Origin of the sequence: Streptomyces sp. NPDC052042, assembly GCF_044548345.1 — a bacterium.
GTDB lineage: Bacteria > Actinomycetota > Actinomycetes > Streptomycetales > Streptomycetaceae > Streptomyces.
Genome location: NZ_JBIUBU010000001.1, coordinates 595,786 through 652,519, shown reverse-complemented (window position 1 = coordinate 652,519; position 56,734 = coordinate 595,786). Strand labels below are relative to the sequence as shown.

The 56,734-nt window shown below is 70.2% G+C and carries 47 protein-coding genes, 1 tRNA gene and 3 pseudogenes (1 of these 51 cut by a window edge); 22 read left to right on the top strand and 29 right to left on the bottom strand.

What is annotated here, in order from left to right:
• Positions 1 to 702 carry the 5' portion of an alpha/beta hydrolase gene (locus tag ACIHCL_RS02840; RefSeq protein ID WP_399856232.1) on the bottom strand. Its footprint begins 510 nt before the window's first position, so 702 of the gene's 1,212 nt are visible here — the first part of the coding sequence; its start codon is at positions 700 to 702; its stop codon lies off the left edge, out of view.
• A 314-nt stretch (positions 703 to 1,016) separates the two neighbouring features.
• The gene (locus ACIHCL_RS02835) at positions 1,017 to 1,712 is read right to left on the bottom strand and encodes a TetR family transcriptional regulator (protein WP_399857117.1); all 696 of its coding nucleotides are present in this window, start codon (positions 1,710 to 1,712) and stop codon (positions 1,017 to 1,019) included.
• A gap of 258 nt (positions 1,713 to 1,970) precedes the next feature.
• Here ACIHCL_RS02835 and ACIHCL_RS02830 point away from each other — a divergent pair, with 258 nt between their 5' ends.
• Positions 1,971 to 3,581 (top strand): MFS transporter, encoded by a 1,611-nt coding sequence (locus ACIHCL_RS02830; RefSeq protein WP_399856229.1) that lies wholly within the window; start codon positions 1,971 to 1,973, stop codon positions 3,579 to 3,581.
• Positions 3,582 to 3,787: 206 nt separating this feature from the next.
• Positions 3,788 to 4,246, top strand: coding sequence for a peptidase inhibitor family I36 protein (locus ACIHCL_RS02825; protein ID WP_399856226.1), 459 nt, complete (start codon positions 3,788 to 3,790; stop codon positions 4,244 to 4,246).
• Positions 4,247 to 4,527: 281 nt separating this feature from the next.
• Here the strand turns inward: ACIHCL_RS02825 and aceE are convergent, their stop codons facing one another.
• Positions 4,528 to 7,260 (bottom strand): pyruvate dehydrogenase (acetyl-transferring), homodimeric type, encoded by a 2,733-nt coding sequence (gene aceE, locus ACIHCL_RS02820; protein ID WP_399856223.1) that lies wholly within the window; start codon positions 7,258 to 7,260, stop codon positions 4,528 to 4,530.
• Between the two features lie 471 nt (positions 7,261 to 7,731).
• On the opposite strand from aceE, the gene ACIHCL_RS02815 reads away from it, so the two are divergent.
• The 6 genes from ACIHCL_RS02815 to ACIHCL_RS02790 all read left to right on the top strand — a co-directional run bounded on the left by ACIHCL_RS02815 (position 7,732) and on the right by ACIHCL_RS02790 (position 12,887).
• Positions 7,732 to 8,169 (top strand): DUF3052 domain-containing protein, encoded by a 438-nt coding sequence (locus tag ACIHCL_RS02815; protein ID WP_399856220.1) that lies wholly within the window; start codon positions 7,732 to 7,734, stop codon positions 8,167 to 8,169.
• 334 nt (positions 8,170 to 8,503) lie between these two features.
• On the top strand, positions 8,504 to 8,962 hold the full coding sequence (locus ACIHCL_RS02810; RefSeq protein ID WP_399856217.1) for a peroxiredoxin: 459 nt from the start codon (positions 8,504 to 8,506) through the stop codon (positions 8,960 to 8,962).
• 244 nt (positions 8,963 to 9,206) lie between these two features.
• Positions 9,207 to 9,782 (top strand): TerD family protein, encoded by a 576-nt coding sequence (locus ACIHCL_RS02805; protein WP_399856214.1) that lies wholly within the window; start codon positions 9,207 to 9,209, stop codon positions 9,780 to 9,782.
• A gap of 358 nt (positions 9,783 to 10,140) precedes the next feature.
• Positions 10,141 to 10,716: a TerD family protein gene (locus tag ACIHCL_RS02800; protein ID WP_399856212.1), complete on the top strand. Its 576-nt coding sequence runs from the start codon at positions 10,141 to 10,143 to the stop codon at positions 10,714 to 10,716.
• 50 nt (positions 10,717 to 10,766) lie between these two features.
• Positions 10,767 to 11,912: a DUF475 domain-containing protein gene (locus ACIHCL_RS02795; protein WP_399856209.1), complete on the top strand. Its 1,146-nt coding sequence runs from the start codon at positions 10,767 to 10,769 to the stop codon at positions 11,910 to 11,912.
• A 240-nt stretch (positions 11,913 to 12,152) separates the two neighbouring features.
• Positions 12,153 to 12,887 carry a Tellurium resistance gene (locus ACIHCL_RS02790; protein WP_399856207.1) on the top strand — a complete coding sequence of 245 codons (735 nt, stop codon included), beginning with the start codon at positions 12,153 to 12,155 and terminating at the stop codon, positions 12,885 to 12,887.
• 175 nt (positions 12,888 to 13,062) lie between these two features.
• Here ACIHCL_RS02790 and ACIHCL_RS02785 read toward each other — a convergent pair whose 3' ends face one another.
• Positions 13,063 to 13,971 (bottom strand): TerD family protein, encoded by a 909-nt coding sequence (locus ACIHCL_RS02785; RefSeq protein WP_399856205.1) that lies wholly within the window; start codon positions 13,969 to 13,971, stop codon positions 13,063 to 13,065.
• A 219-nt stretch (positions 13,972 to 14,190) separates the two neighbouring features.
• On the opposite strand from ACIHCL_RS02785, the gene ACIHCL_RS02780 reads away from it, so the two are divergent.
• The 4 genes from ACIHCL_RS02780 (at position 14,191) to ACIHCL_RS02765 (ending at position 20,155) form a co-directional block, all read left to right on the top strand.
• Positions 14,191 to 15,354 (top strand): HpcH/HpaI aldolase/citrate lyase family protein, encoded by a 1,164-nt coding sequence (locus tag ACIHCL_RS02780; RefSeq protein ID WP_399856202.1) that lies wholly within the window; start codon positions 14,191 to 14,193, stop codon positions 15,352 to 15,354.
• On the top strand, positions 15,351 to 17,972 hold the full coding sequence (locus ACIHCL_RS02775; protein ID WP_399856199.1) for a phosphoribosyltransferase: 2,622 nt from the start codon (positions 15,351 to 15,353) through the stop codon (positions 17,970 to 17,972). Before ACIHCL_RS02780 ends, ACIHCL_RS02775 begins: the two co-directional genes overlap by 4 nt.
• Before the next feature lie 266 nt (positions 17,973 to 18,238).
• A complete protein-coding gene (locus ACIHCL_RS02770; RefSeq protein ID WP_399857115.1) occupies positions 18,239 to 19,108 on the top strand; it encodes an HAD family hydrolase in 870 nt (289 codons plus the stop codon).
• A gap of 387 nt (positions 19,109 to 19,495) precedes the next feature.
• A complete protein-coding gene (locus ACIHCL_RS02765; protein WP_399856197.1) occupies positions 19,496 to 20,155 on the top strand; it encodes an O-methyltransferase in 660 nt (219 codons plus the stop codon).
• Positions 20,156 to 20,395: 240 nt separating this feature from the next.
• Here ACIHCL_RS02765 and ACIHCL_RS02760 read toward each other — a convergent pair whose 3' ends face one another.
• The 4 genes from ACIHCL_RS02760 to ACIHCL_RS02745 form a co-directional block, all read right to left on the bottom strand.
• Positions 20,396 to 20,629, bottom strand: a complete 234-nt coding sequence (locus ACIHCL_RS02760; protein WP_399856195.1) for a zinc ribbon domain-containing protein — start codon at positions 20,627 to 20,629, stop codon at positions 20,396 to 20,398.
• A gap of 110 nt (positions 20,630 to 20,739) precedes the next feature.
• Positions 20,740 to 21,324 carry a DUF4383 domain-containing protein gene (locus tag ACIHCL_RS02755; protein WP_399856193.1) on the bottom strand — a complete coding sequence of 195 codons (585 nt, stop codon included), beginning with the start codon at positions 21,322 to 21,324 and terminating at the stop codon, positions 20,740 to 20,742.
• Positions 21,325 to 21,826: 502 nt separating this feature from the next.
• Positions 21,827 to 23,143, bottom strand: coding sequence for a hypothetical protein (locus ACIHCL_RS02750; protein WP_399857114.1), 1,317 nt, complete (start codon positions 23,141 to 23,143; stop codon positions 21,827 to 21,829).
• 356 nt (positions 23,144 to 23,499) lie between these two features.
• Entirely contained in the window at positions 23,500 to 24,273 is a 774-nt protein-coding gene (locus ACIHCL_RS02745) for a DUF4097 family beta strand repeat-containing protein (protein WP_399856192.1), read from the bottom strand.
• A 220-nt stretch (positions 24,274 to 24,493) separates the two neighbouring features.
• On the opposite strand from ACIHCL_RS02745, the gene ACIHCL_RS02740 reads away from it, so the two are divergent.
• Positions 24,494 to 24,568 (top strand) — tRNA-Val (locus tag ACIHCL_RS02740).
• On the opposite strand, the gene ACIHCL_RS02735 is transcribed toward ACIHCL_RS02740, so the two are convergent.
• Together ACIHCL_RS02735 and ACIHCL_RS02730 are read right to left on the bottom strand one after the other, a co-directional pair.
• Positions 24,525 to 24,893 (bottom strand): nuclease-related domain-containing protein, encoded by a 369-nt coding sequence (locus tag ACIHCL_RS02735; protein ID WP_399857112.1) that lies wholly within the window; start codon positions 24,891 to 24,893, stop codon positions 24,525 to 24,527. The genes ACIHCL_RS02740 and ACIHCL_RS02735 overlap by 44 nt on opposite strands.
• A 615-nt stretch (positions 24,894 to 25,508) precedes the next feature.
• Positions 25,509 to 25,733: a hypothetical protein gene (locus tag ACIHCL_RS02730; RefSeq protein ID WP_399856190.1), complete on the bottom strand. Its 225-nt coding sequence runs from the start codon at positions 25,731 to 25,733 to the stop codon at positions 25,509 to 25,511.
• Between the two features lie 1,407 nt (positions 25,734 to 27,140).
• Here ACIHCL_RS02730 and ACIHCL_RS02725 point away from each other — a divergent pair.
• From ACIHCL_RS02725 to ACIHCL_RS02715, 3 pseudogenes are all read left to right on the top strand, one after another.
• Positions 27,141 to 27,305 (top strand): annotated as a pseudogene (locus ACIHCL_RS02725) (HNH endonuclease); the annotation flags it as partial.
• Positions 27,306 to 27,727: 422 nt separating this feature from the next.
• A pseudogene (locus ACIHCL_RS02720) lies at positions 27,728 to 27,925 on the top strand (DUF6879 family protein); the annotation flags it as partial.
• A gap of 28 nt (positions 27,926 to 27,953) precedes the next feature.
• Positions 27,954 to 28,188 (top strand): annotated as a pseudogene (locus tag ACIHCL_RS02715) (helix-turn-helix domain-containing protein); the annotation flags it as partial.
• 90 nt (positions 28,189 to 28,278) lie between these two features.
• Here ACIHCL_RS02715 and ACIHCL_RS02710 read toward each other — a convergent pair.
• From ACIHCL_RS02710 to ACIHCL_RS02685, 6 genes are all read right to left on the bottom strand, one after another.
• A complete protein-coding gene (locus ACIHCL_RS02710; RefSeq protein ID WP_399856188.1) occupies positions 28,279 to 28,659 on the bottom strand; it encodes a hypothetical protein in 381 nt (126 codons plus the stop codon).
• Between the two features lie 373 nt (positions 28,660 to 29,032).
• Positions 29,033 to 29,587 (bottom strand): TerD family protein, encoded by a 555-nt coding sequence (locus ACIHCL_RS02705; RefSeq protein ID WP_399856186.1) that lies wholly within the window; start codon positions 29,585 to 29,587, stop codon positions 29,033 to 29,035.
• Positions 29,588 to 29,992: 405 nt separating this feature from the next.
• The gene (locus ACIHCL_RS02700; protein ID WP_399856183.1) at positions 29,993 to 30,640 is read right to left on the bottom strand and encodes a hypothetical protein; all 648 of its coding nucleotides are present in this window, start codon (positions 30,638 to 30,640) and stop codon (positions 29,993 to 29,995) included.
• A 192-nt stretch (positions 30,641 to 30,832) separates the two neighbouring features.
• Positions 30,833 to 31,774, bottom strand: coding sequence for an N-acetylmuramoyl-L-alanine amidase (locus ACIHCL_RS02695; RefSeq protein WP_399856181.1), 942 nt, complete (start codon positions 31,772 to 31,774; stop codon positions 30,833 to 30,835).
• A gap of 262 nt (positions 31,775 to 32,036) precedes the next feature.
• Positions 32,037 to 32,771 (bottom strand): TetR/AcrR family transcriptional regulator, encoded by a 735-nt coding sequence (locus tag ACIHCL_RS02690; RefSeq protein WP_399856178.1) that lies wholly within the window; start codon positions 32,769 to 32,771, stop codon positions 32,037 to 32,039.
• Positions 32,772 to 33,223: 452 nt separating this feature from the next.
• A complete protein-coding gene (locus ACIHCL_RS02685) occupies positions 33,224 to 34,432 on the bottom strand; it encodes a serine hydrolase domain-containing protein (protein WP_399856176.1) in 1,209 nt (402 codons plus the stop codon).
• Positions 34,433 to 35,005: 573 nt separating this feature from the next.
• On the opposite strand from ACIHCL_RS02685, the gene ACIHCL_RS02680 reads away from it, so the two are divergent.
• The gene (locus ACIHCL_RS02680) at positions 35,006 to 35,440 is read left to right on the top strand and encodes a hypothetical protein (protein WP_399856174.1); all 435 of its coding nucleotides are present in this window, start codon (positions 35,006 to 35,008) and stop codon (positions 35,438 to 35,440) included.
• Positions 35,441 to 35,655: 215 nt separating this feature from the next.
• Positions 35,656 to 35,880 (top strand): DUF2277 domain-containing protein, encoded by a 225-nt coding sequence (locus tag ACIHCL_RS02675; RefSeq protein WP_399856172.1) that lies wholly within the window; start codon positions 35,656 to 35,658, stop codon positions 35,878 to 35,880.
• Here ACIHCL_RS02675 and ACIHCL_RS02670 read toward each other — a convergent pair.
• From ACIHCL_RS02670 to ACIHCL_RS02635, 8 genes are all read right to left on the bottom strand, one after another.
• Positions 35,867 to 36,520, bottom strand: a complete 654-nt coding sequence (locus ACIHCL_RS02670) for a DedA family protein (RefSeq protein WP_399856170.1) — start codon at positions 36,518 to 36,520, stop codon at positions 35,867 to 35,869. The genes ACIHCL_RS02675 and ACIHCL_RS02670 overlap by 14 nt on opposite strands.
• Before the next feature lie 431 nt (positions 36,521 to 36,951).
• Positions 36,952 to 37,395 (bottom strand): DoxX family protein, encoded by a 444-nt coding sequence (locus ACIHCL_RS02665; RefSeq protein ID WP_399856168.1) that lies wholly within the window; start codon positions 37,393 to 37,395, stop codon positions 36,952 to 36,954.
• Between the two features lie 1,011 nt (positions 37,396 to 38,406).
• Positions 38,407 to 39,051, bottom strand: a complete 645-nt coding sequence (locus ACIHCL_RS02660; RefSeq protein ID WP_399856166.1) for an HNH endonuclease family protein — start codon at positions 39,049 to 39,051, stop codon at positions 38,407 to 38,409.
• A gap of 723 nt (positions 39,052 to 39,774) precedes the next feature.
• Complete coding sequence (locus tag ACIHCL_RS02655; RefSeq protein ID WP_399856164.1) at positions 39,775 to 40,443, bottom strand: HAD-IA family hydrolase; 669 nt, start codon at positions 40,441 to 40,443, stop codon at positions 39,775 to 39,777.
• Positions 40,444 to 40,823: 380 nt separating this feature from the next.
• Complete coding sequence (locus ACIHCL_RS02650; RefSeq protein ID WP_399856163.1) at positions 40,824 to 41,063, bottom strand: hypothetical protein; 240 nt, start codon at positions 41,061 to 41,063, stop codon at positions 40,824 to 40,826.
• Positions 41,060 to 41,269, bottom strand: a complete 210-nt coding sequence (locus ACIHCL_RS02645) for a hypothetical protein (RefSeq protein WP_399856160.1) — start codon at positions 41,267 to 41,269, stop codon at positions 41,060 to 41,062. Before ACIHCL_RS02645 ends, ACIHCL_RS02650 begins: the two co-directional genes overlap by 4 nt.
• Positions 41,266 to 41,457 carry a hypothetical protein gene (locus ACIHCL_RS02640; protein WP_399856157.1) on the bottom strand — a complete coding sequence of 64 codons (192 nt, stop codon included), beginning with the start codon at positions 41,455 to 41,457 and terminating at the stop codon, positions 41,266 to 41,268. The genes ACIHCL_RS02645 and ACIHCL_RS02640 overlap by 4 nt, the downstream gene beginning before the upstream one ends.
• Positions 41,458 to 41,548: 91 nt before the next feature.
• Positions 41,549 to 42,799 carry a helix-turn-helix domain-containing protein gene (locus ACIHCL_RS02635; protein ID WP_399856155.1) on the bottom strand — a complete coding sequence of 417 codons (1,251 nt, stop codon included), beginning with the start codon at positions 42,797 to 42,799 and terminating at the stop codon, positions 41,549 to 41,551.
• A gap of 302 nt (positions 42,800 to 43,101) precedes the next feature.
• Between ACIHCL_RS02635 and ACIHCL_RS02630 the strand changes: the two genes are divergently transcribed.
• Complete coding sequence (locus tag ACIHCL_RS02630; protein WP_399856153.1) at positions 43,102 to 43,494, top strand: hypothetical protein; 393 nt, start codon at positions 43,102 to 43,104, stop codon at positions 43,492 to 43,494.
• A 337-nt stretch (positions 43,495 to 43,831) separates the two neighbouring features.
• Here the strand turns inward: ACIHCL_RS02630 and ACIHCL_RS02625 are convergent, their stop codons facing one another.
• On the bottom strand, positions 43,832 to 45,178 hold the full coding sequence (locus tag ACIHCL_RS02625; protein ID WP_399856150.1) for a peptidoglycan-binding protein: 1,347 nt from the start codon (positions 45,176 to 45,178) through the stop codon (positions 43,832 to 43,834).
• 463 nt (positions 45,179 to 45,641) lie between these two features.
• On the opposite strand from ACIHCL_RS02625, the gene ACIHCL_RS02620 reads away from it, so the two are divergent.
• A complete protein-coding gene (locus ACIHCL_RS02620) occupies positions 45,642 to 47,651 on the top strand; it encodes an MFS transporter (protein ID WP_399857110.1) in 2,010 nt (669 codons plus the stop codon).
• A 354-nt stretch (positions 47,652 to 48,005) separates the two neighbouring features.
• Here ACIHCL_RS02620 and ACIHCL_RS02615 read toward each other — a convergent pair whose 3' ends face one another.
• Complete coding sequence (locus ACIHCL_RS02615) at positions 48,006 to 48,491, bottom strand: GNAT family N-acetyltransferase (protein ID WP_399856148.1); 486 nt, start codon at positions 48,489 to 48,491, stop codon at positions 48,006 to 48,008.
• Positions 48,492 to 48,727: 236 nt separating this feature from the next.
• Complete coding sequence (locus ACIHCL_RS02610; RefSeq protein ID WP_399856146.1) at positions 48,728 to 49,921, bottom strand: DUF2330 domain-containing protein; 1,194 nt, start codon at positions 49,919 to 49,921, stop codon at positions 48,728 to 48,730.
• 701 nt (positions 49,922 to 50,622) lie between these two features.
• Here ACIHCL_RS02610 and ACIHCL_RS02605 point away from each other — a divergent pair.
• Complete coding sequence (locus ACIHCL_RS02605; RefSeq protein WP_399857108.1) at positions 50,623 to 52,596, top strand: bifunctional glycosyltransferase 87/phosphatase PAP2 family protein; 1,974 nt, start codon at positions 50,623 to 50,625, stop codon at positions 52,594 to 52,596.
• Positions 52,597 to 53,125: 529 nt separating this feature from the next.
• On the opposite strand, the gene ACIHCL_RS02600 is transcribed toward ACIHCL_RS02605, so the two are convergent.
• Positions 53,126 to 54,454, bottom strand: coding sequence for a cytochrome P450 (locus ACIHCL_RS02600; protein WP_399857106.1), 1,329 nt, complete (start codon positions 54,452 to 54,454; stop codon positions 53,126 to 53,128).
• Between the two features lie 284 nt (positions 54,455 to 54,738).
• Here ACIHCL_RS02600 and ACIHCL_RS02595 point away from each other — a divergent pair, with 284 nt between their 5' ends.
• Complete coding sequence (locus tag ACIHCL_RS02595) at positions 54,739 to 55,908, top strand: steroid 3-ketoacyl-CoA thiolase (RefSeq protein ID WP_399856143.1); 1,170 nt, start codon at positions 54,739 to 54,741, stop codon at positions 55,906 to 55,908.
• 119 nt (positions 55,909 to 56,027) lie between these two features.
• Here ACIHCL_RS02595 and ACIHCL_RS02590 read toward each other — a convergent pair whose 3' ends face one another.
• Positions 56,028 to 56,732, bottom strand: a complete 705-nt coding sequence (locus ACIHCL_RS02590) for a hypothetical protein (protein ID WP_399856141.1) — start codon at positions 56,730 to 56,732, stop codon at positions 56,028 to 56,030.
• Between the last annotated feature and the right edge of the window lie 2 nt (positions 56,733 to 56,734).

Below are 56,734 nucleotides of genomic sequence, written 5' to 3'. Positions count from 1 at the left end.
GACGGGCGTGGTGTAGTCGGCCCAGGCGATGACGGCGGTACGGGTGCCGGGGCGGGCTGCGCGCTCCGCCGCGTACAGCGACTTCGCCATGCCGACCGGGGCGGTGTTCGCCTTCGGTGCGGACCGTTCCAGGGTCAGCAGGTTGGTGTCGACGCCGGGGACGACCACGGAGATCCGCTCGGCCCGGTCGAGGTCGCCGAAGACCTCCGCGGCACGCCCCTTCCCGGACGGATCGAAGGCGAGGATGTGCCGTCCGTGCGCGAGCATCGATCGGAAGCGGTCCATCCTGCGGAGGGCCTCGGCGCGGCCGCCGGGGGAGAGCCGGTCGTCGTGCGCGCGCTTCCGCTCGACCGACCGCGCCTCTTCCAGGGCCTGCCGGTTGGCGTGGTAGCGCAGGGTGACGGGGACGCCGTTCAGGTTGCCCACGACCAGCGGGTACCTGTCGGCGAGGGCGGTGCGCTGCTCGGCCGTGAGCGCGGCGAAGAACCGGGCCACGCGCTGCGGCGGCGCGTCGGGGTCCGGCAGCGGGTGGCCGCCCAGACGTCCCCGGGCCCAGGCGGCGAGCGCGGCGGCGCGTGGCTCGCCGGGGCTGTGATGTCGTACGGCGGTCCAGCCCGTGGTCGCCAGCATCACGAACACCACCGCGACAGCGAGCAGCGCGCGCCACGCGGCGAGGGTGGGAGAGGAGTCGAAGGAAGTCACTCCGGCCCACATTAGGAGACGCCCCATCGCAGCCGTGCGGAGGGTGACACACATCACGCGGCTGTCGGGAATTCAAGTCCCCACGTCTCACGCTGTGTTGGTGCGGCGCGCACGCTGAGGTGCGAGAGGAGCCCCGGAAGAGGCTCCGGAGCGTCGCATACGGCCATCGGGGCGGGGGCCGTTGTGAAGTCGGTCATGCCGCGCGCTGAGGCGTACGGCACATCGGCGCATCGACCGGCGCATCGGGCCGGCACGTGGGACGGGGGCCCATGGCGTCGGTGGGAGCGGCGGCCGGGCCCCGTACGCGTGTGCGGTCATCCCGGTTCGCGGCAGGCTCCGGCCCCGGTCCCGTTCCCCGCGCCGGTCCCGTTCCCCGCGCCGTTCCGGTTGCCGGCGCCCGACCGCCAGTCCCCCGCCAGCGCCGGACCGAGCTGGTCCAGGTACCTCTCGGTCAGCACGCGCCATGACTCCACGCCGGCGTCCCGTTCCCGGCCCCAGAGCTGCCCCGTCACCCGCATCACTCCGCAGAACGCGGCGACGGCGATCCTCGGCCGGGGGTCCTCCTCCACGTCGAGACCCTCGCGCTCGGCGATCAGCAGCGCGATCTGGTTCTCCAGGTCGATGCTGCGCCGCAGGTGGGTGGCGAGCAGGGACGGCGTCGACTCGATCATCCGGTACGTGCGCATGTGGAGTTCGACCGTGGCGATCGCCTCGATCGTGTCCCCCAGGCTGTTCCAGGCGCAGAGGACCGCGCGCCGTATGGCCTCGAACGGCGTCTCCGAGGCGGGGCGTCGGCGCAGCTCCGAGAGGAAGTGGGACTCCACCATCTCCTGGATCGCGAAGGCGACGTCCTCCTTGCTGGCGAAGTAGCGGAAGAAGGTGCGCTGGGAGACCTCCACGGCGTCGACGATCTCGTCGACGGTCGTCTGCTCGTACCCCTGCGTAATGAAGAGGTCGAGGGCGGCGAGCAGCAGGGCGTCCCGGGTGCGGCGCTTCTTCTGCTCCCGCAGTCCGGTCGGGCGCTCGCCCTGTCCGGCCGGACTTCCCGTGAGGCCGCCCGGACCCTCCGTCCGGCCGCCCGGACTCGCCGTGAGGTCGGCTGGGCGCTCACGCGGCCCGGCCGGGTGCGCCGTCCGCTGCCCGTCGGTCACTGAACTCGTCCTCTTCCTGCTGCTTTTGGCAGCTCAGCGTACCTGTGGGCAACATGACAGTTACCGACTAGTGAAATGGTTTGTCAACTGTCAGCGACTGACATTACTGTCCCGGGCATGACTAGTCAGACCACCGTCGAAAAGGCGTCGCGGGAGCCGAAGGACACCTCCGGTCCCGCACCTGCCAAGGGGCTGCGCGGCCACCCCTGGCTGACGCTCTTCTCCGTGGCCATCGGCGTGATGATGGTCGCGCTCGACGGCACGATCGTCGCGATCGCCAACCCCGCCATCCAGCACGACCTGAACGCCTCGCTCGCCGACGTCCAGTGGATCACCAACGGGTACCTGCTCGCCCTCGCGGTCTCCCTGATCACGGCCGGCAAGCTCGGTGACCGGTTCGGTCACCGCCAGACCTTTCTGATCGGTGTCGTGGGCTTCGCCGCGGCATCGGGGGCCATCGGCCTCTCCGGCAGCGTCGCCCTGGTGATCGTGTTCCGGGTGCTCCAGGGCCTCTTCGGCGCCCTCCTGATGCCCGCCGCGCTCGGCCTGCTGCGCGCCACTTTCCCGGCCGAGAAGCTGAACATGGCGATCGGCATCTGGGGCATGGTGATCGGTGCCTCGACCGCGGGCGGTCCGATCCTCGGCGGCGTGCTCGTCGAGAAGGTCAACTGGCAGTCCGTCTTCTTCATCAACGTGCCGGTCGGTGCCATCGCGCTCCTGCTGGGCCTGGTGATCCTCAGGGACCACCGCGCGCAGAACGCGCCCCGCTCGTTCGACATCGGCGGGATCGTGCTGCTCTCGGGGGCGATGTTCTGCCTGATCTGGGCGCTCATCAAGGGCTCCGCCTGGGGCTGGGGCGACTACAGGACGCTCGGCTTCCTGGGCGGCGCCGTGGCCTTGTTCGTGGTCTTCGCCTTCTGGCAGAAGAACGTCCGCGAGCCGCTGATCCCGCTGGCGATGTTCCGGTCGGTGCCGCTGTCCGCGGGCACGGTCCTGATGGTGCTGATGGCCTTCGCCTTCATGGGCGGACTGTTCTTCGTCACGTTCTACCTCCAGAACGTGCACGGTCTGAGCCCGGTCGCCAGCGGTCTGCACCTGCTGCCGCTGACCGGCATGATGATCGTCGCGTCGCCGGTCGCGGGCTTCATGATCACCAAGTTCGGCCCGCGGGTTCCGCTGGTCGGCGGCATGGTGTGCACGGCGATCGCCATGTTCGGCATGTCCCGGCTGGAGGTCGGCACCGGCACGCTGACCATGTCGATCTGGTTCGGCCTGCTCGGTCTCGGCCTCGCCCCGGTGATGGTGGGGGCCACCGAGGTCATCGTGGGCAACGCGCCGATGGAGCTGTCCGGTGTCGCCGGCGGTCTGCAGCAGTCCGCCATGCAGGTCGGCGGCAGCCTCGGTACGGCGGTGCTGGGCGCGATCATGGCCTCCCAGGTGAACTCGCACCTGGGCGACAACTGGCAGGCCGCACAGCTTCCGCCCCTCAGCCCGCAGCAGCTGGACCAGGCGTCCTCAGCCGTCGAGGTCGGCCTCGCACCCGTGTCCGGCAACATGCCGCCGGAGATCGCGCAGAAGATCACCGGCGTCGCCCATGACACGTTCGTGTCGGGCATGAGCACGGCATTCACGGTCGCCGGCTTCGTCGCGGTGGCCGCCGCCGCGGTCGCCACGCTCGCCAAGCGCGGTCAGAACGCCGAGGCGGGTGCGGGCATGGGCCACATCTGACCGTCCCTCCCGGCACCCCCGGGACCCGTCGGTGCGCCCACGGCCCCGACGCGTCAACACGCCACGTACAACAGCCCCGCCGGCCGCTCCGGCGGGGCTGTCGCCTATCAGGGTGGTGTGCCCCGAGGCCCCTTTCCCGGGGGCTGCCCCGCGAGCCAGGGTGCGGTGCAACCAACCGATTCGCACGACCACGGGGGTCGATGTCCATGCGTACGACGCGTACGACCGTTCTCGTCACCGCTCTTGCCGCTGCCGTCCTGATCCCGCAGGCGGACGCCCACCCCGCCACACCGCAGGCGGACTCCGTGCGTTCCGCACTTCCGCGGACCGCCGCCGCCCAGCCAGGACAGGCCCGGTCCGCCGCCCGGTCCGCGCCCGTCCGGCTCGGCGCCTGCGACAGCGGCCAGCTCTGCCTCTGGGAGAAGCCGGACTTCACCGGCGCCCGGCAGATCCACGAGCTGTCCACCGTCGGCATCGAGAGCTGTGTCCCGCTCCGGGCGGGCTCCAGGGGGCAAGCGCTCGTCAACCGCACGGGCCGCCCGGTCACCACGTACCAGTCGGCGGAATGCGCCGAGACCGGGGAGTTCGAGACCTATCCGGGCGGCGGCACCTGGGTGCCCCGTTCCCCGTACCAGGTCCGGGCGTTCAAGGTCTGGGAGAACTGACCGGGCCCACGAGGTCCTGACGCCCGCGCCCGGGGGACCGGGTGCCGAGGCGGGGCGAACCGGCCGGGGCCGCGAGGTGCCGGTGCCGGGCGGCCCAGGGCGCTTTCGGGCGGTCCAGGGCGGTTCCCGCACCGGGGCCCGGGAACCCGGCGACCGGATCCGGGCGTCGCGTCCGCCGGCGCGGTGACCGGCCGGACACGGGCGAGGGGCGGCGCGGACCATTTCGGTCCACGCCGCCCCTCGCCGTGGTCCGCGGGCCGGATCCGCGTCCCTGGTACGTCCTACGCGTCGCCGCCGGCCGTGCCCGGCGCAGCCGCGGCGACCTCCAGCAGCTCGTACCGGTCGATGGCCGTCTTCAGCAGCGACCGGTCGATCCGGCCCTGCTTCGCCAGCTCCGTCAGCACCGCGAGCACGATCGACTGGGCGTCGATGTGGAAGAACCGGCGGGCCGCGCCACGCGTGTCCGCGAAGCCGAAGCCGTCAGCGCCGAGCGACTGGTACGCACCGGGCACCCACCGCGCGATCTGGTCCGGCACCGAACGCATCCAGTCCGAAACCGCCACGAACGGTCCCTCGGAGCCGGAGAGCTTCCGCGTCACGTACGGGACGCGCTGCTCCTCCTCCGGGTGCAGCAGGTTGTACCGCTCGGCCTCCACGGCCTCGCGGCGCAGCTCGTTCCAGGAGGTCGCCGACCAGACGTCCGCCCGGACGTTCCACTCCTCCGCGAGGATCCGCTGCGCCTCGACCGCCCACGGCACGGCCACGCCGGACGCCAGGATCTGGGCCGGAATCTCGCCCCGCTCGGCGGCCTTGTAGCGGTAGACGCCCTTGAGGATGCCCTCCACGTCCACGTTCTCCGGCTCGGCCGGGTGCTGGATCGGCTCGTTGTAGACGGTGAGGTAGTAGAAGACGTCCTCGCTGTTCTCGCCGTACATCCGGCGCAGACCGTCCTTGACGATGTGCGCGATCTCGTAGCCGAACGCCGGGTCGTATGCCACACAGGCCGGGTTGGTCGAGGCCAGCAGCTGGGAGTGGCCGTCGGCGTGCTGGAGCCCCTCACCGGTCAGCGTCGTACGACCGGCGGTCGCGCCCAGCACGAAACCGCGCGCGAGCTGGTCGGCCATCTGCCAGAACTGGTCGCCGGTGCGCTGGAAACCGAACATCGAGTAGAAGACGTACACCGGGATCAGCGGCTCGCCGTGCGTGGCGTACGCCGAGCCCGCCGCGATCAGCGACGCCGTGCAGCCGGCCTCGGAGATGCCGTCGTGCAGCATCTGGCCCGTCGGCGACTCCTTGTACGCGAGCAGCAGATCGCGGTCCACCGACTCGTACTGCTGGCCCAGCGGGTTGTAGATCTTCGCGCTCGGGAAGAAGGCGTCCATGCCGAAGGTGCGGTACTCGTCGGGCGCGATCAGCACGAAACGCTTGCCGATCTCCTTGTCCCGCATGAGGTCCTTCAGGATGCGGACGAACGCCATGGTCGAGGCGATCGACTGCTGACCCGACCCCTTCTTCGCGGTCGCGTACGTCTTGTCCTCGGGCAGGACCAGCGGCTTCGCCCGTACCACGCGCGTCGGGACATAACCGCCCAGACCCTTGCGGCGGTCGTGCATGTACTGGATCTCCTCCGAGCCGCGGCCCGGGTGGTAGTAGGGCGGGTAGCCCTCTTCCAGCTGCTTGTCGCTGATCGGGAGGTGCAGCCGGTCGCGGAAGCCCTTGAGGTCGTCGACCGTGAGCTTCTTCATCTGGTGGGTGGCGTTGCGGCCCTCGAAGTTCGGCCCCAGCGTCCAGCCCTTGACCGTCTGGGCCAGGATCACCGTCGGCTGGCCCTTGTGGGCCTTGGCCGCCGCGTACGCCGCGTAGATCTTGCGGTGGTCGTGGCCGCCGCGGCCCAGGTGCAGGATCTGGTCGTCGGACATGTCCTTGACCATCTCGCGCAGCCGCGCGTCGTCCCCGAAGAAGTGCTCGCGGATGTACGAGCCGGACTCGGTGGCGTAGGTCTGGAACTGGCCGTCCGGCGTGGTGTTCAGCCTGTTGACCAGGATGCCCGTGCGGTCCTGGGCGAGCAGCGGGTCCCAGGAGCGGTCCCAGACCAGCTTGATGACGTTCCATCCGGCACCGCGGAACTGCGACTCCAGCTCCTGGATGATCTTGCCGTTGCCGCGCACCGGGCCGTCGAGCCGCTGGAGGTTGCAGTTGACCACGAAGGTCAGGTTGTCCAGGCCCTCACGGGCGGCGATGGAGAGCTGGCCAAGCGACTCCGGCTCGTCCATCTCGCCGTCGCCCAGATACGCCCATACGTGGGACTGCGAGGTGTCGGCGATGCCGCGCGCCTCCATGTACCGGTTCATCCGCGCCTGGTAGATCGCGGCGAGCGGGCCCAGGCCCATCGAGACGGTCGGGAACTCCCAGAAGTCCGGCATCAGCCGGGGGTGCGGGTAGCTGGACAGTCCGTCCGGCGCCTTCGACTTCTCCTGCCGGAAGCCGTCGAGCTGGGTCTCGCTCAGCCGGTCGAGCAGGAAGGCGCGGGCGTAGATGCCCGGGGACGCGTGGCCCTGGAAGAAGATCTGGTCGCCGCCCCGGCCGTCGTCCTTGCCCCGGAAGAAGTGGTTGAAGCCCACGTCGTAGAGCGAGGCGGAGGAGGCGAAGGTGGCGATGTGGCCGCCGACCCCGATGCCCGGACGCTGGGCGCGCGAAACCATCACGGCCGCGTTCCAGCGGGTCGCGTTGAGGATCTTGCGCTCGATCTCCTCGTCGCCGGGGAAGAACGGCTCGTCCTTCGTGGCGATCGTGTTCACGTAGTCCGTGCTGCGCATCTCGGGCACGGCGACGCGCTTCTCGCGCGCGCGCTCGATGAGCCGGAGCATCAGATAACGGGCCCGCTCACGGCCTCGCTCGTCGACGGCGGCGTCGAGCGAGTCGAGCCACTCCTGGGTCTCCTCGGGATCGAAGTCCGGGACCTGGCTCGGCAGGCCGCCAATGATGATCGGGTTGCGATCGGATCCGGAAGCCACGCTGTTCCTTCGCTGTTCGGTACTGCTCTACGGGGCCGGTCACGGGAGAACGTGCCCCCGGGAGGTCGTGCCTGTACGCCATCACCATCGTGTACCGCAAGGGCGCGGACGTCATCTCTACCGCGGGGTAACCCCCGCGTTTACGAGACATCGCGTCCACGGCGCGTGGACGGGTCGGCGCAAACGCAAACCATACGCCCAAGCCGCCCAGGCGTTCCCAAAGGATGTTCGAATCCGATTGGTGGACCGAAACGGCATAAGCTGTGGAAGGACACAAAGGGTGTGGACGGTGACGCCGGGCCCCGCAGGGAGGCCGCCGAGACCGCGGAGACGTGGTACGGAACGTCCTCGTTCAGGCGGTCTCGCACGCTGGGTACTTGCGCGATCCGCCACTCCCGTGTGGACTACGGCCAATGCCTCGCGCACGCGCGTGGCTGAAGCATTTTCCGAAACATGATCAGGAGGCAACCCGTGAGCGCGACCGCGGACCACGCGGAGGAGCGGACCAACCCGGCAGCACGCCTGGGGTTCGAGCCCGGACAGGTGGTCCAGGAGATCGGCTACGACGACGACGTCGAGCAGGAGCTCCGTGAGGGCATTGAGGCCGCGATCGGTCAGGATCTCGTCGACGAGGATTACGACGACGTCGCCGATGCCGTGCTGCTGTGGTTCCGCGACGAGGACGGCGACCTTACGGACGCGCTGGTGGATGCCATTGGTCTGATCGAGGACGGCGGCACGGTCTGGCTGATGACGCCGAAGACCGGCCGTGACGGATACGTCGAACCGAGCGACATCAACGAGGCCGCGCAGACCGCCGGTCTCTCCCAGACCAAGAGCATCAGCGCGGGCAAGGACTGGACGGGCAGCCGCCTGGTCACACCGAAGGCGGCCCGCAGCAGGCGCTGACGGCGCTCGACGCGATACGAGGCACGAAGGTCCCCGGTCGGCAGCAGCCGCAGGGGACCTTCGTCGTGCGCGCGCCTGCCGGGGACGAACCGGCCGCACGGCCCGGGGGGCATCGCCGCTCCGGGACCACCGCGGCCGGCCGCCCGGGATCCGGCCCCCGGGACCCGGCACGGACTCGGTCCGATGCCAGGCGGCTTTCGGCCACACGACGCGCCAAGGGCACCCGGGGTCCCGCGAAGCCTGCGTGGGTGCCGCACGGGCCCACGCGGGTCCTGCGTAGGCTGGGGCCACCCGGACAGCCCAGCCCGGTGAACGTAGCGAAGGGACGCGTCTCATGGCGATCGAGGTCGGCACCCAGGCCCCGGATTTCGAGCTCAAGGACAACCACGGCCGGACGGTGAAGCTCTCCGACTTCCGTGGCGAGAAGAACGTCGTGCTGCTGTTCTACCCGTTCGCCTTCACCGGCGTCTGCACGGGTGAACTCTGCGCGCTCCGCGACGAGCTGCCGAAGTTCGTGAACGACGACACGCAGCTGCTCGCGGTCTCCAACGACTCCATCCACACGCTGCGTGTCTTCGCGGAGCAGGAGGGCCTCGAATACCCGCTGGTCTCGGACTTCTGGCCGCACGGCGAGACCTCGCGCGCGTACGGCGTCTTCGACGAGGAGAAGGGCTGCGCGGTGCGCGGCACCTTCATCATCGACAAGGAGGGCGTGGTGCGCTGGACCGTGATCAACGGCCTGCCCGACGCGCGCGACCTCAACGACTACGTCAAGGCGCTCGACGCGCTCTGACCCACCCGGGCGCCCTGGCCCGCCGGGGTGCCCTGATCCACCCGGGCCCCTGATCCGCCGGGGCGCTCCGGGCCGCCGGAGTGCCCCGGCCGGCCCGACCGGTGACCGATTGTTTCCCCTCCGAACCGGCCAAAAGCCTGCTTCTGGCGGGAACCGGTCACTAGGATCCACTCGTTGATCGGATGCCAAGCAACGTGGAGGCGTCGGCGCCAGCCGACCCTTCGGAAAACCAATGGGAGGACTCGTGGGAGTCAGCCTCAGCAAGGGCGGTAACGTCTCGCTGACCAAGGCCGCGCCCAACCTGACCGCCGTGTTCGTCGGTCTGGGCTGGGATGCCCGCACCACCACCGGTGGTGACTTCGACCTCGACGCCAGCGCCCTGCTGACGAACGCCCAGGGCAAGGTCGGCAACGACAGCAACTTCGTCTTCTTCAACAACCTCAAGAGCCCTGACGGCTCCGTCGAGCACACCGGTGACAACCTCACCGGTGAGGGCGAGGGTGACGACGAGGTCATCAAGGTCAACCTCGCCGCCGTTCCGGCCGACGTCGACAAGATCGTCTTCCCGGTCTCGATCTACGAGGCCGAGTCCCGTCAGCAGAGCTTCGGCCAGGTGCGCAACGCGTACATCCGCGTGGTCAACCAGGCCGACAACAGCGAGCTGGCGCGCTACGACCTGAGCGAGGACGCGTCCACGGAGACCGCCATGGTCTTCGGCGAGCTGTACCGCCACGGGGCGGAGTGGAAGTTCCGCGCCATCGGTCAGGGGTACGCCTCCGGCCTGCGCGGCATCGCGCAGGACTTCGGCGTCAACGTCTGAGACTCCTGCATCCGGGATTCCGGCATCCGCGATGTCGGTGTCCGGAGTCCCGACCCCCGGGACCTCGCACACCGGAACGTCGGTGTCCGGGGTCCCGGTTTCGGCTGCGGCCTCCGGCGCCCGATTCCGGGCCTCCGGCGTCCAGGGTGAGGGCCCGGACGCCGAGGTGAGCGCTCGGGTGTCCGAGGCATCGGCAATCGAGCAGGCGGCGAACCGGCCGGTTCGCCGGAAATCGGCTGGTCCGCCGGAAACGGCAGGCCCGCGCGGACGGGCTGAGAGCTCGATCCTGGTTCGACAACGCTCGAACCAGGATCGACAAGACGATTCATCGACTCTTCGACTCGGGGAGGACCACACCATGGGCGTCACACTCGCCAAGGGAGGCAACGTCTCCCTCTCCAAGGCCGCACCCGATCTCACGCAGGTGCTGGTCGGGCTCGGCTGGGACGCACGATCCACCACGGGCGCCGACTTCGACCTCGACGCCAGCGCGCTGCTGTGCCAGTCGGGCCGGGTGCTCGGCGATGAATGGTTCGTGTTCTACAACAACCTCACGAGCCCCGACGGCTCCGTGGAACACACCGGCGACAACCTCACGGGCGAGGGCGAGGGCGACGACGAGTCGATCATCGTGAACCTCGCCCAGGTCCCGGCGCACTGCGACAAGATCATTTTCCCGGTCTCCATTCACGAGGCGGATGTCCGGGGGCAGACGTTCGGCCAGGTCGGCAACGCGTTCATTCGCGTGGTCAACCAGGCGGACGGCCGGGAGCTCGCGCGGTACGACCTCACCGAGGACGCGTCGACCGAGACCGCGATGATCTTCGGCGAGCTGTACCGGTACAACGGCGAATGGAAGTTCCGTGCGGTGGGTCAGGGGTATGCCTCTGGCTTGCGCGGGATCGCTCTAGACTTTGGGGTCAACGTTTCGTAAAGCCGCGCACGGCGCGGGGGAGACCCGTTACACACACGATGGGGTAGCCAGTGCTTCTGAAAACCTTCGGCTGGTCGTTCGCGGTTACCGCGCTCGGCCTTGTCGCAGCGGTCTTCTACGGGGGGTGGGAAGCCTTCGGCGTGGTGGCGATCCTGTCCATCCTGGAGATCTCGCTGTCCTTCGACAACGCGGTGGTCAACGCCGGAATCCTGAAGAAGATGAACGCCTTCTGGCAGAAGATCTTCCTCTCGATCGGTGTGCTCATCGCGGTCTTCGGTATGCGACTGGTGTTCCCCGTCGTGATCGTGGCCGTCACCGCCAAGATGGGGCCCATCGAGGCGGTCAACCTTTCGTTCAACGAGCCCGAGCGCTACCAGGAACTGGTCACGGACGCCCACCCGGCGATCGCCGCCTTTGGTGGCATGTTCCTGCTGATGATCTTCCTCGACTTCGTCTTCGAGGAGCGCGACATCCAGTGGCTGCGCTGGCTTGAGCGCCCCCTTGCCAAGCTGGGCAAGGTCGACATGCTGTCGGTCTGCGTCGCGCTGATCGTGCTGCTGGTCTCGGCCATGACCTTCGCGGGCGACGCGCGCCAGCATGGCGGCGGTCACGTCGACAAGGCGGAGACCGTTCTGCTCGCCGGGGTCGCGGGGCTGATCACGTACCTCATCGTCGGCGGTCTCTCCAGCTTCTTCGAGAACCGGCTGGAGGAAGAGGAGGAACGGGAGCACGAGGCCGAGGAGGAGGCCAGGAAGAGCGGGAAGAAGGTCTCCGCGATCGCGCTCTCCGGCAAGGCCGCGTTCTTCATGTTCCTCTACCTCGAGGTGCTCGACGCGTCCTTCTCGTTCGACGGCGTCATCGGCGCCTTCGCCATCACCAACGAGATCGTGCTGATGGCCCTGGGGCTCGGTATCGGCGCCATGTACGTCCGTTCGCTCACGGTCTACCTGGTCCGCCAGGGCACCCTCGACGACTACGTCTACCTGGAGCACGGCGCCCACTACGCCATCGGCGCGCTGGCCGTCATCCTCCTCGTCACCATCCAGTACGAGATCAACGAGATCATCACCGGCCTGGTCGGTGTGGTGTTGATCGCCTGGTCCTTCTGGTCCTCGGTGCGGCGCAACAAGGCGCTGGCCGCCGCGGGCGGGGGCGACGAGGCGGGGTCCAGGACGGAAGTCCCGTCCGGAGTGTGACCCTGAGCGGAAACCCTGCCCCGGTGCGACCCGGCGGATAATGTCCGTCCGGGGTGTGACCCGGCGGGGAATGAGGAACGCTCTCAGCGGGGCGGTCCGCGTGGCAACGGTTCTCCGGGAACATCCCGGAACCGGCCCGGCGGCCCGCCCCGCAGTGATGCGGGCGGCCGGTGCGAGGCACGGGGCGGCCGCCTGGCCGGGGCACTTCGACGAGAGAACCGAGAGACGTGGGGGTTGGCGATGGGGTTTCTGGACAACCTGTGGCCGGGGCGGCAGGCGCAGTTCGAGTCGGGCAACGCGCTGACCAGCTCGATCGTGCTCTCCAAACGGAACGCGACGGTCTCGCTGACCAAGAACGGCGCCTTGACCGGCAATCTGCGGGTCAACCTCTCCTGGCGGATGCGCACGTCCGACATCGAGGGCAGAGGGCGGCAGGGCGGCAGTCTGCTGCGGCCCCTGAAGATGTTCCAGCCCGACGTTGTCCAGGCGCACACCCAGGGGATGGTCAACGTGGACCTGGACCTGGGCTGCATGTATGAGTTCAAGGACGGCACCAAGGGTGTGGTCCAGCCGCTGGGCGACCTCCTGGGCGATCTGAACGCGCCGCCGTACATACGGCTCAGCGGGGACGACCGCTTCGGAGCGCCGTCGGGCGAGACCGTCTACCTCAACCTCGACCAGCGCGAGCACTTCAAGCGGCTGCTGTTCTTCGTCTACATCTACGACCAGACGCCGGCCTTCGACCGCACGCACGCCAAATTGACGCTCTACCCCGGCAACGGCCCGCAGATCGAGATCGAACTCGACGAGCACGCCCCGGAGGCGCGCTCCTGCGCGGTGTTCACGGTGGACAACAGCAAGGACGAGTTCGTCGTGCGGCGCGAGGTGAAGTTCGTGTACGGCTTCCAGTCGGAGCTGGACCGGATGTACGGCTGGGGCATGCAGTGGGGACGCGGCTACAAGTCCCGTGGCTGAGGGCCGCGTGTCCCGCGACCGGGGCTGCGTGCCCCGCCACCGGGACCGCGTTTCCTGTGGCCGGGGCCGCGGGTCCTGCGGGGCCCGTGGTTGAGGGCGGCGCTCCGGGTGCGGCCGTTCGGCCGGTTTGTGCCGACTGCGCCCAGCGCCGGGTGCGTGCCGCTCCGGAGGCGCCTCACTGCCGTATGAACTGAGGCCCTTGCGGAGGCAGCACGAAGTTCGGGTCGGCGGCGGGTGCCGCGGCCGGGGCGGGCTGCGGATAGCCGTAGGCGTCCTGGGCCGCGGGCGGCTGCGGGTACCCGTAAGCGGGTGCGGGGCCGACCGGCTGCGGGGCCGGGTGGGCTGCCGACGGCTGCGGGTAGCCGTATCCGGGTTGCCCGTGCTGGACCGTGAGCCGTGCGTCGGGGCCGGGCGCCGGGGCAGGTGGGAACGCGGGCACGGGCGGCGGGAAGGCGGGGGCGGCCGGCGTCGCTGTCGGGGAGGGCTCCGGCGCGGGGGGCGGCACGGGCAGGGGCGCCGGTGCGGGCTCCGCCTCGGGCTCCGTCTCGTCGACCGAGATGCCGAAGGCGGTCGCCAGACCGACCAGGCCGGTCGGATAGCCCTGTCCCACGGCCCGGAACTTCCAGCCGTCGCCGCGCCGGTAGAGCTCGCCGCAGATGATCGCCGTCTCCTCGCCGGTTTCCGGCCGCACGTCGAAGACGGCGATCGGCTCCGCGCTGGCGCCCGCCGTGTCGTACAGCAGGATCCGCAGGTCGTGCACCTGGGCGAAGGTGGCGCCGTCGGAGGACGCGGCGATGAGCACCTGGTCGACCGAGGGGTCGAGCGTGCTCAGATCGGCCTCGACACCGTCCGTGAGGCCCTCGGGAGCACTGCGTTTCGGTAGCCGTCGCACCAGGCCGGAGGGGTGCCGGGGCTGGTTGTAGAAGACGAAGTCCTCGTCCGAGCGCACGCGTCCGTCGGCTCCCAGCAGCAAGGCCGAGGCATCCACATCCGGAACCCCGGCCCCCGGTGTCCAGCGCAGCACCGCCCGTACGGCCGGGGCGTCCAGAGGGACGTTCGAGCCTTTCATCATCGCGTGCGTCATGCCCGTCATCCTGCCTTCTGGCCGCCCGCGCGGACAACGCGGGGGTCGCGCCGGATCTCTCGGAGACGGCATGGGACCAGGTCGTTCGCCGTACGCGGCGGGGTCGGTAAATGGACGAGTCACCCGAAGTTCACGCCTGCGGGGAACCTTCGATGCTCGTTCGTACGTACTATTACCGGCCATGTGTTGGTTGGCCAGTCGGGTAGCACGGGGGAATAGATGCGTCATTTCGGGCATGTAGCGCCCGCGGTGCGAGAACGGTTGTTCTTCCGGGAGCCTTGCGTGTTCGGGGCGGACTCGCCCGCCCATGTGCTCTCGGCCGCTCTCGGGGCGACTCTGTACAGCCCGGCGACGAGACCGAGGCTCGCCGACGACGTCATCAAGCAGGTCGCGCGCGGAGTCGTGTCGATGGTGCTGTGCCTGGAAGACTCGATCGACGATTCCGAGGTCGTCGGCGCCGAGGAGAACCTGATCAGGCAGTTCACCGAGCTCGAAGCACGCGATGCCGAGTCGCCCCTGCTCTTCATTCGGGTCCGGGAGCCCCGCCAGGTCGTCGACCTGGCGCGTCGGCTCGGCAGCGCCGTCCGGTTGTTGTCTGGTTTTGTACTTCCGAAATTCACGGAAGAGCGTGGTGTTCCCTTCCTGGAAGCCCTCTTGCAGGCCGAAAAGGCATGCGGACGGCGCCTGTTCGCGATGCCGGTCCTCGAATCGCCCGAGCTGCTCCACCTGGAGACACGCGAGGAAACGCTTCAGGGCATAGCCCGCACCGTCGACAAGTACCGCGAGCGGGTGCTCGCACTGCGCCTCGGCGTCACCGACTTCTGCTCGGCGTACGGGCTCCGCAGGCCGCCCGACATGACGGCGTACGACGTGCAGATCGTCGGCGCTGTCATCGCCGACGTCGTCAACGTGCTCGGCCGCGCGGACGGCACGGGGTTCACGATCACCGGGCCGGTGTGGGAGTACTTCCGGCTCCAGGAGCGCATGTTCAAACCCCAGCTCCGCCGCAGCCCGTTCCTGGAGGGGCGGGCCGAAGAACTGCGCACGGCGCTGATCGAGCACGACCTGGACGGCCTGCTGCGCGAGATCGAGCTCGACCGTGCCAACGGCCTCCTCGGCAAGACCTGCATCCACCCGTCGCACGTCACTCCCGTGCACGCCCTGTCCGTGGTCAGTCACGAGGAGTTCAGCGACGCCCGGGACATCCTGAGCCCCGAGCGCGACGGCGGCGGTGTCATGCGCTCCGCGTACACGAACAAGATGAACGAGGTGAAGCCGCACCGCGCCTGGGCCGAGCGGACCCTCCAACGCGCCGAGGTCTTCGGCGTGGCACGGGAGGACGTCGGCTTCGTGGAACTGCTGGCGGCGGGGGTCGCGGAATGAGCGCCCCGGGCGAGGAGCGGACGACGGACATGGTGTGGTCGGGCAGCTGGGTGACGCGGCGGCTGGGCGTCGGACTCGTCGGCGACGGGAGACCCGGCGGCGACAGGGAACTGCGGGAACTGCTGGGCCTCGCCCTGCGCCGCAACCCCAAACGGGCCCATCTGCTCGTGTCGAACGTGCTCGGCAAGCATGTGCCGCAGAAGCCCTCCGTGGTCTACGGCGCCGGGTTCGAGCTGGGCCGGCGGGTGCGCGGACTCCTCGGCGAGGCCGAGGCGCGCCGGGCGGTCGTGCTCGGATACGCGGAGACGGCCACCGGCCTCGGGCACGCGGTCGCGGACGGGCTGGGCTCGGCCCCGTACCTCCACTCGACGCGCCGCCCCGTCGACGGTGTGGCGCGCGCGGGCGGCTTCGAGGAGGCACACTCGCACGCCACCTCCCACCTGCTGCTCCCGGAGGACCCGGACCTGCTGGCGGGCGGGCAGGTCGGCCACCCGGGGACGGCCCCGGCCACCGGCACCGGAGCGCCGCTGGTACTGGTGGACGACGAGTTCTCCACCGGCAACACCGTGCTCAACACCATCCGCGCCCTGCACGAGCGCTACCCGCGCGGCCGGTACGTCATCGTGGCGCTGGTGGACATGCGCGCCCCGGCCGACCAGGTGCGGCTGGCCGAGTTCGCCGCGGAGATCGGCGCACGCATCGACCTGGTGTCGCGGTGCTCGGGCACGGTCACGCTCCCGGAAGGCGTCCTGGAGAAGGGCCGGGCGCTGGTCGCCGCGCAGGAGGAGACCGATGCGGCAGGCCGGGGGGCGGCTTCCGCCCCAGGCCCGGAGGCGGTCGCCGAGCCGGGGCGCGCCTCCTTCACCCGCGTGGACCTCCAATGGCCGATCGGGGTGCCCGACGGCGGACGCCACGGCTTCACCCCCGCCCACCGGGCCGTTCTGGAACAGGCCCTCCCCGCCATGGCCGCCCGTGTCGCCACCGCGCTGGGCGACGCCCGACGTGTGCTCGTCCTCGGTTTCGAGGAGCTGATGTACGCCCCCCTCCGGCTGGCCGCGGCGCTGGAGGAACGCATGGACGCCGAGGTGCGCTACTCGACGACCACACGATCCCCCGTCCTGGCCGTGGACGACCCGGGCTACGCGATACGCAGCCGGCTGGTCTTCCCGGCGCATGACAACCCGGCGGACGGACCCGGCGACCGGTACGCGTACAACGTCGCGGGCGCCGGATTCGACGCCGTGGTCGTCACCGTCGACTCCACCGCTGACACCCCCGAACTCCACGCCGTCGACGGGCTGTTGGCGCGGCTCGCCGCACACACCCGCCACGTCCTGCTCGCCGCCGTCCCCTCGTACGTCCCGTCGGGCGCCTCCTCGCGCATCCCGTCGGGCGCCTCTTCGCGCATCCCGTCGGGCGCCCGCTCGAACGACTCCAACCAGCAGGAGCCTTCCGCCATGCTGCCCGAGCCTCTCCGAGGCCCCGCCTTCTCCTCCTATGCGCCGGACGAGGTCGGCTGGCTGCTCCAGGACCTCTCGCATGTCGAACTGGAGGCGCCGGTCGAGGAGCGCGAGGAGGCGATACAGAGCGGCGGTGCGCACTACGCCGAGTCGCTGCCCGTCGAGTACCAGCCGTCCGCCCGGTACCAGAGCCTGTTCGGTGCGGCCCTGGAACTGTCGGCCGCCCGTGTCGCCCGTGCCGTCGGCACCGTCACGGAGACGGTCCTCGCCGAGCGCGCTCCGCGTCCCGTCCTCGTCTCGCTCGTCAGGGCCGGAACCCCCGTCGGCGTACTCATGCGCCGCTGGGCCCACCACCGCCACGGCCTCGACCTGCCGCACTACGCCGTCTCCATCGTGCGCGGTCGGGGTATCGACGCCAACGCCCTGCGCTGGCTGGCTGCCCACCACGACCCGGCCGACGTCGTCTTCGTCGACGGCTGGACCGGAAAGGGAGCGATCACCCGCGAACTCGCCGCAGCCCTGGCCGAGTTCGACGGCTCGGAGGGGGGCGGACGCTTCAACCCGGAGATCGCGGTCCTGGCCGACCCGGGCGGCTGCGTACGCACCTACGGCACCCGCGAGGACTTCCTGATCCCCTCGGCCTGCCTCAACTCCACCGTGTCCGGGCTTGTTTCGCGTACGGTCCTGCGTTCCGACCTGGTGGGGCCGGATGACTTCCACGGCGCCAAGTTCTACCGGGAACTCGCGGACAGCGATGTGTCCGGCCACTTCCTCGACGCCGTCGCCGACCGCTTCGACGAGGTCGCCGACGCCGTGGACGCGGAGGTCACGGCGCTCCTTTCGGCGGACCGCACCCCCACCTGGGAGGGCTGGGCCGCGGTGGAACGCGTCAGCGAGGAGTACGGCATCCACGACGTGAACCTGGTCAAGCCGGGCGTCGGTGAAACCACCCGCGTCCTGCTGCGCCGCGTGCCGTGGAAGATCCTCGCCAAGCGCGGCGCGGGGGCGGACCTCGACCACATCCGGCTGCTGGCCGAACAGCGCGCGGTGCCGATCGAGGAGGTCGACGAACTCCCTTACACCTGCATGGGGTTGATCCATCCGAAGTACACCCGGGGCGCGACGGGTGCGGACGGCAGGGCGGTGGTGTCGAAGTGACCGCACCGGACACACGGGTCGCAGCGGGCGCACCGGGCATATCGGGCGCACCGGGTACTCCCAACGCATCGGGTACGCCCGGAACGTCGGGTGTGCCGGATGCCACGGGTGCTTCGGGCGCCTCGGGCACGCCGGGTGCTTCGGGGACGCCCGATACTTCCGACGCTCCGGGTGCGCCGGATGCGCGGCTCGCCTCCGCTGTCCCGGGGGCCTCGGCTACGCCGCTCGCCTCCGCTGTCCCGTCCGTCGCGGATGCCCCCGTCACACTGGTCGCCAGCGACCTCGACCGCACGCTGATCTACTCCGCGGCGGCGCTCCGGCTCGCCATGCCGGACGCCGAGGCCCCACGCCTGCTCTGCGTGGAGGTGTACCAGCACAAGCCGCTCTCCTACCTCACCGAGGCGGCGGCGGCGCTGCTCGGCGAACTGGCTCGCGCAGCGGTCTTCGTCCCCACGACCACCCGCACCCGCGAACAGTACGGGCGCATCCGCCTCCCCGGCCCCGCACCCCGGTACGCGATCTGTGCCAACGGGGGGCACCTTCTCGTCGATGGCGAGTCCGACCGCGACTGGCGGGCCCGGGTCTCCCGCAGGCTCGCCACCGAGGCCGCCTCGCTCGCCGAGGTCCGCGCCCGCCTGCTGGCCGCGGCCGATCCCGCCTGGGTACTGAAGGAACGCGTCGCCGAGGACCTCTTCGCGTACCTCGTCGTCGAACGCTCGCTGCTGCCGGACGGCTGGGTCGAGGAACTGGGGGAGTGGGCGGGTGGCCGCGGCTGGACGGTGTCGCTCCAGGGGCGCAAGATCTACGCCGTACCGGCCCCGCTCACCAAGAGCGCGGCCATGCACGAGGTGGCCCGACGCACGGGCGCCACGCGCACCCTCGCGGCCGGCGACAGCCTGCTCGACGCCGATCTGCTCCTCGCCGCCGATCACGCCTGGCGCCCGGCCCACGGCGAACTCGCCGATGCCGACTGGACCGCCCCGCACGTCCGGGTGACGGCCGAGGAGGGGGTGGCGGCGGGTGAGGCGATCCTGCGGCACTTCCTGCGCGCCTCCCGGACCCGTCCCGAACGGGCTGCTCGTCCCGAACGGACCCGTCTGAACGGGCTCGTCGGCCCTGGCCCGGAGCCTGCGTAACGACCGGAGCATGCGTACTGACCGGAAGGCGGGCATCCGCTCCGGAGCGGGAGCGGGCGTACCGACTGGGGGAGAGTGCCGATCGTGATCACCGACACGCGCGCGCGATGCACGCGGACTCGCGAGTGATCGTGGCTACAGTCACCGCGTTCTCACTCGTCGCCGACGGTGCGCCGGTCCGCCGGGCCCTCAGGTACGGCTCTTCGGAACGGCTCTTCGGAACGGAGGCGGGGGAACAGGGCGATTCGCGGGAACGAAGGCCGCGGAGGCCGATGGCGGAGAGCGGCGGGAGGGGGGAGACGGAGGGGGAAGGCCGACGGGGGAGATCGATAGGGGAGATCGACGGGGGAAGACCCGGGAATCGGTGGGACCGAACAGGAGAGCGCGATGACCAAGGGCAACGAAACCAAGATCACGGACGAGTTGTACGCGTACATGCTGGCGCACAACCCTCCGCTCGACGCGACGCAGCGGGAGCTCGTCGAGACCACGTACGCGCGTCTGCCCGAACACGCGGGCATGCAGTCAGCGGAGGAACAGGGCCCGCTGCTCGCCTTCCTCGTCCGACTGACCGGCGCCCGGCACATCGTGGAGGTCGGTACGTTCACCGGCTTCTCCGCCCTGTCGATGGCGCGCGCGCTGCCCGCCGACGGGCGGCTCATCGCCTGCGACATCTCGGAGGAGTGGACCGCCTACGGCCGTGAGGCATGGGAGCGGGCCGGGGTTGCCGACCGCATCGACCTCCGTATCGCGCCCGCGCTCGACACGCTGCGCGCGATGCCGGCGGAGCCGCACATCGACCTCGCCTACCTCGACGCGGACAAGGGCAACTACATCCCGTACTGGGAGGAACTGGTGCCCCGGATGCGGCCGGGCGGCCTCCTCGTCACCGACAACGTGCTCTTCCACGGCCTGGTGACCGATCCCCGGGCGACCGGCAGCGCGGCCGCGATCCGCGAGTTCAACGACCACGTGGCCGCGGACCCCCGGATGGAGAGCGTGATGCTGACCGTGGCCGACGGGCTGACCCTCTCCCGCAAGCGGTAGAAGTCGGCGAACCCGGCAGAAGCCGGCGAACGCGGTAGCAGGCATGAACGCGGTAGCAGGTACGAACGGGGAGCGGACGGGCACAGCGGCCGACTCCGGCTGCCCGGCGCCCGCCCCCTTCGTGCCTTCCGCTCTTCGCCTTCCGCTCCTCGCCCGTCGCTCGATGGACCGGTCATCCGCTGGCCGGTCGCCACTCGCCCATGGGCCGGATCGCTTGTTCGGGGTGTTGCCGGGGTGCGCTCAGCCGCAGCAACCGCCGCCGCAGCAGCCGCCACCTCCGCCCCCGGCACCCGCCGACGGGGCGGCGGACGTCGAAGACTTGGCGGACGACCCGCCCACGGCGACGGTGGAGAGCAGCTTCACGGTGTCGGAGTGCCCGGCGGGGCAGGAGGCCGGGTCCGAGGACTGGGCCATGGGGCGGCTGAGTTCGAACGTGTCTCCGCAGGAGCGGCAGCGGTACTCGTAACGAGGCATGCGCCCAGGCTATCCGTCATTGCCGATAGCAGAGAGACATGGGCCTCGTCCGGTGTTCCATCGGCACCGGACGGGCGAGGAGGGGCGAGGGACGGGCATGCGGGTGCGGGTCAGGGGCGATGGACCGGCATCGCTGCCGTCCTACGACTCGCCTGCAGTTCGCGCTCGACTTCCTCCGGGTGGCGGGCTCGCCAGTACGGGTTGTCGTGCGGGAGCCCGCCGCTGACCCGTCCGTACATACCGAAGATCATCAGCATCAGACCCACCACGAAGCTGAACAGCACGTTCTGGAGCCGGAAGGCGAGGAAGTTGAAGTCCGTGTCGAGCAGGGCGAGGTTGATGAAACCGCTGAGGATGAAGGCGATGCCCAGGATCATGTTGAGCGTCGAGGCGAAGTTGCCGCCGATCACCATTCCGACGAAGAGCAGCAGGCCCACACAGATGGACAGGACGCTGAGCGTTCCGTTGGTGTTGAGGCCCACGACGGTGGCGCCGCCGGTGCTGAAGAAGCCGATCCTGTCTATCAGCCCGAGGATTCCGAACACGAGCAGCACCAGCCCCATGAGCCCCGCCCCGACCCGGTAGACGCGGCTGAGCCGGTGGTCGACCGGCAGGTGCTTGTCGAGCTGGATCGCTCTTCGGTGGTGGCGTCGAGGAGTTCGGTGTCCGGTGGCGGGCAGTGCGTGGGTGCCCATATCGGCCTCCTTCAGGCGTACTCCCAGGATCCGCCTGCGGGCGCGCGGGCGCACACCCGGCGCCGTATGACCCGTCGACGCTCGGAGCCGCGCGGCCTTGGGCACAGGTGGTGATTGCGGGGCCGGTGCGCGTCATGCCCGAGGGCTCGGCGCACGTGGTGCCCAGGGGGCTCGGCGCACGTGGTGCCGGCGAGGTCTGCGCGCAGGCCCCGGGACCGGGAACAGTCGCGGGGCCGAGGGCCATAGGGCTCCGCGACCCGGGACATACCGCCTGGGGCACCGGGGTGACCAGAGGCCGAGCCGCCCGTTGGGACGGACGAGGCGTCCGTGTCCGGTTGAGGTCAGGCGCCCGCGCTGCCGCCCCGGGTGGGATCAGGCGCCCGCGCCGCCGAGCCCAGGTGTGGGATCAGGCGCCTGCGCTGCCGCCCCGGGTGGGATCAGGCGCCCGCGCCGCCGAGCTCAGGTGTGGGATCAGGCGCCTGCGCCGCCGCCCCGGGTGGGGTCAGGCGCCCGCGCCGCGTTCCTCACGGATCGCCGAGACCACCCGTGCGGCCGTGCTCCGTACCGCCTCGGTCTCGGTCAGGAAGTGCCAGTAGTCCGGGTGGCGCCCCTCAAGCCCGCCGATGGCGCGCTCCAGCCGGGCCACCGCGTCGTCCAGCGGGCGGGCGTGCCGGGGATCGGGGGTGTTGCGCCCGGCCATGGCCAGGCGCTGGGCGTCCCTGACCGCGAACCTGGTCCGCTCGATCTCCTGCTGCGGGTCCTTGGCCACCTCGTTCAGCCGGTTCAGCCGGTCGCCCGCCATGGACACCGCCTCGTCCGTGGCGTTCAGCAGGGCGCGTGCCGTGCTCAGGCGCGAGGTGGCATCGGCCCACCGCTGTTCGTCCCGTGCCCGGGCGGCTTCCTTCAGCTTCTCCTCGGCCTGCCGTACGTTGGACGCCGCCTGCTCGGGCACCGGTTGGAGGTCCTGCCAGCACGCAGCCGAGAAACGCCGCCGCAATTCGCTCAGCACCGGCTCCACCGAGGCCGCCCGGGTCGTCAGCGCCTGGGCGCGCGTACGCAAGGACACCAGCCGGTGGTCGATCTCCGCGGCCCGCGCGGGCAACCGGTCCGCCTCGGTACGCACCGCCTCGGCGTCCCGCAGCACCTGGTCGGCACGCTGCAAGGTCTCCTGGACGCCATGGCGCCCGGCACCCTCGTTGAGCTTGGTCAGCTCGGGGGCGAGGGCCGCCAACCGCGCCGCCAGGTCATCCGCTCGCAGTCCGGACGCCCGCACCGTGTCGAGAGCGTTGCTCGCACCGAGGAGCGCCTGTCGCGCCCGCTCCACGGCTGGTGCGAGCCGGGCGAGCTGCGTCTCCGCCTTGTCCAGGAGCGGCCCGAGGCCCCGCGCGAACCGGTCCAGCTCGCCCTTGACGCTCAACAGTTCGTCCTTGGCGGCGGTCAGCTCCGTCCTGGCCCGGGCCGCGACGGCCGGTTCCAGATCGTCCCGGTCCAGGTCATGAGCGTCGACTGCGGTGATGTACCGGTGGCTGACCTCGTCGATGCGCCGACCGAGGGCGTCGAAGTCGTCGACGGCCCTGCGCGCATCGGGCGAGCCGTCCACGGCGGTGATCGTCTCGATCGAGATGCGCAGATCGCGCTGGGCCGTGTCCAGCTCGTAGAACGCGGCGGCCGCCGCGTCCTTCGCGGCCTGGGCCTCGGCGCGCTGACTCTCGCCACGCCCGCCGAACCAGCGCCTCGTACCCCCGCCCGCGAACGCGGCGGGCAGTGCCGCCACGAGCAGTGGCACGGGGAGCAGCATCAACGCGAGAACGCCGCCCAGGGCTCCGGGGGTCCCGGCAGCCCGGGAGGTCGTGCGGACCCCGAGGACCTCGGGATCCCCGATCACGGCCACGGAATCCGGTGCGGCGGACCTTCTGGAGGCGAAACCCTCCGCGGCGGAACCACCAGTGCCGAGACCGCCGACGGAGCCCCCGGCCGACCCCCTGGCCGAACCTCCGGCCGTGAGACTGCCGACGACGTGACCCCCGGTGGCGAGGTTGCCGACAGTGACGTCCCCGATGGCGGAATCCCCACCCGCTCTCGCCCGCGTGTGTGTCGCCGTCACATCCCTCTCCCGTGCCGTTCCGCCCTGCCCGGTACATTGTCCCACCAGGTAAGGACGAACACACGGGCCGATCAGTTCACGGTTTCGACCGTGATGCGACCGTTGTTGCTGCGAGCCTCCACCACATGAGGGCTGTCCTCGCCGCGCGGCACGTCCACCGAGGTCCCGCCGTTGTGAGCGGTGGCACTCACCGCGTACTTCTCGGAACCGCTCGGCAGACCGATGGTGATGCTTCCGTTGTGACTCTGCGTCTTCACAAGGTCCGGTACGGAGGTGAAGGCGAGCCGGATTCCGCCGTTGTCCGACCGGGCCGACACGGACGAGGCCGAGACCCCTTCAGCATCGACGGCCCCGTTGTTGCTCTCCAGTTCGAGCGGCCCGCTGGATTCCCGGACGGTGACCTCGCCGTTGGTGTTGCGCAGCGTGAGCGGCGTGTCGAAGCCGGACGCGGTCACCCTCCCGTTGCGGCCCTTGACGACCACCGCCATTCCGCGCGGCACCTTCACCTGGTGTCGGGAGGCGCAGTCGCTGATCAGGGCCTTGCACTTCACCCGGAGCGTCAGCGTGCCGTCCCGCATCCTCCACTGCGGATCGGGCCCGGTCCCGGCGAACACCCAGCCGTCGATCTGCCGGGTCACCTCGACCTTCCGCACATCGGCCGGGACGAGTTCCAGCGTCGTGTTGCTGGAGTCGATGGTCAGCGTCTTCCCGGCCCCGCTGTCGAGAGCGAACGACCGGTGCTCGGCGGGCGCGTCACCGGGGTCCGGACTCCCGCATCCACTGGCGGCCAGCCCGAGGAGCACGGCCCCGCCGGATGCGATGAGAGCACGGGTGCGAAGAGCCATGATGATCCATCCCCCACGGTCACGACGGGCGGTTCCCGACGGCGTGCCGTCACCGTACGTAAGCCGCGGTGACCGGCGGAATCCGGTCGGCCACCGTGAGCGGGGTGGGGGTAACCCCCCGTTCCCGCCCTGACACCCGCGGCAAGAGGCCCGCGCCCCGTCGAGCCAGGACCGTTTGTGACCTCGCTCGGACGGCCATGTACCCTGTTGGTTCATCCACGGGTGCGTAGCTCAGGGGTAGAGCGCTGCTCTTACAAAGCAGATGTCGGCGGTTCGAAACCGTCCGCGCCCACCAGCACAAAGGCCCTCAGCCGATCCTGGGTTCTAACGGTCTTCGCAACACCCGCGATCTGTGGGAGTTGCGAAGACCCCTTGAATCCAAGGATCGTGAAGACGCCAGAGGGGCCTATGGCCAAGTGATCGATGTCCGACTTGCTTGGCCACTGGATGGCGTGCAGGATCCTCCAGCCGTGGCGCCGCAGGGAGTTCAACCGGCGACCTGTTGCGCGCTCTCCGATCAGGCCTAACGCCCAGCTTCGCCTTTCTGGGTCCGGCGACCAGCGGACGAACTGCCGCTTGAGTCTGTTGGGTTCCAGCTCTGCGAGCTTCCGACGTAACATCTCCTGGCCTGTTGGAGGCCAAGTCGCCTTGCGGAAAAGCCATCCACCTCCCGGTTTCGATGCCAGAGCACCACACGCCCGCCCGCTTGCCAAGATGTCGCATCTGGCCACCAAGGCGGCTGTTACAGGTTTCTCTACCTCATCAAGGCACCCGGCTGCGCTCCGCTCCGCTGGGCGCGCTTCCCGGCTCTGGCTGCGCCCGCGCTCCTGCCTTCGGCCCGCTCGGCGCTGCCGCCGCCGATGCGCGCCCACGTGGATAGGCCGGAGGGGCATGAGACGAGAATCAAGCCCGCGGCCTCAGGACTCGCCTCCGGCGGGGGCGCTCAGACTCCGGGATGGACGGGGCGCCGTTGGCGAGTGCCGGCCGGAGCGTGGCGAGCGTCGTGGGCTCCCATCCCGTCCGCCTTCGACCCAGGCAGAGCCGAGCAGTCGCGGCCCAGGGCGTCAAGGTCGTTCGTACAGTGGCGCGCTCCACCTTGACGCCCTGAACCACGACCGCTCCACGGTGTGTGGGTCGAAGGCGGACGGGATGGGAGCTGGGGCGAGTGGTGGGTTGAGGTGAGTGGCGAAGGTAGGCAGTCAGGCTGCTAAGGGTCCCGGACTCCGAGACGTCCGTTACTTGTCGGCTCGGTAGAGCTTGATGTCCTTGTTGACGAAGAGGTGGACGTAGCCGCACTGCCAGCAGATCAGCCCGGTGGCGCTCTCGTTGGCCCAGGCCAACTTCATGAACTCCATGCCGGTGCTGTTGAGCAGGACTTCCCGCTCTCGGAACAGGTCTCCTTGGCAGACTTGGCAGGTGAGCCAGACTTCCCCCAGTGCTGCATGTACCGGCTTTGCCATCGAGTGAACGCCCCCGTCCTTGCCGTGTTGACGGAGCGAGACTACAAGACGGTCCGAGCCCGCTCGCAGCCCAGGGAGTGCGCAGCAGGGTCTTCTTGCAATGGGGTGTGCTGTCTGGCGGCCGAAGATGCGGCGGAGGAGTACACGTGCGCCCCACCTCGCTCTTAAAGCGGTGGGCTGTGCTGCACAGCAGCGGAGCGCAGCAACCAGCCCGACTGCAACCGACCGTCCGTGCATTTGGAAGCCCGTCTGGCCAGCCCAGCGACCATCAGCGACCGCCCTGCCTGTAGTTCGCATCGAGGGGGCGTGTGAGTGCCTAGCTGCGTGACAACGCTGACGAACAGCCGCGGACAACCGCGCACGTCTGTGGACCACCGCAGCAGGTGAGAGACGTGGTAGCCCAGAGTCAACCGCGCGCCCAACTTACTTCGGGGCAAAGCGGTCGTGCGTGACCGTGGCGAACTGTTCGTTGCCGAGGGTGATGTCAGTGCCCGGCCTTACGATTCCCCTATGCGTAGAGGAGCGATCACACAGGAGTCCGTGCTCAAGACCCTTGTGGAACACGACGAATTGGGGCGTGACACCTTCTTGGCGAAGTACGGCTTTGGGGAGGCGCGATCCTACGTCCTGGTGCACGAAGGGCGGGAGTACGACCCCAAGGCGGTCGCCGGAGTGGCGCACAAGTGGGACCAGGGACGGGCCCTCGCGCCGGACGAGTTCAGCGGGGGTAAAGACCATGCCGCGGCGTGGCTCAAGCGGGCTGGTTGGTCAAGGCCATCAAGAAGCCGGATTGGGCCCGCGACGAGGTCATCCTCGCCTGCCACCTGGTGATGGGAAACGGCTGGAAGGGGCTGGACGCCCAGGACGGTCGGGTGGTGGAGCTGTCCGCCCTGCTCCAGCTACTTCCCATCCATGCTGAAGCGGACCGCAACGAGAAGTTCCGCAACTCCAATGGTGTCGCCCGCAAGACGTTCGACATCGCCACCCGGCACCCGGAGTACCAGGGGAAGCCCACCAACGGTGGCGCGCTGGATGTCGCGGTACTGCACGAGTTCCTTGCTCGGCCGGTGGAGATGACCGAGGCCGCGCGGCTTATACGTCAGGGCATCGCGACGGGCGAACTGCAGTCCCTCGCACCGACTGAGGACGAGGAGTTCGGCGACGACTACAGTGCGCCCGAAGGGCGATTGCTTGTGCGCCGACACAGAGCGCGTGAACGGAACAAGAGCCTGCGCAAGAAGAAGATCGCTTCTGTTCTTCAGCGCGGCGGACGACTCGCTTGCGAGGCATGTGGTTTCGACTTCGAGGCGGTCTACGGGGACCGCGGCGCTGGGTATATCGAGTGCCATCATGTCCTCCCGCTCCACGTAGCGGGGGGAGGGGCGGACCAAGCTCAGCGATCTCGCCCTCATTTGTGCCAACTGTCACCGCATGATCCACCGGCGCGCGCCATGGCCGACTCCTGGGGAGCTGCGGGACTCCATAGAGCAAAAGCATGCAGCTGACAGGCGTGCGGCGGAAGCCCTGGCACGACCGCGTAGGGCGGCTGACGAACAGATGCCTGACGCGTGATCTGACATCCGCAGATGACATCAACGTCGGTGTACAACGGCAGTCCCGGAGAACCGTGGACGGCAGCCGCAACCGAGCCCGACACGGTGCTCAGTCGCTTTCAGTCGGAACTTACAAAGCAGATGTCGGCGGTTCGAAACCGTCCGCGCCCACCAGTGAAAGTAGCTTCGGGCCCTGCTCAGATGGTTCTTCATCGCGGCAGGGCCCGAAGCGTTGACGGGGGCTCACGTGGGTTCGCATGGGTTGAGATCGGCGTCTAACCTCCTGAAAATCTCCTAATCGATCACGGAAACTGCCCAGGTGGATGGGCACACTGCCCAGGTGGATGGGCACAATGAAGGCGGGCTCCTTAGCGGCCACCTGGTCCGTGGGGGCGTCAGCCTGTGTTGCCCGTGCTCAGCCCCATCCAATGTCCTCCGTGACGGCGGGCATCCGATCTTGCTTTGCCGGGCAACGACTTCTGGCTCATCGGCGGCCGGCTCATCCGGTGGAACCACTTCACCGGGGACGGCGCGTCGGCGCCGGGAGAGACCAACGCGGACCGCGCGGCGGCTCGACTGTGCACTGAGGCGTTCGAGGCAGTGCGGCAACGTGCCGTCCCACACAGCGAATTCAAGCTCGACCAGGTGAAGGATTCAGCCGCACCACATGCCCGCTTCCCCGTCTTCCTCGGCCCAAGCAGCCCGTGAGTGCGTCGCACGACGCCTGCGTGGCCTGCGGGTCGATGCCGGCCTGACTGGGAAAGGGCTGGCCTCGCGGTGCGGCTGGATCCACCCGAAGACATCCCGGATGGAGCCGGATGGAGAACGCCCGCACTCCGCCGACGCCGGAGGGCATCCGCCGGTGGTGTCATGCATGCGGCGTGGAGGACCAGGCCGCAGACCGGCACCCCGGCCACCATCTCGCCATGGTGGTCTGGGCATGCGTAACGCCCCGTTGGTGACGGGGCGTTCGTTGTTGTGCGAGTGCCGGTTCAGGGGCAGATGGTCTTGCGGAGTGCCTCGTTCAATGCCTTGCCCTGCTCGTCCGTGAGCGGGCGCGCGTCGTTTCCGAACCGCTGTGCCGCAGCCCGGTCCGGCTTTTTGCTGCCCCTGCGCAGCGAGGCGCACTGGTTCCGGCCGGCGTCGATGGCCTTCCCCTCGTCCTCGACGATCCGCGGGTCAATGGCCTTGATCGCAGCGAGATAGGCGTCGCGGTCAGCTCCGGTCGGCGCGGGCGGAATGCCCGCGGCCTCTTCGATGGCGGCGCGGTCGACGGTCTCTGTCGGCGCTGGCTTCGTGGTGACGGCGTCCTCGCAGGCCGTGAGCGTTAACAGGGCGGCGGCGGTGACAGCGATCAGGGCGGCGCGTCTCATGTGCACTCTCCGTACATGGGTCTGTGCTTGGTGAGATAGGTGGTTGCCCCGAATGGTTGTGGTGAAATTGCGAAGACCCGCTGTGTGGGGCGGGTCTTCGCTTGTTCGGGAATGCCGGATATATCGCCACTGCGCGGCGGCCAGTATCAGCCGGCCGTCCGCCGCTCGCGGCAGCGGCACAAGGGCCCGCCGCAGCCGGGCCACATCGAGCCGGCCCGCGGCCAGAGCGTCGCAGAGCCCGCCGTGCCCGCGGATGTCCGATACCCGCGATCGGCCGGCGCCTCAAGCACCGCCCGACCGGCAGCGAGTACCCGTAGAGCCCGGGTAAGGACCCCGCCCGAGTGGCGGGCCCTCGCGCGGGCTCACGGCACGATCAGGGCGTCTGCTCGGGGGCGTGGCCCATGATCCTGGTGAAGGCCGCCGCTTCCTCGTCGTATCCGCGGATACCGGGGCGGAAGGTCCACGTTCCGGAGTCTTCGCGTACGAACTCGCCGACCGTCGCCGCCGTCGCCTCCAGGACACCGCTGAAGTCGTCCTCCTCCAGGACGTTGTAGCCCTCGCGCAGGCGCAGGCCACGGCTGAGCACGCCGGCGAATGTCCTGCGGCAGGCGTTCTGGTGGATGACGACGCCGACCACCACGCGCGCGTACCGGCTGTCGAGACGGTCGAGCTCCAGCGTCATCACCTCGTCCCAGCCCAGGCCCTTGCCGTCTTTGCTGTCCCGGTTGAGGTAGATGGTGCCGTCCGGGGAGCGGCTGTCCCAGTGCACCACGTAGGAGGGGTCTCCGTACGGGGCGGTCGCCAAGTAGGTTGCGGCGACGATGTCGAGGTGGCTGGCCGGCTCGCCACTGGGACTCGGATCCCACTTCAGCGCGACCTCGATCTTGCGGACATCCCTTCTGATGCCGTTCACCAGCCGTCCTCCCATGCACGCAGGTGATATCCCAACTTCGCTGTTGGGCAAGACTGTTCGTCCATCATGGCATGTCAGGGGGGTTCTCACACCAGCGCACTCCGCCGGACCAGGACCGGCGCCACGCTCGTGGCCTGGACGATACCGAGGGGCGGAGCCGAGGACACCGGAGGCAAAGCCGGGGGCACCAGGGCCATCCCGGTGCGGGTGGGAACCAGGCTTCTTGGCCGGGGAATCGATCTGGCCCGGCGGCGGTTCTTCTGTACTTCCGCGCCGGACAGCAGGGCGCGAAGGCCCTGTCGCTCGCGGCGTCGTGCGATGCGGCCGGGGGCAGTTCGTGGTGCGGGCGAGTCAGATGCCGTGCTCCGTGCGGTGGTTGACCGTGGTACGGGGCTGTTTCCTATGGTGATGGTCGGGTGTCTACCTTGGGGTCGGCCGGTTGGGACGGATGATGACCTCGCTGCCCAGCGGTCGGTATCCCGCCGCGAGGAAGGCCCGAAGGGATCGAGCGTTGCCCGGGGCGACAGCGGCGAAGACCGGCTCACCAGCGGGCACCAAGGTGAGCGCGTCGCGCAGCAGGGAGCGACCAAGCCCAGCCCCACCGCTGTCGGGACGGTTGAGTTCGACGCTCATCTCATGTCGTCCAGCCAGGCCGTCGGCCAGTGTGACAAGGCCGCGTCCATCTCCGTAGACACGGACGTCGGTACGCAGAGCCCGAGCGTGACGGACACGGGGGTGGTCATCGACATCAAGGCGTTCATGCAGGCGGTGAGGGGCCGGCGTGCCACGCGCAACGAGTATCGCGTCGACGCTGTCGATCCACCCATCGCGGCCTGCGAGGTATCGCAGGAAGTCAGGAGCCATTGATGCCCCGTAACCGTCGGGTCCTTGAGCCCGGACGTCGGAAGCGGACAGGGCGGTGGCGATCACGGCGTGCCCGGTGAAGGCGACCGAGCACTCCAACCCGCCCGGCAGCGGGGGAAGAACCGTCAGGCGGCCATCCGCGGGAGGGAAGCGTCCGTCGGCAGCATTGAGGAACATGCCCAGCAGCGGGTGAGACTCGGCCATGACGGTCCACTCTACGAGGGGCTGTTCGCCGTGACAGCGATACCCGCTGTCGGTCGTGCATGGCCCGGTCGTGCATGGCGCGGTCGCGCATGGTCCGGTCGTGCATGGCCCGGTCGTGCATGGCCCGGTCGTGCATGGCCCGGCCGCGGGCGGCCGGGCCATGGAGGACGGGGGCGGGTATCGGTGTGGCCGTCACCGCTCTCTGGTGTTGATGTTCACGTCGATGACGGCCCGTTCGATGGCGTTCTCGACCGCGGTGACGATGGTCGCGGTGTCGGCGCCCTTGCCGAGCTGTCCGGCGAGTGCGGTGATCGCGGCGGTCTGGGCGGCCAACCGCTTGTCCATGGACCGGATGCGAGCCTGCATGTCCTTGAGGATCGACTGCGCCTGCCACGTCGGGTTCGTTTTGTGGTCGGCCGCGTCCGTCGGGCCGGCGATCGCGTCGGTCTTCCAGACGGCGTCGAAGATGTCCTTCTTGGTGATCCCCGCCATGGGGTCCTCCTTGTTCGGGTTCCAGCTCGCCGGGTGCTTCAGGCGCTCGGCCACGTCCGCGCGGAGTTTGACCATGGTGAAGCCGCGGGGGTCGACCTTGTCGGAGCTCCACTCCAGATGGCCGATCACGCTCTTCGCCGACCAGCGGTGCGCCCGGCACAGGGCCGCCTGCACGCGGACGATCGCGTCGTACTGGGCGGCGGGCCACGGGTCCTTGCCGTCGCCGAGGTTCTCGCACTCCCAGCCGTAGAACCGCGCGTTGCCGTCGATCCCGTTCGCGTTGCCCTTCGTGGGCGCGCTCGGCCTGCTGCCGTACGACTCGGCGATCACCTGGTCCAGTACCCGCGGGTCGCCACCGCCCGCGTGGTTGGCGCGGCCCCAGCCGACCAAGTGGACCCGGCCGTCCTTCGCGATCATCCCGTGGCAGAGCGGGCCGGGCAGGGATGAGTACCCGTCACGGACCATGGTCACGGTGGACGCGGTGCCCTTGGTGACCGTGTGATGCACGATCGACCCGTTGACCGGGCCCCACGCGCCCTTCGAATTACGGTTGTGCGTACGCCAGTTGCCGACCTCGACAACACGGACGCCCTCGGCGCGCAGCGCAGATATGACCTGTGCCGCGCTCAGAGGCTTTGCCACGGAATCTCCTTTCGCGTTGCGGTGCATGCGGCGTTCCGGAACCGGCCCACGGCCGTCGGCCGCTGTCCGGATCGGTGACTCCACTTCTCGGCCCGCTCACCGCTGGGGAATTCGGACCACAGTATGTGAAATCAGCCGCCATCACCCGTACTTCGCGCCGTTCGTCGAGGTCCGTGGGAACGTGACCAGCTCCCGGCGGGAGGAACGGCGTACGGGTTGCATACCCCTGCCGTGACGGCCGGACTCGTCCCCGAGGTTCCGGTTAGTCCCGAGTCGGGGCGGGGCGAGCCTCCCGCGTGCGCCGGGCGCGCAACTCGACCGCGTCGAGCAGCAGGGCCAGGGTGGTCTCGAAGTGGTCGTCCTCGTCGGCCTCGGCCAAGTAGGGGGCAGCGGCCGCCAGATGCGGGTGGCGGGCGGGGGAGGCGAGGAGGTACTCGCGCCGCCAGGCCCTGCGGTCACCCGCCCTGGCCTCGGGGTCCAGGGCGGCGAAGGATGCCTCGAACGCACCCATGGCCAGGGACGTTTCGACCAGGGCGCGGTAGTAGCGGGCGGCGTCCCGGTGGTCGAAGCCCGCCTGCCCGAGCGCGCCGATGACGATGTCCGCGCCCTGGAACTCGGCCTCGCGGCGCGAGACCCGGGAGGTGACCAGAACGGCGATCCGGGGATGCGCCAGGCACACGCGACGCATCCGCCGGGCAAGGGCGGCCAATGTGTCGCGCCAGTCCTCGCTCGCCTCGAAGCCGTCGATCGCCTCGGCGATCAGCCGTTCGGTCAGCCCGAGAAGGATGTCGTCCTTGCTGGAGAAATGGCGCAGCACCGCCGTGTGGTTGGAACCGAGGTCCGCCCCCAGGCGGCGCAGGGTGAGCGCGTCCGGTCCCTCGCGCTCGATCAGCGACGCCGCAGCGTCCAGGATCCGGTCCTGGGTCAGAGCCGCTCTGGGCGGTCTGCCGCGCAGGGACCTGGGCTCCGGGTCGTCCGTGGTCCCAGGATCTGTCATGCCGTCATCCTAAGGGCTGTCCCGTCATCCCCGGCGGGCGTGCGACGGCGGCTGCGGCGCCTAGCCGCGCTGTCGGAACACCCGCATATATCCAGTATGCGGGCCCCTCCGCCTCGCGATACACCGCATTCGACACCGCGTACACCGCGCTGATCCACCACGGATGACGCGACAGCCCGTAGCCGTGTCTTTCGAACCGGTGGCGTCCGGCCGGAGGCCGGGCCGTGCGGCGTCCGGCGCGTGCCACCGGCCAGCCGGCCGGAAGTCCCTGGGACGGGGTCGCCCCTGCTCGAACGAGGCCGAGAGCCCGGGGAAGCGCCGGCCGCCGGGCGCCAGGCGGGACGCCTCCGGTCACGGCCTGACGCCGTGACCGGCCGCGTCCACCTTGTGACGGCGAGGCCCGGGCGGCGGACCGATCGTGCTCCTTGCCGCTCACGATCGCTCACGGGCGGTCAGTCCGACGTTGCCTCCAGGTGCGTCACCAGTGCGGACAGGGCCGCCACCGTCTCGGCGTCCCGCTCCGGGTCGTCCGCCGTGGGCCATGCGCTGGTCTTGACCACCACGACGTCCGCCACCGGGTCCACCCACAGGTACTGGCCGTGGATCCCGATGCCCGTGAACGCGCGGTGCGGCTCACCCAGCGTCCACCACTGGTTGGAGTACCCGTAGTGGCCGGGGTTGTCGCCCAGCGCACCCACCTCCAGATGGGGCAGCTCGGCGCCGCGACCGCGCTCGACCCATGCCTCCGGCACCACCTGGTCGTCGCCGAGTCGGCCGCCGCGCGCCATCAGCAGCCCGACGCGCGCCAGGTCCCGCACGGCCGCGTTGAACGTACCGCCGCCGACGGCCGTGCGCGGCCTGCTGCGCGACAGCGCGTAGAAGGCGTCGTACTCCGCGCCGATCCTGCTCCACAGCCGATCGGTCGCATACCGCGCCAGCGACATGCCCGTCGCCGCCTCCAGCGTCCAGCCCAGGACCTGAGTGTCGAGCGTGGAGTAGTTGAACCATGTGCCCGGCGTCGCGGCGTTCTCCACCGAGCGGACCGCCTTCAGTACGGTGCCGCGCCCCATCACCGCGCCCATCAGCCGGTTGACCGGGGCATCGGGGTCCTCGTAGTCCTCGATGCCGCCCGCTCCGCTGGTCATGTGCAGCAGGTCCTCGACGGTCGGCCCGTCGAACGCCGATCCCACCAGTTCGGGGCAGTACGTCACCACCTTGTCGGCGACCGAACCGAGCGCGCCCTCCTCCAGCGCGATGCCGATCAGCATCGACGTCACCGACTTCGACACCGAGAACAACTGGAAGCGCCGATCGGGCGCGGCGAACCGTCCCGGATAGTCCTCGTGCACGAGGACGCCCCGGTGCAGGACCGCGAAGCCGGCCGTATGGGTCCGTGCGTGGAGGTCCGCCAGGGTGTGCCGGACGCCGCCGAAGTCATAGCGGAAGTCTGCGAGCGGGCGCGGGCGGTTCGGCAGTTCGTACACCGGTCCGGAACGTGTGACCGTCTCCGTCGGCAGGACGAGCGACATGTGCGTGAACGTCCATTCGTTCACCGGGCGTCGCATCGCCAGTTCGTCCTGATGCCGCCACAGCCAGGCCAGCCCTGCCCCCGCCGCCGCGACTCCCGCCGTCGCGGCGGCCCACCGCATCCCACTCGCCATCGTGCGCACCTCGTGATCCGCAGACAATTTTTGAACCAATGGTGACATCGATGGTGACACCGAGGGTTTCCATGGGCAAGGGCCTGGTGCGGAAAGGCATGAGAGGGCGAGGCAGGAGCGGGCAGGGCATGAGCGGATAGGCAGGAGCGGGCAAGGCGAGAGCGGGCAGGGCAGGAGTGGTTCCGCGGATGTCCTGCGCCCGCTCCGTGTGGCCCGTTCTGCCGTCGCGCCGGGGCGGCCCTCGGCTTGCCTTCGGGTTCGGCGCACCTGCGGATTCGGGTTCGGGCCGGGTCGCCACCCGCACGGCTGCGTGCGAGTGGTCGTGGCGCAGCGACGGGCGCAAGGTCGGTTCTGATCGCTGGTTCCCCGGTCCGCGGTTCCGCCGGGCGATCCACGGTTCCGCTCGGCCTGCCGGTCGACTCGTTCAGCTCGTCCGGTTCGCTCGCTATCCCGATCCCGCCCTGTTGGCCCGGACCGGTCCGGGCCCCGCTCTCATCCACTCGGGCCGCCCGTTCCGCTCGGACTGCACGGTTTGTTCGGCCCGACTCCACCCGCTCCGGCCAAGGAGTTCCCATGGCACACTCAGCGCCCGCATCCGGCCCGGCCCGTACCGGTGACCACGAGGCAGCCAGCCCCTGGGCGGCCGGCGGAACCATGTTCGCCGGAGTCCTGCTCCTCGTCGACGGCGTCTTCGGGGTGATCAAGGGGATCGCCGGTATCGCAGGTGACCAGGTCTACGCGCGCGTCAACAGCTACACGTTCCGGTTCGACGTGACCGCGTGGGGCTGGATCCACCTCGTCCTCGGCATCGTGCTCGGGATCACCGGTTGGGGCATTCTCAAAGGGGCGATGTGGGCCCGCGCCGCCGGTGTGACGCTCGCCGCCGTCAGCCTGGTCGTCAACTTCGCGTGGCTGCCGTACCAGCCGATCTGGGCGATCATCTCCATCGCCGTCGACACGTTCGTGATCTGGGCTCTGTGCACGGACCGGTCGCAGGCGATCGTCTGAGCTGTCCGCGCCATCGTCTGCGCCGCCCGCGTCGTCCGAGGATCCGCGCCCGCCCGAGGCTGCCGGACGGACGGGACGGGGGTGCGGGACGGGACGGGCGCGGGCGGGCACGCGTACCGGGGTAGGCGGGTACACGTGCCGGGCGGCTGTACGACGACGGTCCGGCGCGCGTACGCACCCCGGCCGTTGTCAGTGGCTCGGGTCACACTGGATTCATGTGCCGCAGTATCAAGACGCTACGACCGCCCGCTCTTCCCGAAGAGGCCACCGAGGAAGAGATCCGGGCCGCCGCTCTGCAGTTCGTACGCAAGGTGTCCGGCTTCCGCGCCCCGGCGGCGCACAACCGGGAGGTGTTCGACCGGGCCGTGGACGAGATCGCGCAGGCGACCGCCAGGCTGCTGGACGGTCTGGAGATACGGGGCGCCGTCAGGACGCCGTAGTGGCCGTCGCGGACGGCCGGCGCACGACGTACGCGGCCAGGGCGCCCGCCATGAACAGGGCGAGGACGGAGACGGCGGCGCCCACCCAGGTCGCGCCGAGCCACTGCCCGCCGAAGTAGCCGAGCCCCACGCTGTACCCCGCCCAGGCGGCGCCCGCGAGGGCTGACCAGGGGAGGAACTCCTTCACCTTGCGGTGAGCGGCGCCCGCACCCAGCGAGACGACCGACCGCCCGGCCGGTGCGAAGCGCGCGATGACGACGAGGATGCCGCCGCCCCGGGCGAGGGCGGTTCCCAGACGTTCCTGCGCCGAGGTGAGGCGGCGGGAACGGGCGATGGCGCGGTCCAGACGTTCGCCACCGCGCCGGGCCAGCCGGTAGGCGACGAGGTCGCCGAGGACCGAGGCGGCTGTCGCGCAGAGGATCAGTGCGAGGAGGGAGGGGACCTGGGGCGCCTGCTCCACCGCGCGTGCCGCGGAGGCGGCACTGACGACGGTCGACGACCCCGCGGCGGCCGCGGTGGCGGCGGTGATGACCAGGACCCCGCTGGGCAGCACCGGCAGGAAGACATCCAGGAGTACCGAGACGGCGACCGCCGCGTATATCCAGGAGCTGCCGGTCAGTGCAGCCACACTCTCAAGCAAGTACTACTCCCCGATCCGAAACAACGCCGCGACGTCGTAGGGGAACGGCAGGAGCGGCACGGCTGGCTGTACAGCGTACGCCGGACACTCATCCGATGATCAGTAAACAAGGATGATGTTGGGAAGCTCACGTACGCCCGGAACAGGAGGGATGGGTTCCGGGCATACGCCGGCGATGTGCGCGGCGGGCGGCGAAGGTAGGCCCACCGACGCGCCGGATTCCTTCGGTTCCGCAGGGGTGTTCCGGATCCCGGGAGCGGGCCGCTTCGGATCCGCAGGGAGGCGCTTCGGGGTCTGGTCGGGGGCTCCTTCAGGGCTGTCCGGGGGTTTGCCGGGGCTTTGCGGGGTCTGCCGGGGCTGCGGGTCTGCCCGAGGGGGGCTCTACGGGGTTTCCGGAGCCCCTCTTCGGGGCCCTCGGGACGTCGCGTTCCTCAGACCCTCACGGCGGGAGCCTGACCGTGGGCCCGGGTCTCACCGTGCTCCATGTCGTCCCGGCGGAACAGCCGGTCCAGGGCCAGTGCCCCGGGACCGCTGAAGACCAGCAGCAGGAAGACCCAGCAGAAGATGGCCGAGGCCTCCCCGCCGTTCTGTATCGGGAGCGGGCCGCCGGCCTGGTGGACCACGAAGTACGCGTACGCCATGGAGCCGGAACAGATCAGGGCGGCGATCCGGGTGCCCAGGCCGAGCGCCACGAAGGCACCGCCGATCAGTTGGATGACTGCCGCGTACCACTTCGGCCAGATGCCGGCGGCGACGGAGTCGCTCCCGAAGAGGCCGAAGAGCGAGGCCGCGCCGTGGCAGGTGAAGAGGAGGCCGACGACGATCCGGAACAGGCCGAGTGCGTATGGATGGGCCTGGTTCAGGCGTGTGTGCATGGGGGGCTCCTTCGGTTGTGGGGTGGGGACGTGAACCGATCGGGCGCACCAGATTAGGGAGACCTCACCAATGCTTGCAAGTTCAACATTATGTCGACTGGCCGAAAATCGACCTATGGTGTTAGGCCCGGCTTTGAATGGATGCCGCTTCCATCTGCATTTCTTCGGTCGCCTTGCTTGGCCTGAACCAATGGCAACGAAACTTTCCGGCCATGCGCGGTATGCGACGTAAGTCGCTCTCCTCGGCGCGGCCCGCCAGATCCGTGCCGGTCGGTATGGGGGGATTGCGTCCCTGCTCCCCGATGGCGACGGTCGGGTGGATCGTTGTCGCGTCCGGAGCCGGCCCGAGCGGAAGCCGGTGCTCGGCCCGTAGCCTTCCCAGCGGTCTTCGAGGGGGCGGGATCGGCCTCGATGGATGGGGGCGCGTCATGGGCGGTGGGGTGGCGCGATGGTGAAGGATGCGTGATCAGAGGGGTTGCCGGGTGGTGCGGCGTGCCCGGGCGAGGGGCCGTGGCGGGGCCGTGCCCGGTGCCGGTGTCTCTTCTCGGTGTGCCGCACCGAGTTCCTGGCACTCAGTGCCGTTCGTCCGGCGACCGGTGTTCGTCGCCCGGTATCCGCCGTCCGCTGTTCCGGTCGTGAGCGCCGTGACGCGAGGCCGTGCCCCCTGAACACCGCCCGAGGGTGGGTTCGTTGGGGTCGGTGGGCAGGAGCGCGAATCGTGCCCTGCGCGGGCTTCGAGTTCGGTTCGGCGTGCTCCGTCGCGGCCCGGTGCGCATGCCTGCTTCGCGGCGGCTCCGGTGATCCTTGTCGGCGATCGTAGTCGACCGAAAACACGTCGGTGTTTCGGGGGAGTGGTGCCGTCGCTGTCCCTCTGCGCATCGGTGCGGGGCGGGCGCCGGCCGGCCCGTGGTCGTCGTCGGGGCGGAGCGGGCCGAGGGAAGAAAGGGGGCGCGGAAAGCCCCGCCCGAGTCCTTCCGTTCGGGCGGGGGGTGGTGGGCTCCGGTGCCGTGCTCAGCAGCCGTTCAGGATGCCCTGCAGCGCGCTCTTCTCCGCCGCGTCGACGCTCAGGCCGTAGTGGTGCTTCACATGCACCCAGGCGCGCGCGTAGACGCAGCGGTAAGCGGTGCGCGGGGGGAGCCACTTGGCCGGGTCCTTGTCGCCCTTGGACCGGTTGACGCTGCCCGTGACCGCGATGAGCTGAGGTCGCGTCAAGTCATTGGCGAAGTCCTGCCGTTTGGCCGTGGTCCAGCCGCTGGCACCGGACCGCCACGCCTCGGCGAGCGGCACCACGTGGTCGATGTCCAGGTTGGAGGCGGCGCTCAAGCTGGCGCCGTCGTACTGGGAGTACCAAGTGCCGCTGACCGCCGCGCAGCTGGAGTCCTGCTGCACGTTCGTGCCATCGCGCTTCAGCACGACTTCGCGGGTGTTGCAGGTGCCGGACTGGGTGATCCAGTGCGGGAACTTGGTTCGGCTGTAGCCGTCCGACGAGCCTTCGGCCGAGACGGTCAACTGGCTCAGATAGGTGCGGGCGGTCGATGCCAAGACCGGGGTGGGCATGGCTGCTTGGGCGGTCGGGGCGTTGAGCAGCCCGGTCGTCGCGGCGAGGGCCGCGGACGCGGCGGCGACGGCGAAGCGACGCGCGTAGAGACCTGACATGCGAACTCCCTTGATGTGGGGGGACCTTGGATGGATGGTCGGTCGAGCCCGGCCATCGTGGCGGCGCCGGGTTTCCGAGGGGCGGGCACCAGGTAACAGGGTGGCGACATGAGCACGTCACATCAAGGGTTCGGTGTACGGGGGTTGAGGCGCGGAGGGTGCGCGTGCGTGTCCGTGCGGGTATGTGTGCCGATCCTTCGACAAGTCGACAAGTTGGCCGCGCACAGGGAGGGTTCGCGCCCCGGAGGCCGGTGCGGGGTGATTCCGAGGCTGTCGGCCTCGGGGCTGCCGGGGCCGGCCGACTGCGGGGTTAGGGTGTGCCGTTCCCGGTCGGCATCGCACTCGATGCCGTTCTCGCACGGCAGTTGATGGCGCCTGGCCGTTTCAGGCGGGAGCCGTGCGGTCGTTCGTGCTGATGCCGCCGATGCCGCCGATGCCGCCGATGGCGGTGCGGGCGATGCGGGCGATGGCCGTCATGCCCGTGCTCGAGCGGGCGGCTGCGCCGATCTGAACGCCGCACGGGCGAGGGGTGCCGGGCGGTCGGTGGCAAGTTGTCGGCGATGGGTGGCCGATGACGGGGCGGTCGGCGACGGGCAGCCACACGTGATGCGGTGAGCAAGCGGACGCGGTGTCACGGGAAGGCGCAGGTGTGCCGCGTGCGCGGTGTCATGACTTGGTGCGGGTGCGGGTGCGGGTGCGGGTGCGGGTGCGGGTGCGGGGCGGTTACGACGCGTCGACGTGCAGCCGGATCGAGCCGTCGGCCACCGCTTCCACCCGCAGTCGTGTCAGGTCCTCGACGTGCACGTCGGGTGAGAGTTCCGCCGCCCGCGGACCGATGCCCACGACGCGCATGCCCGCCGCACGGGCGGCGGTGATGCCCGCTTCTGAGTCCTCGAACGCGATGCAGTCCGCCGGGGCGAAGCCCAACTCGGCCGCACCCTTGAGGAAGCCCTCGGGGTCCGGCTTGCTGGCCCCGACGCGTTCGGCGGTGACGCGGGTCTCCGGCATCCGCAGGCCGGAGGCCGTCATCCTCGTCCGGGCCAGTGCCTCGTCGGCCGAGGTGACCAGGGCATGCGGGAGGCCGACGATCGCGTCCATGAAGGCGGGAGCCCCGGCGATCGGGACGACGCCGTCGGTGTCGGCGGTCTCCTCGGCGAGCATCGCCCGGTTGTCCGCGTGGTTCTGTTCCATCGGCCGGTCCGGGAGGAGCACCGCCATGGTGGCGTAGCCCTGCCGTCCGTGGACCACCTTCAGTACGGCCTCCGGGTCGAGACCTTCGCGCGCCGCCCAGCGCCGCCAGCAGCGTTCCACGACGGCGTCGGAGTTCACGAGGGTGCCGTCCATGTCCAGGAGCAACGCCTTAAAAACACCTACGGTCACTGACCTGGGCATGGGGCCATCCTCTGCATGCGACTCATTTGTTCCGACATTGTACAAAGGGAGTTGGTTGGCGGGGCGGTCGGGGGAGGTGTCTCGCCAGAGTGCGGGGCGATCCGGGCAATGGGGAAATTGCGGGGGTTCGTGCATGGGTCTCCGCGGAGGGCGCTTGCCGTCGTCTAGTCGGCGGCCCCGGTTGGCACACGGGGGGTTGGTGCTCGGGCCGGGGCCGCCGCGCCCCGCCGTACGGTCGACGGGCCCGCTCCGGTATGACGGTCCCCACCGGGCCCGGAGCGGGAGTCTCAGGGGCTACGGGGCGTGCGCCCCGCGGCCGACCAGGAGTGCGATGGTCAGCACCCACGCGGCATAGGCGACGACGGCTACCGCCCGCGCGCTCACGTGCCCTCCAGCGGTCGCATCTCGGCTTCTTCGGACCACCCCCGGTGGAACCGGGCGTGTCCGGGATTCAGGCCCGCGTGGGTCATGCACGCGGTGTTGCCCGCGTCCTCGTCGGCCGTGGCCTCCAGCGTCCACCCACAGCCGGGGGTGAGGCACGCGGCCGACATCAGCCGCGTGCTGCCCGGGGCCGTGCCGATGCCGTGCTTCGCGAACCGGTATCGGGTCCTGACGGTCATCGCTTCCCCCGCCGCTTCGGGTGCGGGTGCTGCCGCATCTCCACGTTGCAGTCCGTCACCCTCGACGGGTCGCCCGCCTGCCGCGCTGCCGCCCGCTGGTCGGCCAGGGCGGCGCAGACGTCGCATCCGCCGACCGGGGTCGGATCCTCGGGAAGGTCGCAGTGCGGAAGTTCGATCACCGGCTCTTGCCAGGTGCGCCGCGTCATCGGGCTGCACCCGCCACCATCGGCCGGCCGGACGGCTCGCGGCGCGTGCTGCACTGGTCGCACTCACAGGCCGGGTAGGCGTCGGTATCCGGCGGGTCCTTGAGCGGGACGACCTCGGCTTTCGGGCGGACGGTGCGCGTCGTCCGCCCGTACCGGTCGACCTCGTACACCTTGATCGTCATTGGCATGCCGGCTCCATGGGGTTGCTGGTGCCAAGACAGTAAGAGCGCACGCAAAGAGCGGGGGACAGGATTCCTGCCCCCCGCTCAAGGGTTCGAACTATGCGGCGAGCAGACCGAGTTGGTCAGCCAGAACGGCAGCGCGCTGCCGCCTTGCGGGGTGCTTCGACTCCGTCTCCTCCAACACGATTCGCCTGGCGTACCCGTTGTACCGGATCGTTTCTGGAGCGGCCTCGTGCGCCCGCTCCAGCGTCGCGATTGCGGTCTCTGACTGTCCGTCCAGGTGGTACGCGCGGGCCTCCTCGATGCGGTGCCGGGCCAGCCGAGGCCGCGACGGGATCGCGGTAGCGTCCGCCGCCACAGCCTGCCGCACCGACTCTCCGCCTGCCCGGAGCTCGACCGCCACGGTGACAGCATGGGCGCCCATGATGGCCCGCGAGAAGCTGGTGACGGGGTGGTAGTAGCTGGGCGGGAGCTTCTTGGAGGTGGCCTTGGCCTTGTCCCACCAGCCCCACGCTGCCCCGTTCTCTCCGCGCCGGGCCGCGGTGTAAGCGGCCTCGAACTGGAGCGCCCCGGCAAGCGCGCGCACGCGGTCGTCAGCCTCAGACAGGAACCGTTCCATGTAGGCCAGTGCCTCCAGCGTCATGCTGTCGGCCGCGTCGAAGTGCGACGGGCCGGTATCGCGGTGAGCCTGCGCCGCCAGCCACGCGGCTACACCGATCGCGTGAGGGTCCTCGGACTCCTGCGCCGCGACCATGCCGCGCTCAGCCACCCGCCACAGTAGGGCGGGATCCGGCTGGTACGCGATGAAGAACTGGGCAAGGCTGTAGACCTCGGAGAGCACGGCCTGCGCCGCACGCCGGGCCGATGCCGAGTCCGTCTGTCGCACGGCGAGCTGCGCGTCACGGATCAGGCCGGGCAGCAACTCACCGAGGACTTCACGGTGGTTGGGTGCCTCGTGCCGGGCCGTCCACGCCTTCGCGAGCCGGGCCGCCAGGTGCTCGGTCGGTGGGGCTGCCTGATCTGTATTCAGGGTCAGGGCGTTGACTGCGTCCCGGACAGCCGGTAGACGAGAGTGGCCAGGCCCCGTAAACAGCTCGACCGGGGCGGACTGGTCGCCGGTCAGGTCGGAAAGGTCACGGACGCGCAGCAGCTCGGCGATGCGCAGAACGATGGGCAACTTCGGCATGCCGATCTCTCCTCGCTCAACCTGTTTCACCCACGAGGGGGACATGCCGAGGAGCCCGGCCGCGACCGGACGGGACAGCCCCCGTTTCGTGCGGAGGATCTGCATTCGTTGCCCGAACGCCATCGGGTCGGTGTACGGGTCCGGGGTAGCATCGGATGACATGGCTCTGCCCCTCTCTGTCCAGCTCGTCACTGCCAGAGTATGGGGCAGGGCCCTTTCTGCGTGAGGCATCGTCGGACCTCGGACACACGAAAGCGCCCCTCCCCGCGCGCTGTGGGAAGGGGCGAAACCCCGCGCCTGCGGGGACCACGCGAGCGAGTCGAGGACGAGACGCGTGAATGGCTTGCGGACGCCGTGGCTGAAGGGTTGATGCCGCAGAGCCGGCCGTCCCCCGGCAGCGGCGCGACGTAGCCCAGGAACGGGCCCGTGCGGCTCGTCAGCGGGCTCGTTTGCAAGAGGAATTGGTGAAGCTCCAAGACGGGTTGGCGCGGCTTCAGGCCGACCGCGCCGTGAACCCGGACGACTACCCGCCCGGCGTCTACGAGGCGGCCCGCGACCGTATCAAAGCTCAGCGCAAAACGGTCGAGCAGTTGCTCGCCAGAACTGCCGTCATCGAGGCCACGCCCGATGTTTCCGACTATGAACCGCTGATCGTCGGACTGCTGGATGAGTGGGACACCATCAACCCCGGCGAGCGGAACGGCATACTGCGGCAGCTACTACGGCGCGTTGCCGTCCACCGGGTAGAACGCGAAGGGTACAAGCGGGCCACGAACCGGATCGAGTTTCACCCGGTGTGGGAACCGGGCCCGTGGGCTGACCAACCTGTACTGCGCGACAGTGCTACAGAGGGTTAGTTGAGAAGGAGGGCGCGGGCTGTCAGATCGGTGGCCGGCATGGGGCGGCTCCAGAGCGCGGGGGAGGTGGTGACGCGGGTGTGGAGAACAAGCAGCCTCGCCCGCCGGTCAGGGGGTGGCGGGCGGAGGCTACTTTGTTCCAACACGATACAAAAACCGCTCCGGGAACGCCAATCGTCGTCCGGGGCAGTGCGGCGGGGCCGAGGTGAGCGGGGTGAGGGGATGGAGTCACGGCGGCGAAAAGGGCGGGAGCGGGGGCGCCGATGGAAGGCAGACCCCAGAAGTCCCCAGGGTGCGCTCCCGTGCGCGGGAATGAGGGGGCCTGGTCGCGGATGGATCAGGAACGGCCCCGGCCCGAGGTCTCCGCTTCCAGGGCGCGGCGTGTGTGGGGGCCGTAGACCCCCGGCGGATCGCCTTCGATGAACTTGTACGACTGGTAGACGCGCACGGCGCGCTCGACCTGTTCCGTGTAGTCGCCGTCGTCCCGCCCATGAAACAGCCAGACCTCCCCCAGCCGGCGCTGCAAGTCGGCCACCGCTGGTCCCCGGTCGCCGGGCCGCAGGGCGGGGCCGGCCAGTGAAGCGGGCGGTTCGGCCGAGGGTGGACGGCTCGCCTGCGGAGCCGACGCCGGCGGTTCGGCGTCGCTCGGCGGTATGGACGTGGCGGATGCCGAGGGGGACGGTGAGGCGTCCGCCGAGGAGGGTGCGGTGGCGGACGTGGACGGTGATGCGGAGGCCCGCTCCGACGGCGGGGGCGGCGCGGGGGCCGAGGCGGACCCTTCCGCCGTTTCACTCGCCTCGGGGGTACTGGGAGGCAGATCGGGCAGGGCCAGCTCCCGGTCGGCGGCCCCGTCATCCTTCGATTCGAGGAGGCCGCCCGCGAACACGGCCGTACCCACCACCGCGATCGCCGCCGCCCCGACGGCGAGCGCGGCGAGAGGGCGGCGTCGACGTGACCGATCGGATCCGTCGACGTTCCCGAGGACCGTGGTGTCGACGGAGACCGGAACGGCCGTGTCCTCGACGGCAGGCGTCGCTGAGGTGGCGACCGCCACCGTGGGTAGGAAGGCCGTGGCGCCGACCGGATCGGCGGCCTCTGCTGTCGGGTCGTCGAGGCGTGTCGGCCCGCCGGGCCCCACCCGCTCGCCGGACCGCGCGGGGTCGTCGTGCCCCGCCCGGCCGTCGGGCCACCTCGGCTCGCCGTGCCGTGCCTGTGCTTCGAACGGTGCCGGGGCGCCGTGCCCCGCCCAGGCTTCGAACGGCGATGGGCCGCCGGTTCCCGCCGGATCGTCGCCTCGCGGCGGGTAGAGGGGGAGCGGCATCGTCGAGTCCGCGTCCTCGGCAGGGCGGTGGAAGCCTTCGGCGGGGGCGTGGGGTGATCGACCGGAATGGAGCGGCCACGCGTCGTCCGTCTCCGGCGTCACGTCGACCTCCAGCTTGACGTACGGCCGGATGCGTAGCGGATCGAAGTCCTCCGCCGCCGCGATGTCCGCCCTGTCGGCCGCCGCTCGTTCGGCTCGCCGGCGCTCGGCGGCCTCCCCCTGCTCGCCGCCCCGCCATGCCCCGTGCCCCCCGCACGCGCAGACGGGGCCGGCGCCCGGATCGCCGTTCACCCCCGAGAACCCGCCCGCTGTCGTCGGCGGGAACGTACGCATACCGCACTCCGGGCATATATGTCCGGTCATGGTGGACCCCTCCCCTTTGAACTGCCTGCGATTATGCAGCCCTGCCCCGGAACACCCAATGCCGTCCGAAACGCGGTCAACCGGCATGTGGTCCCGCTCGCCGCCATCGAGTCTCGGCAAGCCATACCCGTGCGAAACGTACAGGATGGGGATGTAGCGGACCCGAGGAGACGTTTCCATGGCGCAGCACCCGAGCCCCGCGGAGCCGGAACCGGAACGGACAGCGGCAGCGGAACCGGAACGAACGGCGGGGAAGGAAGCAGAAGTAAAGGGGGCAGGGGAAGCAGAGGGACCGGAACCGGCGGCGGCTGAGAAATCCGAACGGGCGTCAGGGCAGTCGGAACCAGGGCAGGCAGCAGAACCGGAGCCGGAACCGACAGCGAAGTCGGATTCGGAACCAAAACCAGAAGCAGAACCGGAGCCGGGGGCGGCACCCGGCGAGCATCGTTCCACCCGATCGGCCCTGGTGGCCATCGGGGCGCTGCTCCTCGGGATGCTGCTGGCCGCGCTCGACCAGACCATCGTGTCCACGGCGCTGCCGACCATCGTCAGCGACCTCGGCGGACTGGAACACCTTTCCTGGGTGGTGACGGCCTACCTGCTGGCGTCGACCGCCGCGACCCCGCTCTGGGGCAAGCTCGGGGACCAGCTCGGCCGCAAGAAGCTCTTCCAGGCCGCCATCGTCATCTTCCTCATCGGCTCCGCGCTCTGCGGGATCGCGCAGGACATGCTGCAACTGATCGGCTTCCGTGCTCTTCAAGGCCTCGGCGGTGGCGGTCTCATGGTGCTGTCGATGGCGATCGTCGGCGACCTCGTGCCGCCCCGTGAACGGGGGAAGTACCAGGGCCTGTTCGGCGCGGTCTTCGGCACGACGAGCGTCCTCGGGCCGCTTCTCGGCGGTTTCTTCACCGAGCACCTCAGCTGGCGCTGGGTCTTCTACGTCAACCTGCCGATCGGTGCCGTCGCGCTTCTCGTGATCGCCGCCGTGCTGCGCATCCCGGTCCACCGTACGAAGCACACCATCGACTACCTCGGCACGTTTCTCATCGCCTCCGTCGCCACCTGCCTGGTCCTCGTGGCCTCGCTCGGCGGGACCACCTGGGCCTGGGGCTCCGCGCAGGTCGTCGCGCTGTCCGCGCTGAGCGTGCTGCTGACGGCGGCCTTCGTGCACGTGGAGCGCCGCGCCGCCGAACCCGTTCTTCCGCTGACGCTCTTCCGGGGCAGGACCTTCACGCTCGTCGCCGTCATCAGCTTCGTCGTGGGTTTCGCGATGTTCGGCGCGATGACCTATCTGCCGACCTTCCTCCAGGTGGTGCACCACATCACGCCGACCATGTCCGGGGTGCACATGCTGCCCCTGGTGCTGGGCCTGCTGCTCACCTCCACCGCCTCCGGGCAGGTCGTCAGCCGTACCGGCCGCTGGAAGGTCTTCCCGATCGTGGGCACCGGCGTCACCGCGATCGGACTGCTGCTCCTGCACCGGCTGACCGAGACCAGCAGCACCTGGGGGATGAGCGCCTGCTTCTTCGTCTTCGGGGCCGGCCTCGGCCTGGTGATGCAGGTCCTGGTGCTGGCCGTGCAGAATGCCGTGACGTACCGGGACCTCGGCGTCGCCACCTCCGGGGCCACGTTCTTCCGCTCCATCGGGGCCTCGTTCGGTGTCGCCGTCTTCGGCACGATCTTCACGAACCGGCTCACCGGCAAGCTGGCCGAGGCGCTCGCCGGGCACTCCGTGCCACCCGGCGCCAGTGCCGGGCGGCTGGCCGCCGACCCGCGTGCCATCGACCGGCTTCCGCCCACTCTGCGGGTGCAGGTGCTCCACGCGTACTCGACGTCGATCACCGATGTGTTCCTGTACGCGGCCCCGATCGTCCTGATCGCCTTCTTCTTCGCCTGCTTCCTCAAGGAGGACCGGCTGCGCGGCTCGGTGACCGCCCCGGAGTCCAGTCAGACGCTGGGCTCGAACCCGGTCGAGCGTTCCTCGTACGACGAGTGCGCGCGGGCCCTGTCGGTGCTCGCCACCCGTCAGGGGCGCCGCGAGATCTACGAGAAGATCACCAGGAGGGCGGGGTACGACCTGTGGCCCGCGGCGAGTTGGATGCTGCTGCGGATACGGCACCACGGCACGGTCGAACCGGCCGTGCTCGCCGACACCACCCCGGTGCCGCTGCGAGTGGTCGCTGACGCGGCGCGGCAACTGGAGGAGCGGGGCCTGGTCCGGCGCGAGGGCGTGCAACTGGTGCTCACCGACGCGGGTGCGGAAGTGGTGGTGAGGCTGGCGGAGGCCCGCGAGCGGTTGATGGCCGAATGGCTGGGGGACTGGTGGGGTCCGGAACGGCCCACGGACCTCGTCAGGCTGGTGGCGGAGCTGACCGCCGAGACAAGCGGACGCGGCCGGGACCGGCCGCGCGGCCTCAAGCCGGGCCGGGATCAGGCGGCCGGGCCAGTCGGCCGCCCCGCGGACACCTCCTGAGCGTTCTGCTCCGGAGGAAACGGCCCTGCCGGTGCGCCGCAATGCCCTGCCGGTGCCGTGCCAGTGCTTTGCCGGTGCCCTGTCGGTGCCTTGCCGTTCCCGCCGGTGGCGGCCCGGAAACGGAGACCCGGGCTTGAGGCACCCGGCGACCCGAATGCCGAGCCGGGGGCCTGGGATCTCCGAGGGCTGAGCCGAGGTGCGGCCGTCCGGGACCTCGGCCGAGGGCTTGGCCACCCGAAACCCGAGCCGAACGGCCTTGCCGCCGGCACCGGCCCGAGCCGGTACGACGGCCCGGAACCTCAGTCGGCGGGCCGGACCCCGGAGCCTCGACCGAGGACCGGCCTCCGGGGTTCCTCAGCCGAGGGCCTTGGCGAACCAGTGCTCTGCGTACGGGCCCTGGTTGAACGCCGGGACCTCCCGGTAGCCGTGTTTGGCGTACAGCCCGCGCGCCTCCACCAGGTCGTGGCGGGTGTCCAGCCGGATCGTGCGCATGCCGAAGGCGCGCGCCGCATGCTCGACGGCGGCCAGGAGCAGCCCGCCACCGCCGGTGCCGCGGTACTCGGGACGTACGAACACCCGGGTCAGCTCCGCCACGCCCGCGTCCCGGTCCGCGACCAGCAGCCCCGCGCAGCCCGCGGCCCTTCCCTCGAACCTGCCGACGACGAACTGCCCGGTGGGCGGCACGAGCCGGTCGGCGCCGTCGTCGGCGAGCCCTTCGTCGATCTCCTCCGCGGTCGCGGGCCGTCCCCAGTAGCGGCTCGCGACCTCGTCGTAGTAGTCGCGACGCAGCAGTGAGGCGTCGGCGGAGTCGAAGGGTTCGCGGGCCGTGGACCAGGTCATGCCGGTCATTGTGGTCGGGACGCACGTGGGCGATCGAGCGGATTGATCCGCCCGATTCGCTGATGACAAGGGTGATTCACGGACGAAAGGTGGGATTTACGGATGGTAAAGGTGATTCATGGATGGCAAGGGTGACTCACTCACAACAGGGCGGATTCGCGGACGTACTGGAGCGATTCGTGCATGAGAAGGGCGCACGCGTGCCCCGGACGCGTGCGGGGTCCACGGCCGTCCGTTCACCGCGGCGGCACGGCCGTGGGCGTGGCCGCGACCGGAGCCGGAGGCATCCCCGGCCGCCCCCGCCGTCGGATCCGCACCACCCACACCACCGCGACCCCGGCCACCGAGGCGGTCCCCAGGACCGAAAGCAGCCAGGCAGGGATCCCACCCACGGTCAGCAGTTCGTTCCGGTACACCAGGGTCCGGTAGGGGGCGTCGGAGCCGGCCGCCCGCAGTTCGTGATCGCCGTCGATCCGCTCCGGACGCGGGAACGACTGCTCGATCGCGGTGACGAACACCGGCTTGCCGCCCGTCATCGCCGACAGCGCCCCTGGCCCGTTCCGCGCCGTCCCGTACCGCCCCGTTCCGCTTTGGGTCGTACCGCTTTGTGTCGTACCGCTCCGCTCCGTGTCGTACCGGCCAGGAGCGATCCGGCCCGCGTACGTCACCCGAGGCGTTGCCCCGCCGATCGCGTCGAGCGGTTGCATGCGGTGCGCCGCCAGCACGTACAGCTTCAGCCGCTGTGGTGTCGAGGCGAGCTTCGACAGCCGCATCGGGTAAACCGGGCGCTCGGCGGCGAAGCGCAGCCGCAGTGGGTCCAGCTCGCCGCGGAGCGGGTCGTTCCCGCCCCTCGGGACGAGGCGGATCGCCACGTACTCCCACTTCTGGTCGACATAGGGCTTCAGCGCCGTCGCCAGCCGGTCGGGCAGCTCGAAGCCGTTGCCGTCCAGCCAGTCCCGCAGGGCCTCCGGGTCGGTCGCGGCCAGCCGCGCCACGTCGAAGGGGCCGAGCCGTTCGCGGCCGACGACCTGGACGGGCGGAGCGGCGGCCGAGGGCCGGCCCGCCCCGTCCGCGCCCGAACCGGCGAACGGCCAGTCGTCGGAGCGCGGCCAGAAGTAGTGCCGCGTCTTCGGCACGGGCGCGGTGAGGGCGTCCAGCTCGGAGAAGAGCGAGGGATCGCCGAGTTCCACGTCCGCCCGGTGCGGCACCGGCATGATCCATGCCGCCTCCGGGGCGTCGCCGCGGACCGTGAGCCGCATGACGATCTCCTCGGTACGGCCGTCCCAGGTCACCACGGACGCCTCCCGGTCGACGGCGACCTCGCTCGCCCCCCTCGGGACCATGGCCCCGCAGCCGCACGCGTAAGCCGGGCTGATCAGCGAACCCAGCTGCGACGCCACCAGCAGCAATGCCAGGGACAGCGCGCGCATCACCCATGCGCGGCCCGGCCGCCCACACCTCATCCGTCTGCCTCCCCCCGTGATCGACGAACACCGGGGAGGACGTGGGGAGTCACCGGCCCGGTTCCGGGCGCCGCCCCGGTTCAGGGTTCTGGCCCGGTTCCTGGTTCCGGCCGAGGGCCTGGTGCCCCGGGTTCCGATCGGGGGCCCGGCTCCCGGGCCCGCCACGGTCGGCGGTCTTCGTTGAGCTCCGCTCCGTCACGGACCGGCTGCTCCGGGGCCCGGATTCCCGGCCGACGGCCCCGGTGGTCCGGATTCCCGGCCGACGGCTCCGGTGGTCCGGCCAGTGGCTGCCGTCCTGCCGCCCGTGAGGTTTCCTGCGATGCCCCGTGACCACTTGTGATGCCCCGTGACCGCTCGTGATCCCGTGCGCCCCCGATGGCTCCCTGAACCCTGCGTCCCCGTGCCCTCTGCGATGGCCTGCTGTTCCCGCCTCGGTGCTGTGCTTCGAGCGGTCATTCGGTCATTCTTTCGGAAAAAGGCAGGATGACAGCCAGGCGAAGAGGGGGTTGATTGCGTCTCCCTCATGGTGCAATGCGAAGGTTTCACAGCACGCCCAGATCAAGGAACGGGCGCGAAAACGGCGGGAGGGTCGGCGCAGCGTGGCAAATGCGGAACACAGTGTGCGCTCGGACGGGGCGACGGAGACCAGGACCGGGGCTGTCCGGATCCTGCTCTGGCTGGTTGTGGCCGCATTGGCTGTGCGGCAGATGGCGGTGGTGCTGCGGCGGCCACCGGGCGAACGGCTCACCGATCTGGAGACCTGGATCGGCGAACGCGGAGTGCTGCATGTGGCGGGCTCGCTGTACGACAACGACCGGTTCACCGGCACCCCGTTCGCCGGGCTGGTCCTGAAGCCGCTGGCCAGGACGGCGGAGCAGAGCCTGGGCGTCGTCTGGACCTTCGGGTCGCTGCTGCTCGTCGTCGCCCTGGGGATCGTGGTCGCACGTGCGCTGCCGGGCCCGGTCTCGCGGCGCACCTCGCTGCTGGCCGTCCCGGTCGCGATCAGTCTGCTGATGCTCTCCCTGCCGGTCCGCAACACGTTCTACCTGGGGCAGACGAGCATCATTCCGGTGCTCCTGGTGCTGCTGGCCTGTTTCGTGGTCCGCGGGGAGCGCGCCTCGGGCCTTCTGATCGGTCTCGCGGCGGCGCTCCAGCCGACCGTCCTGCTCTTCGTGGTCCTGTTCCTGTTCACCGGGCGCCGGCGGACGGCGGTGACCGGCGGTGCCACGTTCGCCGTCTGCACGGCGCTGGCCTGGGCCGCGATGCCGCAGGACTCGTGGACGTACTGGGTGCACCACGCCGCGGGCGCCGGACTCGGTGAGAACCCGGACAGCCTGGCCAACCAGTCGCTGCACGGCGCGCTGCTCAGGTTCGGACTGTCCGGTCCGCTGGAGGTCGTGCTGTTCCTGGTGCTGGCGGCCGTCGTCTGCTGGTTCGGCCTGCGCCGCGCCGTACGGTACGCGCACGACGGGCAGTTGCTGCTGGCCGTCGCCGTGACCGGCTGTGTGGCCGTCGCGGTCTCGCCGACCGCCTGGCAGCACCAGCTGCTGTGGGTGCTGCTCGCGGTCGTCGGCCGGGTCGGCAAGCGGGCCTCCGACCGGCTGATGTGGCCGGCGGTCGTCGTCCTCGTGCTCACGCTGCCGGCGAAGATGCTGCTGCCGAACATGGCGGTGGTCTTCCCCGTGCGCGACAACGTGATGCTGATCGCGGCGCTGGGAGCGGCCTGTGTCACACCGTTCCTGCCGCGCACCTCGCCCTACTGGCGCGAACCGATCCCCACGGACTACGCGGCCCCGGTCGCCGCCCGCTGGAGCCGCATCCCGCTGCTGCCGTTCTGGCGCCGGGCGCTCAGCCGCCCCAACCTGCTGCTGGAACTGCTTCTGATCCGGGTCGTGTACTCCGCGTACTCGAAGGTCAGGCTGGCCGCCACGGCCGGACGCGACACGGCCGAACACCATGGCACGCAGATCCACTCCCTCGAACAGTGGCTGCACATCGACATCGAGCACTGGGTCAACCATGCCGTTGTCAAGATCGGCTGGCTGCGCGGCTTCTTCGACTTCTACTACACGACGTTCCACTTCATCGTGCCGCTGACGATCCTCGGAGTGCTGTACGTGCGGCGCCCCGCGGACTACCGCTGGGTCCGCAGTTCCATCGGTTTCGCCACGGTCCTCGCGCTGGTCGGCTTCTGGCTCTACCCGCTGGCGCCGCCCCGGCTGATGCCGGGACTCGGCTTCATCGACACCGTCAACGGGGTCCAGGACTTCGCGAAGCCGGATTACGGAACGTTGACCGCGATGACCAACCAGTACGCGGCGATGCCCTCGCTGCACTTCGGATGGTCGCTCTGGTGCGGTGTGGCCATCGTCATGCTGGCCCCGAAACCGTGGATGAAGGCGCTGGGGCTGCTGCACCCGCTGTTCACGGTCTCCGCGATCATCGCCACGGCCAACCACTGGGTGCTGGACGCGGTGGGCGGTGCGACCGTCGTCGCGCTCGGCTTCGGTCTGACGTACATGCTGTCGGGGCCCCGGAGGCTGCGGGTTCCGGCCGTGCCGGCCGCGGCGAAACCGCTGGACGATCTGCCGGACGAAACGCCGCCGAAGCAGGTCGGTGACGCGGTGGGGGGCAGGGCATAGGCCCTGCTCGGCTCCCGCCCGGGTGGGGCGCCGCTTCCGTGCGGGCGTACGGGGATGCCGCCGACGGGCAGGCGTACGGCGGCGCCGCTTCCGTACCCGGCGCACGGAGGTGCCGAAGGGGTGCCGGGACGAACACACCTCGTCCCGGCGCCCCTTCGGCCTGGATCGCCGCTCGACCAGCATCCGCCCATCGGCTCGGGTTCGCCACTCGAACGGATCAGGAGGCCGTTTCCGGGGCCCGTAGGGCGATGCGGCAGCCCCGTGGTCATCGACACCACCGTCGAGACCGCCGTGAAGCCGCGCGCCGGCCGGGCCCCGGCACGGTCCCTTCCGCCTCGGGTGACCCGACCGGCGCGTCGGCACAGGACGCGGCCGGCGCGTCGGCACGGGACCCGGTCGGCGCGTTCCGGCCGACGGTGCGCGGGAGCCGGTGCGCGAGAGCCGGTGCACGGGAGCCGGTGCACGGGAGTCGGCCGCCCTCGCACCCTCCCGCTCTTCACGACGCCGGAGACGGCCGTCCGGCCGCCCGTCAGCCCCCTTCGGAACCGGTGGCCGCGGTGCTGGTGCCGGGAGGGGCACCAGGGGCGGGGGCGGCCGTGCTGACCTGGAGCTGTTTGATCCCGTTGAGCCAGGCCGAGCGCAGCCGTCGCGGCTCACCGATCAGTCGCAGGTCCGGCATCACCTCGGCGATGGCGTTGAAGATCAGGTCGATCTCCATCACGGCGAGGGACTTGCCGAGGCAGAAGTGCGGTCCGCCGCCGCCGAAGCCGAGGTGCGGGTTGGGGTCGCGGGTGATGTCGAAGGTCTCCGGGTTCTCGAAGACCTCGGGGTCGTTGTTGGCCGAGGAGTAGAACAGCCCGACCCGGTCCCCCTTTCTGATCCGCTGTCCGCCCAGTTCGACGTCCTGGGTGGCGGTCCGCTGGAAGGAGACCACCGGGGTGGCCCAGCGGACGATCTCCTCCGCGGTCGTCTCCGGGCGCTCGCGCTTGTAGAGCTCCCACTGGTCGGGGTGGGTGAGGAAGGCGTGCATCCCGTGGCTGATGGCGTTGCGGGTGGTCTCGTTCCCGGCGACGGCGAGCAGGATCACGAAGAAGCCGAACTCGTCGGAGGAAAGGTTTCCCTGACCCTCCGCGGCGACCAACTGGCTCACGATGTCCTTGGCCGGGCACTCCTTGCGGGCCGCGGCGAGGTTCATCGCGTACGAGATGAGCTCCATGGCCGCCTCGGCGCCGACCTCCGCGGTGATCGCGTACTCCGGATCGTCGTACGCGGCCATCTTGTTGGACCAGTCGAAGATCTTCGAGCGGTCCTCCTGCGCTACGCCGATGAGTTCGGCGATGGCCTGGAGCGGCAGTTCGACCGCCACCCGCGTGACGAAGTCGAACGAGCCGGGGGAGCCGGCGCCGGAACCCGCGTCGCGGCAGGCGTCGGCGAGCGCGGACTCCACGATCGAGCGGGCCCGGTCGCGCAGGGCCGCCTCCAGCGAGCGCACCGCCCGGGGGGTGAAACCGCGCTGGACGATCTGGCGGACCCGGGTGTGCTCGGGCGGGTCCATGTTCAGCATGATCAGCTTCTGGACCTCGATCTGGTCGCGGTCGATGGACTCGTTGAAGCGGATGATCGCGGTGTTGGTGTGGGACGAGAACAGTTCCGGGTGGGTGGAGACGAACTTGACGTCCGCGTGCCGGGTGACGACCCAGTAGCCCTCGTCGTCGAAACCGGAGACGCCGGCCGGCTGGGTGCACCACCAGGCCGGCGCGGTCTTCCGCATCTCGGCGAACTCCGGGTGCGGGACGCGGGCTTGGAGCAGGTCCGGATCGGTGAAGTCGAAGCCTTCGGGCAGATGGGGGCAGGACATCGGCATCTCCAGGTCGGTCCGAGGGCCGTCATGCAAGTGTCTGACGGTCCATCAGAAAGGTGTCCGCAACGTAGTAACCGGTTCTATAACTGGCAAGAGGCGCCGTTGGTTCCTTTGAGTGAAGGGCGAGTGGGGTGGGCGTGGAGTCGGCGCAAGGTGCGTGCAGCACCCTTGCGCCGTGGCGGCGGGTCTCATAAGACTGCCCAGAGAACTAGAACGCGTACTAGTTTGCTTCCGTGGGCGCCGGGACGCCTCTGCGGAGGCGCGAGGAGAGGACGAGTCTCATGGCCGCGGAACCCGTCATCGTCGAAGCCGTACGCACCCCCATCGGCAAGCGCGGAGGCGTGCTCGCCAATCTGCATCCCGCCTATCTGCTCGGCGAGACCTACCGAGAACTCCTCGGACGCACCGCAATCCACGCCGACTGCGTGGAGCAGATCGTCGGCGGTACGGTCACCCACGCCGGCGAACAGTCCATGAACCCGGCCCGCAACGCGTGGCTCGCCGTGGGCCTGCCGTACGAGACCGCCGCCACCACCGTGGACTGCCAGTGCGGTTCCTCGCAGCAGGCGTCCCACATGGTCGCCAACATGGTCGCGGCCGGGGTGATCGACATCGGGATCAGCTGCGGCGTCGAGGCGATGTCGCGGGTGCCACTGGGCAGCGGCTCCAAGCACGGGCCGGGCAAGCCCTGGCCCGACGAGTGGAACGTCGACCTGCCCAACCAGTTCGAGGCCGCCGAGCGCATCGCCCGCAGGCGCGGCCTCACCAGGGAGGACGTCGACCGGTTAGGGCTGCTCTCGCAGGAGCGGGCGGCCGTCGCATGGACCGAGGAGAGGTTCAAGCGCGAGACGTACGCGGTGCAGGTGCCGACCACCGAGGAGGAGCAGGCCGCCGGGCAGGGGATGTGGCGCCTGGTGGACCGCGACGAGGGGCTGCGGGACACCAGCATGGAGGCGCTGGCCGGCCTCAAGGCGGTCATGCCCACCGCGATCCACACCGCGGGCAACTCCTCGCAGATCTCCGACGGGGCCTGCGCGATCATGTGGGCGTCCAAGCGCATGGCGCGCGCGCTCAAGCTCAGGCCGCGTGCCCGGATCGTCGCCCAGGCGCTCGCCGGAGCCGATCCGCACTACCACCTCGACGGGCCGATCGACGCGACACGGGCGGTGCTCGGCCGGGCCGGGATGTCGCTCAAGGACATCGACATCGTGGAGATCAACGAGGCGTTCGCGTCCGTGGTGCTGAGCTGGGCCCAGGTCTTCGAGCAGGACCCGGACAAGATCAATGTCAACGGCGGGGCCATCGCACTCGGCCACCCGGTCGGTGCCACGGGAGCCCGGTTGATCACCACCGCGCTGCATGAACTGGAGCGCAGGGACAAGGAGTTCGCCCTGATCACGATGTGCGCGGGTGGCGCCCTGGCAACCGGGACGATCATCCAGCGGCTTTAGTGCCGCGGCAGGCAACGTTCACGGTGCCCCGGCTCCCGGCCGGCCCGGCTCCGGAGCGGCCCCCGACCGGGCCGGCGCCCGGCCTCCGGTCGCCTCGCGGCACTCCCGGCGGCGGACGCTCAGTACGGCAGGTGGTGTGTGTGGTGCGTGGGGAAGGTGGCGGTGGGGCTGAGCAGCGCCGCGTACGCCTGCTCGTCGAAGTTCTGGCGGCGGTGGCGGCCCGAACGGCTCGCCTCGACGACCGGGTTGGCGAGCGTGATCATCCCGTCGTTGGCGAGTTCCTGTACGCGCATCAGCAACGCCCGCACATCCAGGCCGAGTTCCGCGGCGACCGTCTGCACGTCGAGTCCGGACTCCCAGCTCCACAACAGCACGGAGTCCATGCTGGGCGACCAGACGACCGTGCTGTCCACCTCGGCCGGAGGCGTCGGAGGAGGGGTGGCGGGGAGCGGGGGCACGGACGGGGGTGCGGCCGGGACCGGCGGTACGGCCGGGGGCAGCGCGCCGATACGCGCGTCCCCCGTCGTCCGCACCGTCATCTCCTTGCGCGGATGCGGCAGGGGCACTTCGGGGGCGGGGTCCGGGGCGGGGGCGGCCTCGGTAGACGCCTCCTTGGCCGCCCGCCGCTTCCGGCTCAGCAGCTCGAGGGCGAGCGACCGCGCGTCACTCCGACCCACCGTGCGTCGCGCCAATCGCACTTCGCGCTCGTTCAGGCCCATGAGGCCCGCGATGGATCCGTCGTCGCCGACCGTGACGGCGAAAGCGGCCAGCGTCCGGCTCCGTTCCGCCTGCGCTTCGTCCAGCAAAGCCTGCGCTCGGCGCATAC

Excerpts from the sequence above, each read along its gene's own strand:
- ACIHCL_RS02660 (WP_399856166.1), bottom strand. The coding sequence starts at position 39,051 with ATGTCAGGTCTCTACGCGCGTCGCTTCGCCGTCGCCGCCGCGTCCGCG.
- ACIHCL_RS02790 (WP_399856207.1), top strand. The coding sequence starts at position 12,153 with ATGGGGTTTCTGGACAACCTGTGGCCGGGGCGGCAGGCGCAGTTCGAG.
- ACIHCL_RS02610 (WP_399856146.1), bottom strand. The coding sequence starts at position 49,921 with ATGCGCGCGCTGTCCCTGGCATTGCTGCTGGTGGCGTCGCAGCTGGGT.
- ACIHCL_RS02675 (WP_399856172.1), top strand. The coding sequence starts at position 35,656 with ATGTGCCGCAGTATCAAGACGCTACGACCGCCCGCTCTTCCCGAAGAG.
- ACIHCL_RS02685 (WP_399856176.1), bottom strand. The coding sequence starts at position 34,432 with ATGGCGAGTGGGATGCGGTGGGCCGCCGCGACGGCGGGAGTCGCGGCG.
- ACIHCL_RS02615 (WP_399856148.1), bottom strand. The coding sequence starts at position 48,491 with ATGACCTGGTCCACGGCCCGCGAACCCTTCGACTCCGCCGACGCCTCA.
- ACIHCL_RS02825 (WP_399856226.1), top strand. The coding sequence starts at position 3,788 with ATGCGTACGACGCGTACGACCGTTCTCGTCACCGCTCTTGCCGCTGCC.
- ACIHCL_RS02735 (WP_399857112.1), bottom strand. The coding sequence starts at position 24,893 with ATGTTACGTCGGAAGCTCGCAGAGCTGGAACCCAACAGACTCAAGCGG.
- ACIHCL_RS02645 (WP_399856160.1), bottom strand. The coding sequence starts at position 41,269 with ATGACGCGGCGCACCTGGCAAGAGCCGGTGATCGAACTTCCGCACTGC.
- ACIHCL_RS02690 (WP_399856178.1), bottom strand. The coding sequence starts at position 32,771 with ATGACAGATCCTGGGACCACGGACGACCCGGAGCCCAGGTCCCTGCGC.
- ACIHCL_RS02640 (WP_399856157.1), bottom strand. The coding sequence starts at position 41,457 with ATGCCAATGACGATCAAGGTGTACGAGGTCGACCGGTACGGGCGGACG.
- ACIHCL_RS02590 (WP_399856141.1), bottom strand. The coding sequence starts at position 56,732 with ATGCGCCGAGCGCAGGCTTTGCTGGACGAAGCGCAGGCGGAACGGAGC.
- ACIHCL_RS02730 (WP_399856190.1), bottom strand. The coding sequence starts at position 25,733 with ATGGCAAAGCCGGTACATGCAGCACTGGGGGAAGTCTGGCTCACCTGC.
- ACIHCL_RS02595 (WP_399856143.1), top strand. The coding sequence starts at position 54,739 with ATGGCCGCGGAACCCGTCATCGTCGAAGCCGTACGCACCCCCATCGGC.
- ACIHCL_RS02655 (WP_399856164.1), bottom strand. The coding sequence starts at position 40,443 with ATGCCCAGGTCAGTGACCGTAGGTGTTTTTAAGGCGTTGCTCCTGGAC.
- ACIHCL_RS02775 (WP_399856199.1), top strand. The coding sequence starts at position 15,351 with ATGAGCGCCCCGGGCGAGGAGCGGACGACGGACATGGTGTGGTCGGGC.
- ACIHCL_RS02680 (WP_399856174.1), top strand. The coding sequence starts at position 35,006 with ATGGCACACTCAGCGCCCGCATCCGGCCCGGCCCGTACCGGTGACCAC.
- ACIHCL_RS02665 (WP_399856168.1), bottom strand. The coding sequence starts at position 37,395 with ATGCACACACGCCTGAACCAGGCCCATCCATACGCACTCGGCCTGTTC.
- ACIHCL_RS02755 (WP_399856193.1), bottom strand. The coding sequence starts at position 21,324 with ATGGGCACCCACGCACTGCCCGCCACCGGACACCGAACTCCTCGACGC.
- ACIHCL_RS02635 (WP_399856155.1), bottom strand. The coding sequence starts at position 42,799 with ATGTCATCCGATGCTACCCCGGACCCGTACACCGACCCGATGGCGTTC.
- ACIHCL_RS02810 (WP_399856217.1), top strand. The coding sequence starts at position 8,504 with ATGGCGATCGAGGTCGGCACCCAGGCCCCGGATTTCGAGCTCAAGGAC.
- ACIHCL_RS02800 (WP_399856212.1), top strand. The coding sequence starts at position 10,141 with ATGGGCGTCACACTCGCCAAGGGAGGCAACGTCTCCCTCTCCAAGGCC.
- ACIHCL_RS02705 (WP_399856186.1), bottom strand. The coding sequence starts at position 29,587 with ATGGGAGGACGGCTGGTGAACGGCATCAGAAGGGATGTCCGCAAGATC.
- ACIHCL_RS02600 (WP_399857106.1), bottom strand. The coding sequence starts at position 54,454 with ATGTCCTGCCCCCATCTGCCCGAAGGCTTCGACTTCACCGATCCGGAC.
- ACIHCL_RS02830 (WP_399856229.1), top strand. The coding sequence starts at position 1,971 with ATGACTAGTCAGACCACCGTCGAAAAGGCGTCGCGGGAGCCGAAGGAC.
- ACIHCL_RS02780 (WP_399856202.1), top strand. The coding sequence starts at position 14,191 with ATGCGTCATTTCGGGCATGTAGCGCCCGCGGTGCGAGAACGGTTGTTC.
- ACIHCL_RS02625 (WP_399856150.1), bottom strand. The coding sequence starts at position 45,178 with ATGACCGGACATATATGCCCGGAGTGCGGTATGCGTACGTTCCCGCCG.
- ACIHCL_RS02650 (WP_399856163.1), bottom strand. The coding sequence starts at position 41,063 with ATGACCGTCAGGACCCGATACCGGTTCGCGAAGCACGGCATCGGCACG.
- ACIHCL_RS02785 (WP_399856205.1), bottom strand. The coding sequence starts at position 13,971 with ATGACGCACGCGATGATGAAAGGCTCGAACGTCCCTCTGGACGCCCCG.
- ACIHCL_RS02760 (WP_399856195.1), bottom strand. The coding sequence starts at position 20,629 with ATGCCTCGTTACGAGTACCGCTGCCGCTCCTGCGGAGACACGTTCGAA.
- ACIHCL_RS02710 (WP_399856188.1), bottom strand. The coding sequence starts at position 28,659 with ATGAGACGCGCCGCCCTGATCGCTGTCACCGCCGCCGCCCTGTTAACG.
- ACIHCL_RS02700 (WP_399856183.1), bottom strand. The coding sequence starts at position 30,640 with ATGGCCGAGTCTCACCCGCTGCTGGGCATGTTCCTCAATGCTGCCGAC.
- ACIHCL_RS02745 (WP_399856192.1), bottom strand. The coding sequence starts at position 24,273 with ATGGCTCTTCGCACCCGTGCTCTCATCGCATCCGGCGGGGCCGTGCTC.
- ACIHCL_RS02765 (WP_399856197.1), top strand. The coding sequence starts at position 19,496 with ATGACCAAGGGCAACGAAACCAAGATCACGGACGAGTTGTACGCGTAC.